The 57,671-nt window shown below is 37.1% G+C and carries 57 protein-coding genes and 1 tRNA gene (2 of these 58 running past the window's edge); 2 read left to right on the top strand and 56 right to left on the bottom strand.

Translation table 11 applies throughout. From position 1 onward, the window contains the following. The 34 genes from infB to miaA all read right to left on the bottom strand — a co-directional run. A protein-coding gene (infB, locus tag GCWU000282_RS00585) for a translation initiation factor IF-2 (RefSeq protein ID WP_023353023.1) crosses the window boundary here: on the bottom strand, window positions 1–1,064 show its 5' portion. 1,891 nt of this gene lie to the left of the window's left edge; the window shows 1,064 of its 2,955 coding nt (coding positions 1–1,064); its start codon is at window positions 1,062–1,064; the stop codon falls past the left edge of the window. 24 nt (window positions 1,065–1,088) lie between these two features. Next, the gene (locus tag GCWU000282_RS00580; RefSeq protein ID WP_023353022.1) at window positions 1,089–1,391 is read right to left on the bottom strand and encodes a L7Ae/L30e/S12e/Gadd45 family ribosomal protein; all 303 of its coding nucleotides are present in this window, start codon (window positions 1,389–1,391) and stop codon (window positions 1,089–1,091) included. 10 nt (window positions 1,392–1,401) lie between these two features. Beyond that, entirely contained in the window at window positions 1,402–1,659 is a 258-nt protein-coding gene (gene rnpM, locus GCWU000282_RS00575) for an RNase P modulator RnpM (protein ID WP_023353021.1), read from the bottom strand. A gap of 11 nt (window positions 1,660–1,670) precedes the next feature. Then, window positions 1,671–2,735, bottom strand: coding sequence for a transcription termination factor NusA (gene nusA, locus GCWU000282_RS00570; RefSeq protein WP_035038887.1), 1,065 nt, complete (start codon window positions 2,733–2,735; stop codon window positions 1,671–1,673). Window positions 2,736–2,761: 26 nt separating this feature from the next. Then, a complete protein-coding gene (gene rimP / locus GCWU000282_RS00565) occupies window positions 2,762–3,229 on the bottom strand; it encodes a ribosome maturation factor RimP (RefSeq protein WP_023353019.1) in 468 nt (155 codons plus the stop codon). 93 nt (window positions 3,230–3,322) lie between these two features. Next, window positions 3,323–3,394 (bottom strand) — tRNA-Glu (locus tag GCWU000282_RS00560). 140 nt (window positions 3,395–3,534) lie between these two features. Next, window positions 3,535–4,515 carry an RluA family pseudouridine synthase gene (locus GCWU000282_RS00555; protein WP_023353018.1) on the bottom strand — a complete coding sequence of 327 codons (981 nt, stop codon included), beginning with the start codon at window positions 4,513–4,515 and terminating at the stop codon, window positions 3,535–3,537. After that, window positions 4,502–5,038, bottom strand: coding sequence for a signal peptidase II (gene lspA, locus GCWU000282_RS00550; RefSeq protein ID WP_023353017.1), 537 nt, complete (start codon window positions 5,036–5,038; stop codon window positions 4,502–4,504). Before lspA ends, GCWU000282_RS00555 begins: the two co-directional genes overlap by 14 nt. Before the next feature lie 2 nt (window positions 5,039–5,040). Next, window positions 5,041–6,156 carry a 3-dehydroquinate synthase gene (aroB, locus tag GCWU000282_RS00545; RefSeq protein WP_023353016.1) on the bottom strand — a complete coding sequence of 372 codons (1,116 nt, stop codon included), beginning with the start codon at window positions 6,154–6,156 and terminating at the stop codon, window positions 5,041–5,043. Then, window positions 6,143–7,423, bottom strand: a complete 1,281-nt coding sequence (locus tag GCWU000282_RS00540) for a DivIVA domain-containing protein (RefSeq protein ID WP_023353015.1) — start codon at window positions 7,421–7,423, stop codon at window positions 6,143–6,145. The genes aroB and GCWU000282_RS00540 overlap by 14 nt, the downstream gene beginning before the upstream one ends. Window positions 7,424–7,438: 15 nt before the next feature. Then, the gene (locus tag GCWU000282_RS00535; protein WP_035039266.1) at window positions 7,439–8,215 is read right to left on the bottom strand and encodes a YlmH family RNA-binding protein; all 777 of its coding nucleotides are present in this window, start codon (window positions 8,213–8,215) and stop codon (window positions 7,439–7,441) included. A gap of 1 nt (window position 8,216) precedes the next feature. Continuing rightward, complete coding sequence (locus GCWU000282_RS00530; RefSeq protein WP_023353013.1) at window positions 8,217–8,768, bottom strand: cell division protein SepF; 552 nt, start codon at window positions 8,766–8,768, stop codon at window positions 8,217–8,219. Window positions 8,769–8,791: 23 nt separating this feature from the next. Continuing rightward, window positions 8,792–9,487 (bottom strand): YggS family pyridoxal phosphate-dependent enzyme, encoded by a 696-nt coding sequence (locus GCWU000282_RS00525; RefSeq protein ID WP_023353012.1) that lies wholly within the window; start codon window positions 9,485–9,487, stop codon window positions 8,792–8,794. Between the two features lies 1 nt (window position 9,488). Then, entirely contained in the window at window positions 9,489–10,901 is a 1,413-nt protein-coding gene (locus GCWU000282_RS00520; protein ID WP_023353011.1) for an HlyD family efflux transporter periplasmic adaptor subunit, read from the bottom strand. Between the two features lie 72 nt (window positions 10,902–10,973). After that, window positions 10,974–11,393 (bottom strand): hypothetical protein, encoded by a 420-nt coding sequence (locus GCWU000282_RS00515; protein WP_035038883.1) that lies wholly within the window; start codon window positions 11,391–11,393, stop codon window positions 10,974–10,976. Window positions 11,394–11,471: 78 nt separating this feature from the next. After that, window positions 11,472–12,461, bottom strand: coding sequence for a D-alanyl-D-alanine carboxypeptidase family protein (locus tag GCWU000282_RS00510; protein WP_023353009.1), 990 nt, complete (start codon window positions 12,459–12,461; stop codon window positions 11,472–11,474). Beyond that, window positions 12,458–12,856 carry a methylglyoxal synthase gene (gene mgsA, locus GCWU000282_RS00505; protein WP_023353008.1) on the bottom strand — a complete coding sequence of 133 codons (399 nt, stop codon included), beginning with the start codon at window positions 12,854–12,856 and terminating at the stop codon, window positions 12,458–12,460. Before mgsA ends, GCWU000282_RS00510 begins: the two co-directional genes overlap by 4 nt. A gap of 27 nt (window positions 12,857–12,883) precedes the next feature. Then, window positions 12,884–14,044 (bottom strand): FtsW/RodA/SpoVE family cell cycle protein, encoded by a 1,161-nt coding sequence (locus tag GCWU000282_RS00500; RefSeq protein ID WP_023353007.1) that lies wholly within the window; start codon window positions 14,042–14,044, stop codon window positions 12,884–12,886. 9 nt (window positions 14,045–14,053) lie between these two features. Continuing rightward, the gene (gene minE / locus GCWU000282_RS00495; protein WP_035038879.1) at window positions 14,054–14,329 is read right to left on the bottom strand and encodes a cell division topological specificity factor MinE; all 276 of its coding nucleotides are present in this window, start codon (window positions 14,327–14,329) and stop codon (window positions 14,054–14,056) included. 12 nt (window positions 14,330–14,341) lie between these two features. Further along, on the bottom strand, window positions 14,342–15,130 hold the full coding sequence (gene minD / locus GCWU000282_RS00490) for a septum site-determining protein MinD (RefSeq protein WP_023353005.1): 789 nt from the start codon (window positions 15,128–15,130) through the stop codon (window positions 14,342–14,344). Window positions 15,131–15,218: 88 nt separating this feature from the next. Continuing rightward, the gene (locus GCWU000282_RS00485) at window positions 15,219–15,893 is read right to left on the bottom strand and encodes a septum site-determining protein MinC (protein ID WP_023353004.1); all 675 of its coding nucleotides are present in this window, start codon (window positions 15,891–15,893) and stop codon (window positions 15,219–15,221) included. A 12-nt stretch (window positions 15,894–15,905) separates the two neighbouring features. After that, entirely contained in the window at window positions 15,906–18,743 is a 2,838-nt protein-coding gene (locus GCWU000282_RS00480) for a penicillin-binding transpeptidase domain-containing protein (protein WP_023353003.1), read from the bottom strand. A 2-nt stretch (window positions 18,744–18,745) separates the two neighbouring features. Next, window positions 18,746–19,255 (bottom strand): rod shape-determining protein MreD, encoded by a 510-nt coding sequence (gene mreD, locus GCWU000282_RS00475; RefSeq protein ID WP_023353002.1) that lies wholly within the window; start codon window positions 19,253–19,255, stop codon window positions 18,746–18,748. Further along, window positions 19,255–20,124, bottom strand: a complete 870-nt coding sequence (gene mreC / locus GCWU000282_RS00470; RefSeq protein ID WP_023353001.1) for a rod shape-determining protein MreC — start codon at window positions 20,122–20,124, stop codon at window positions 19,255–19,257. The genes mreD and mreC overlap by 1 nt, the downstream gene beginning before the upstream one ends. After that, a complete protein-coding gene (mreB, locus tag GCWU000282_RS00465) occupies window positions 20,102–21,166 on the bottom strand; it encodes a rod shape-determining protein (protein ID WP_023353000.1) in 1,065 nt (354 codons plus the stop codon). Before mreB ends, mreC begins: the two co-directional genes overlap by 23 nt. A 2-nt stretch (window positions 21,167–21,168) precedes the next feature. Next, complete coding sequence (radC, locus tag GCWU000282_RS00460; RefSeq protein WP_023352999.1) at window positions 21,169–21,891, bottom strand: RadC family protein; 723 nt, start codon at window positions 21,889–21,891, stop codon at window positions 21,169–21,171. A 314-nt stretch (window positions 21,892–22,205) separates the two neighbouring features. Then, on the bottom strand, window positions 22,206–22,784 hold the full coding sequence (locus GCWU000282_RS00455) for a hypothetical protein (protein ID WP_023352998.1): 579 nt from the start codon (window positions 22,782–22,784) through the stop codon (window positions 22,206–22,208). A 126-nt stretch (window positions 22,785–22,910) separates the two neighbouring features. After that, window positions 22,911–23,546, bottom strand: coding sequence for a hypothetical protein (locus GCWU000282_RS00450; RefSeq protein ID WP_035038875.1), 636 nt, complete (start codon window positions 23,544–23,546; stop codon window positions 22,911–22,913). 11 nt (window positions 23,547–23,557) lie between these two features. Continuing rightward, window positions 23,558–24,097 (bottom strand): hypothetical protein, encoded by a 540-nt coding sequence (locus tag GCWU000282_RS00445; protein WP_035038872.1) that lies wholly within the window; start codon window positions 24,095–24,097, stop codon window positions 23,558–23,560. A 215-nt stretch (window positions 24,098–24,312) separates the two neighbouring features. Then, window positions 24,313–25,062, bottom strand: a complete 750-nt coding sequence (gene yaaA / locus GCWU000282_RS00440) for a peroxide stress protein YaaA (protein WP_023352995.1) — start codon at window positions 25,060–25,062, stop codon at window positions 24,313–24,315. After that, window positions 25,059–25,562 carry a CYTH domain-containing protein gene (locus GCWU000282_RS00435; protein ID WP_023352994.1) on the bottom strand — a complete coding sequence of 168 codons (504 nt, stop codon included), beginning with the start codon at window positions 25,560–25,562 and terminating at the stop codon, window positions 25,059–25,061. Before GCWU000282_RS00435 ends, yaaA begins: the two co-directional genes overlap by 4 nt. A 3-nt stretch (window positions 25,563–25,565) precedes the next feature. Continuing rightward, the gene (locus GCWU000282_RS00430; protein WP_023352993.1) at window positions 25,566–26,579 is read right to left on the bottom strand and encodes a GGDEF domain-containing protein; all 1,014 of its coding nucleotides are present in this window, start codon (window positions 26,577–26,579) and stop codon (window positions 25,566–25,568) included. Between the two features lie 18 nt (window positions 26,580–26,597). Next, window positions 26,598–28,193, bottom strand: a complete 1,596-nt coding sequence (locus GCWU000282_RS00425) for an MBL fold metallo-hydrolase RNA specificity domain-containing protein (RefSeq protein ID WP_023352992.1) — start codon at window positions 28,191–28,193, stop codon at window positions 26,598–26,600. A 55-nt stretch (window positions 28,194–28,248) separates the two neighbouring features. Continuing rightward, window positions 28,249–29,175: a tRNA (adenosine(37)-N6)-dimethylallyltransferase MiaA gene (gene miaA, locus GCWU000282_RS00420; RefSeq protein ID WP_023352991.1), complete on the bottom strand. Its 927-nt coding sequence runs from the start codon at window positions 29,173–29,175 to the stop codon at window positions 28,249–28,251. A gap of 170 nt (window positions 29,176–29,345) precedes the next feature. Here miaA and GCWU000282_RS00415 point away from each other — a divergent pair, with 170 nt between their 5' ends. Beyond that, a complete protein-coding gene (locus tag GCWU000282_RS00415) occupies window positions 29,346–29,780 on the top strand; it encodes a hypothetical protein (RefSeq protein ID WP_023352990.1) in 435 nt (144 codons plus the stop codon). 107 nt (window positions 29,781–29,887) lie between these two features. Here GCWU000282_RS00415 and GCWU000282_RS16520 read toward each other — a convergent pair whose 3' ends face one another. The 17 genes from GCWU000282_RS16520 to GCWU000282_RS00330 form a co-directional block, all read right to left on the bottom strand. Beyond that, entirely contained in the window at window positions 29,888–30,082 is a 195-nt protein-coding gene (locus GCWU000282_RS16520) for a hypothetical protein (protein ID WP_156913094.1), read from the bottom strand. Window positions 30,083–30,432: 350 nt separating this feature from the next. After that, on the bottom strand, window positions 30,433–32,925 hold the full coding sequence (locus GCWU000282_RS00405) for an ABC transporter permease (protein ID WP_023352988.1): 2,493 nt from the start codon (window positions 32,923–32,925) through the stop codon (window positions 30,433–30,435). A gap of 14 nt (window positions 32,926–32,939) precedes the next feature. After that, window positions 32,940–33,605, bottom strand: a complete 666-nt coding sequence (locus GCWU000282_RS00400) for an ABC transporter ATP-binding protein (RefSeq protein WP_035038868.1) — start codon at window positions 33,603–33,605, stop codon at window positions 32,940–32,942. A gap of 172 nt (window positions 33,606–33,777) precedes the next feature. After that, complete coding sequence (locus GCWU000282_RS00395; RefSeq protein WP_023352986.1) at window positions 33,778–34,809, bottom strand: sensor histidine kinase; 1,032 nt, start codon at window positions 34,807–34,809, stop codon at window positions 33,778–33,780. After that, the gene (locus tag GCWU000282_RS00390; protein ID WP_023352985.1) at window positions 34,806–35,498 is read right to left on the bottom strand and encodes a response regulator transcription factor; all 693 of its coding nucleotides are present in this window, start codon (window positions 35,496–35,498) and stop codon (window positions 34,806–34,808) included. Before GCWU000282_RS00390 ends, GCWU000282_RS00395 begins: the two co-directional genes overlap by 4 nt. A gap of 224 nt (window positions 35,499–35,722) precedes the next feature. Continuing rightward, complete coding sequence (locus GCWU000282_RS00385; RefSeq protein WP_023352984.1) at window positions 35,723–36,010, bottom strand: hypothetical protein; 288 nt, start codon at window positions 36,008–36,010, stop codon at window positions 35,723–35,725. Further along, window positions 36,003–39,224, bottom strand: coding sequence for a carbamoyl-phosphate synthase large subunit (gene carB, locus GCWU000282_RS00380; RefSeq protein WP_023352983.1), 3,222 nt, complete (start codon window positions 39,222–39,224; stop codon window positions 36,003–36,005). The genes GCWU000282_RS00385 and carB overlap by 8 nt, the downstream gene beginning before the upstream one ends. Beyond that, entirely contained in the window at window positions 39,208–40,359 is a 1,152-nt protein-coding gene (locus GCWU000282_RS00375) for a carbamoyl phosphate synthase small subunit (RefSeq protein WP_035038865.1), read from the bottom strand. The genes carB and GCWU000282_RS00375 overlap by 17 nt, the downstream gene beginning before the upstream one ends. A 211-nt stretch (window positions 40,360–40,570) precedes the next feature. After that, window positions 40,571–41,701, bottom strand: coding sequence for a right-handed parallel beta-helix repeat-containing protein (locus tag GCWU000282_RS00370; RefSeq protein WP_023352981.1), 1,131 nt, complete (start codon window positions 41,699–41,701; stop codon window positions 40,571–40,573). An 84-nt stretch (window positions 41,702–41,785) separates the two neighbouring features. Then, on the bottom strand, window positions 41,786–42,739 hold the full coding sequence (locus tag GCWU000282_RS15650) for a hypothetical protein (RefSeq protein ID WP_023352980.1): 954 nt from the start codon (window positions 42,737–42,739) through the stop codon (window positions 41,786–41,788). A gap of 250 nt (window positions 42,740–42,989) precedes the next feature. Next, window positions 42,990–44,753 (bottom strand): CDP-glycerol glycerophosphotransferase family protein, encoded by a 1,764-nt coding sequence (locus GCWU000282_RS15645; RefSeq protein ID WP_023352979.1) that lies wholly within the window; start codon window positions 44,751–44,753, stop codon window positions 42,990–42,992. Window positions 44,754–44,798: 45 nt separating this feature from the next. After that, window positions 44,799–45,827 (bottom strand): ribitol-5-phosphate dehydrogenase, encoded by a 1,029-nt coding sequence (locus tag GCWU000282_RS00355; protein ID WP_023352978.1) that lies wholly within the window; start codon window positions 45,825–45,827, stop codon window positions 44,799–44,801. Between the two features lie 3 nt (window positions 45,828–45,830). Further along, window positions 45,831–46,541: an IspD/TarI family cytidylyltransferase gene (locus GCWU000282_RS00350; RefSeq protein WP_023352977.1), complete on the bottom strand. Its 711-nt coding sequence runs from the start codon at window positions 46,539–46,541 to the stop codon at window positions 45,831–45,833. 9 nt (window positions 46,542–46,550) lie between these two features. Beyond that, entirely contained in the window at window positions 46,551–48,317 is a 1,767-nt protein-coding gene (locus tag GCWU000282_RS16135; protein WP_084295311.1) for a CDP-glycerol glycerophosphotransferase family protein, read from the bottom strand. 56 nt (window positions 48,318–48,373) lie between these two features. Beyond that, entirely contained in the window at window positions 48,374–48,964 is a 591-nt protein-coding gene (locus GCWU000282_RS00340) for an XTP/dITP diphosphatase (RefSeq protein WP_023352975.1), read from the bottom strand. Window positions 48,965–49,335: 371 nt separating this feature from the next. Next, on the bottom strand, window positions 49,336–50,484 hold the full coding sequence (locus GCWU000282_RS00335; RefSeq protein ID WP_035039236.1) for a THUMP domain-containing class I SAM-dependent RNA methyltransferase: 1,149 nt from the start codon (window positions 50,482–50,484) through the stop codon (window positions 49,336–49,338). An 18-nt stretch (window positions 50,485–50,502) separates the two neighbouring features. After that, window positions 50,503–51,753 (bottom strand): S1C family serine protease, encoded by a 1,251-nt coding sequence (locus GCWU000282_RS00330; RefSeq protein WP_023352973.1) that lies wholly within the window; start codon window positions 51,751–51,753, stop codon window positions 50,503–50,505. Between the two features lie 180 nt (window positions 51,754–51,933). On the opposite strand from GCWU000282_RS00330, the gene GCWU000282_RS00325 reads away from it, so the two are divergent. Beyond that, window positions 51,934–53,334 carry an undecaprenyl-phosphate glucose phosphotransferase gene (locus GCWU000282_RS00325; protein ID WP_023352972.1) on the top strand — a complete coding sequence of 467 codons (1,401 nt, stop codon included), beginning with the start codon at window positions 51,934–51,936 and terminating at the stop codon, window positions 53,332–53,334. 58 nt (window positions 53,335–53,392) lie between these two features. Here GCWU000282_RS00325 and GCWU000282_RS00320 read toward each other — a convergent pair whose 3' ends face one another. The 5 genes in view from GCWU000282_RS00320 to GCWU000282_RS00300 are tightly spaced (at most 20 nt apart) and all read right to left on the bottom strand, a layout consistent with a single transcriptional unit that may run on beyond the window. Next, window positions 53,393–54,535 carry a CDP-glycerol--poly(glycerophosphate) glycerophosphotransferase gene (locus tag GCWU000282_RS00320; protein WP_023352971.1) on the bottom strand — a complete coding sequence of 381 codons (1,143 nt, stop codon included), beginning with the start codon at window positions 54,533–54,535 and terminating at the stop codon, window positions 53,393–53,395. A 12-nt stretch (window positions 54,536–54,547) separates the two neighbouring features. Beyond that, window positions 54,548–55,324, bottom strand: a complete 777-nt coding sequence (locus GCWU000282_RS00315; protein ID WP_035038860.1) for an ABC transporter permease — start codon at window positions 55,322–55,324, stop codon at window positions 54,548–54,550. A gap of 20 nt (window positions 55,325–55,344) precedes the next feature. Beyond that, window positions 55,345–56,712 (bottom strand): CdaR family protein, encoded by a 1,368-nt coding sequence (locus GCWU000282_RS00310; RefSeq protein WP_023352969.1) that lies wholly within the window; start codon window positions 56,710–56,712, stop codon window positions 55,345–55,347. A gap of 2 nt (window positions 56,713–56,714) precedes the next feature. Further along, complete coding sequence (gene cdaA / locus GCWU000282_RS00305) at window positions 56,715–57,608, bottom strand: diadenylate cyclase CdaA (RefSeq protein WP_023352968.1); 894 nt, start codon at window positions 57,606–57,608, stop codon at window positions 56,715–56,717. A gap of 8 nt (window positions 57,609–57,616) precedes the next feature. Continuing rightward, window positions 57,617–57,671: the 3' portion of a hypothetical protein gene (locus tag GCWU000282_RS00300; RefSeq protein WP_023352967.1), read on the bottom strand. It continues 890 nt past the right edge of the window; 55 of the gene's 945 nt are visible here — the last part of the coding sequence; its start codon lies off the right edge, out of view; it ends in the stop codon at window positions 57,617–57,619.

The following is a 57,671-nucleotide window of genomic DNA, read 5'->3' as shown; positions in this document are numbered from 1 at the left end:
TTACCGAGATTCTTCTCGGCACGCTCTCTTTCTTTAGCTTTCTCGCGCTCTCTTTCGCGCTCTCTGTCACGATTGCCTGTCTTGGTTATAATACGTTCTTCGCCACCGGCACTGCTCTGGCCTCTTGACTGACCGCCTCTTGCTCCTGCATTATTACCGTTACGGCTGCCACCCGCAGCACCTCTCCTGTCATTTGATGAATTCCCATCCTTGTTGAAAGGCTTGTCACCTCTTTGTCCCTGAGGTCTTTCTGAGTTTCTGCCACCTCTAAACCCTTCGTTCTTATTCTGCCCATCTCCCTGTCTGGAACGGTTTTCTCTGTTCCCCTCTTTTGAAGAATCTCTTTGTCCCTGAGGTCTGTCAGCTCTTTTTCTGTCTCCCTGTTTCTGAGCTTTATTGCCCGAACCGGAGGCATTGCTTTTACCCGGCTTATCACTATTTAAAGCTGCGGCCTGACTTGCCTTCTTTCTTGCAAATGCGATTGCAGCTTCTTCCGGAGAAACAGAAGGTGATTCGGAAACAACTTTCTCTTCCGGTTCTTTAGCTTGAACAGCCTTCTGTTCTTTTGCTTCACCTTGAGATTCTTTTACTTTAGGCTCTTTAACCTTAGTCTCTTTTTCTACAGCAGTAGACTCGTTTTTAGCGGACTTAGCCTCAGCCATTTTAGCCTCTTCAGATTTAATCTCTTTAACCTTAGCTTCCTTAGCACCTGATTCTTCCTTCTGCAAAGCTTTCTTTGCTTCAGCTTCGGCAGAAATCTTCTTAGCTTTTCTTTCCGCCGCTTCACGAACTTCCGGTGGTCTTCCATCAAAAGTCTGCTTCATTGGTTTCGGAGCAGAAGTCTGTTTTACACGTTTTGGTTTGGCTTCGGCTTTTGGTTCAGGTTTAACTTTTTTTATAGTCTCGGGAGCAAACTTCATACGTACGGTTTTCTCCTCTTCTTCACTCAAGATACTGTTCATATTTTTCACATTTTCATAGCCGTTTTCATGAAGAAAATCAACAACTTCCTTACTCTTTAAATTTACCTCAGCCGCCAACTCACTTACTTTAATTTTAGACATTTTATCGCCTTTCCCATTTAATAGCTAGTTCAATATATTTAAGATTGCTTTTGAAAACCCCTCATCAAGTACTGCCATTGATGCTTTCAATGCAGAGCCTGTAGCATTTCCAAGTTCTTCTTTTGTCTTATAAAATCTAAGCGGAACTTTATGATGATTACATCTGTCGGTGAATTTCTTTTTAGTATTGTCCGATGCATCTTCCGCAACTATAACAAGCAAAGCTTTTTTTGCATAGATGGCATTTTCGGTAAGAAACTCACCTACTGCAAGCTTCCCCGCCTTTCTTGCAAGTCCCAAATAAGACAATACCTTATCTTTATCCATATCCACCTTCCTATAACGAATTTAATTCATCAGTTAATTTATCATATACACCGGGTGAAATCTGTGACTTAAACGAGCGGTCCAGACCTCTTGACTTTTTCAGGCTCTCAAAACACTTTATATCCTTGCAGATATAGGCTCCTCTGCCGTTCTTCCTGCCTGTCATATCAAGTTCTGTTTCACCCTCTTTGGTGCGTACAATTCTGATTAAGTCCTTTTTATCTTTCACGCTTTTACAAGCAATACAAGTTCTCTGTGGATTATTCATCCTATACCTCTTTATTCGGATAATATCTGTGATTCACTCTTAATATCTATCTTATATCCTGTAAGCCTTGCAGCAAGTCTTGCATTTTGTCCTTCTTTTCCGATAGCAAGAGAAAGCTGTGAATCTGCAACTATAACCTTAGCTGTCTTTTCTTCAGGATCCGCTTCCACCGATATAGCCCTTGCAGGAGAAAGTGCATTCATAATAAATACTCTTGGATCTTCACTCCATACAACTATATCTATCTTTTCTCCTCTAAGCTCATCTACAACAGCCTCAACTCTCGAACGGTTAAGTCCCACACAGGCCCCTACCGCATCTACTTCCGGATTGTTTGAATATACCGCGATTTTAGTTCTGGAGCCGGCCTCTCTTGAAATACTCTTTATTTCAACCGTACCGTCTTTAATCTCAGTTACTTCCGACTCAAAAAGTCTTTTTACCAAATCCGGATGAGTTCTTGAAACTGTGATTCTGGGTCCTTTTGACGTATCTTTAACTTCAACCACATAAAGTTTAATTCTGTCTGTCGAACTGAATTTTTCAGTTTTAACCCTTTCGGATTCAGATAACAGGGCATCTACTTTTCCAAGATTAATACTTATATTTCCACCTGTATATCTCTGAACTATACCTGTTACAATATCGTGCTCTTTAGCAAAATACTGATTGAAAAGAACTTTTCTTTCCTCTTCCCTTATTTTCTGAACTACAACCTGCTTAGCTTTCTGAGCCGCAATTCTTCCAAAGTTTTTGGGAGTAATTACTATATTTACTACCTGTCCTTCAACTGCATTCGGAAAAGTCTCTTTTGCTTCTGCCAGACTTATCTGAGTTATAGGATCTTCAACTGTCTCTACAACGGTCTTTTCTGAAAGCACGCTTACTTTACCGTTCTCTCTGTTGATAGTAACCTTAATGTTATCAGCTTTTCCAAACTCATCCTTGCAGGCTACAAGAAGTGAATTCTCAACCGCTTCAAGTATGATTTCCTTGCTGATATCATTTGTTTTTTCAAGCTGATCAAGAGCTTCTATCAGCTCCTTGCTGTTATCAAGCTGCTCTTTTTTTCTCATTTTCTTAATTACCTCCATTGCTCTTTTCAGAAATCAATCGCTAATCTTATCAAGGCTATATTTTTTCTTTCAAAGGTTTTCTCAGTGTTGTCTTCAAAGCCTATAGTTACAGTCTGTGCATCATAAGCTTCCAAAGTGCCCGAAAATTCCTTCTGCTCTTCAAAAGCTTTATACAGTTTAACCTCAACCTCTTCTCCTATACTTCTTTCAAAATCCTTGTCCTTCTTAAGAGGTCTTCCAAGTCCCGGAGAACTTATTTCCAATATATATGATTCCTCAATAAAATCTTCTTTATCCAAAAGATCCGAAAACTCGCGGCTTACCTTTTCACAATCATTAACGGAAAAGCCTCCTTCCTTGTCTACATAAGCCCTAAGGAACCAATTTGAGCCTTCTCTTACAAATTCCACATCTACCAGTTCATAATTATTCTTATTTATGATAGGTAAAATAAGTGCTTCCGCTTTTTTCTCATAATTTTCTCTTTTGCTCATAAATCTCCTTATCCGGTTAAACAATTAATCATTAAAAATTTCCTGTTTACATAAAAAAAGCGAACCTCTAACGGTTCACTTCTAAAAAAATAATAGCCTGTAGGGGAATCGAACCCCTGTTTCTGCCGTGAGAGGGCAGCGTCTTAACCCCTTGACCAACAGGCCTTAGCAAGTTGTATTGTTTGACAACGAAGACAAGTATACATTACTGAAAAGAATATGTCAATAGGGTTTTTAAATATTTTTTATGTAAGGGTTTATGTAAGAATAATATTTTTATAGTTCACTGTTTAATATAGTCCATCTCAGGCTAATTTTGTAAGCAACTTACTGAAATACTCAGGTAAGGGAGCATGAAACTCCATATACTCCCCTGTTCTTGGATGTACAAATCCAAGCATCTCGGCATGAAGTGCCTGTCCGTCTAACTTAAAAGGATTTTTAGCCGCTCCGTAGATTTCATCACCAAGCAGTGGATGTCCTATACTTGTCATATGGACTCTTATCTGATGTGTTCTTCCTGTTTCAAGCTCACACTCAATATGTGCGAAGTTATTCCCGTTGGGAGATGTATAATTTCTGATAACCCTGTAATGAGTCACAGCAGGCTTGCCATCAGGTATAACAGCCATTTTTTTTCGATCTGTTTTAGACCTTCCTATAGAACCTTCAATTCGGCCTTCTTCATCCTTAAACACACCGTAAACTATAGCCTGATATTTCCTCTTGATACTGTGTTCCTTTAACTGCTCCGCAATTATTCTGTGAGAAACGTCGTTTTTGCAGGCAATTATCACTCCGGTTGTATCCATGTCTATGCGGTGCACAATACCCGGACGAAGTTCTCCGTTTATTCCCGAAAGATTGTCTCTGCAATGATACATAAGCGCATTTACAAGTGTTCCTGTATAATGTCCCGCCGCAGGATGAACTACCATGCCCTTAGGCTTATTTATAAGGATTACGTCTTCATCCTCGTAAAGTATGTCAAGCGGAATATTTTCAGGAATTATTTCTGCCTCCTTCACCGGAGGTATACTGATAGAAATATTTATTCCCTCTGTTACTTTAAAACTGCTCTTTACAGGCTTTCCTTCCACCCTGACCTTACCTTCATCAATAAGCCCTTTCAGATATGATCTGGAATATTCCGTAAGTTTTCCTGAGAGATATTTGTCTATCCTCTCTCCCGAATCCTCAGATACCACAGAAAGTTCTATAACTTCATCCGACAAGAATTCTGTATCCCATTCATCATTTTTTATATTTTCATCATTTAACTTCATTCTTCACCCTGCCAAGCATTTTATCAAAATCCTCATCCTTGTAATAAAATATTCCAAAGATTAGCATAGTAAATGCCGCTATAGTTACGTAACAGTCTGCAACATTGAAAATAGGAAAATTAATTAATTCAAAATACAAAAAATCTATCACATAACTATGTCCATACTTAATCATAGTAAGAACTCTGTCAGCAAAATTTCCTAAAGCTCCCGCAAGCAACAAAACCAATGCAAAATGCATTGGAAAATATCTTTTTTCGGCAATTATTTTCTTCAAGCCAAAGATTACTAAAGCTATTACAACTACAGTAATAACTGTAAATATCCAGAATCCACCTTGAAATAAACCGAAAGCCGCTCCTGAATTGCCTCCTTCAAGCAGGGTAAAACTGAATACTCCGTTTATTACGGTTAATTTACCATCTGATAAATATTTAACAGCGAGCTGTTTGGTAAGCAAGTCCAATACTACCAAAGCCACCACCGTCAATAATTCTATTACAAAAAATCTGTTTCTGTTCATAGTCAACCTTCAAAAATTTCTTTAATTCCAACTATCATCTCTTCATCAGTAATGTCAGTATAAATTTCTGCTTTTCCAACTTCTTTTGTAAGAATAAATTTAATCTTTCCACCCTGCATCTTCTTATCAGACTTTGTTGCCTTAAGCACATCTTCTATACTAAAATCAACAGCAGATAATGAGATTTTATTAAAAAGCTTATATTCTGTAAGAATCTTCTTCATGTCTTCAAGTTCACTCTCTGACACAAGTCCGCGTTCCACCGCCATCCTGCACGCAGATATCATTCCAAGAGCCACACACTCTCCATGAAGCAAATCAAAATTCATCAGTTTTTCAACCGCATGTCCTATTGTATGTCCAAAATTCAGTATTGCACGAAGTCCTTTTTCAAGAGGATCATTTTCAACAACCTCTTTTTTTATTCTGCAAGAGTTATATATTATATACTCCAGAGCTTCTTCATCCTTAGATATGATTTTATCGGTATTTTCTTTTAGATAACTTAAAAATTCCTTATCCCATATATAGCCATACTTAATAACCTCCGCCACTCCGGAAAGATACTCTCTCTCCGGAAGAGAAGTTAAACTATCAGTATTCATGTAGACCAGGCTTGGTTGGTGAAAGGCTCCGACCATGTTTTTATATGCCATAAAATCCACACCTGTCTTGCCGCCTACGCTTGAGTCAGACATAGCTAAAAGTGTAGTCGGAATCCCGGCAAACCTTATTCCTCTTAAGTAGGTAGCGGCGGCAAAACCGGCTAAATCACCCACAACTCCACCGCCTACCGCAAGTATCACATCTTTTCTCTCAAAGTTTTTGTTAATAAGTTCCTCATACAGACTTTGAACTGTTGAAATATTCTTATTATCCTCACCTGCCGGAAAAGTAAAAGTATGCAGCTCTTTTCCAGTGTTTTTTAATTTCTGCACCAATCTTCCCTTAAAAAACCTGTCAGTATTAGAATCAAATACCAGCATAAGCTTATTACAAGATAAGAACAATTCTGAAAGCAGACCGGACAGCTTGTCAAAATTCGATTCGACAATTATGTCATATGATTTATTCTCTTCAGAACCGACTTTCACATTCAACTTTTTACTCACGTTCATTTTCACTATTCCTATATCTGTTGACTAACGCTTTTCTGTTCAAATTATCCATATCACCTTTTTCCGCAAACGGACGAGTTATTGCTCTACCCATATTTACGTTTTCATTAGGTATACGGCTTATTAGATTTTCTTTTATGGAAGAAGCATTCATTTTTGCATTATGAACCCTTTCTTTTCTGAGTCCGTCAATTCTGTTCTTTTCAAACCTTATATCACTTCTTTTAGGTTCTTCGTTTTTAACTTCTTCGTTTTTAGCTTCTTCATTTTTATTTCTTTCAGCTTCTGCCACTATTTTATTAAGTTCTTCATCTATGCTCTGATCAATCTCAACTTCACTTTTCCTTAATTCTTCACTTTTATTCTGTTCAAAGTCAAGTTCCAGTCGTCTAAGTTCTTCCCTTCTGTTCTTTTCAGCTTCAGCTTCTTTTTTCTTAAGTTCTTCCTTTTTATTCTTTTCAGCTTCAGCTTCTTTCTTCCTAAGTTCTTCCTTTTTATTCTTTTCAGCTTCTACTTCTCTTTTTCTAAGTTCTTCAATTATGTTTTTTCCTACATCCGCTTCGCTTTTTTTAAGTTCTTCAATAATGTATTTTTCAATTTCTGCTTCATTTTCACTAAGTTCTTCAACCACAACTTCATCATTTTTAAGTATGTCAGGTTTAATTATGTCAGGTTGAATCACTTCCGCCTTCGCTTCTTCAAACTTGGCTTTTTCGTTTTCAGTCCCACCGGTTTTTGTTGCTTCAACTTTTTCATGAACAATGTCTTTGACATCTTCAAGTTTTTGCTTTAACTTAAGATATCCTTCCAAATCATTTACTGTTATGTTGTATGAATCACTGTCAACCAATTCCAACTGTGTGGTTATCAGATTTCTTATATGAGCCTTGTATAATTCAAATCTCCTATTTAAATCATCGGTTTGTCTGAATATAGAATCCAAATCGTACTTAGCCTGAGTAAGAACCTCTTCCGCTCTGGTATGAGCTTCTTTTTCGATAAGTTTTGCATTATTCATAGCCTTTTCACGTTCTTCATCAGAAGCCTTTTGAACAAGTACCATTGCCTTCTGCAAAGTTTTTTCTATTGACTTATAATATTGAAGCCCCTCGCTTAAAGATGCCATCTTATCTTTAAGTTCAATAGTTTCTTTATACATTTCATCATATGAACCGGCTATTTCCAACATGAACTCGTCTACACTCTTCTTAGAATAACCAATTCCCCACTTAAATTCATGATTTCTGATTTCGTTTAATGAAAGCATAATCCCTCCTAATAATTAGCAATATTTTCCTAAATGAATCTGTATTCTGTCTTTTTTCGTCCGTCCTAAACTTTCGTAAAATATAAATTTACCAAAACCTCTTACAGAGATTATATCCTTTGGCATAACCTGATAATGACTTGATGATATCTGAGCGGAATTTACAGCAACCTTATCACTGTCAATTAACGCCTTAACCTTTGTTCTTGAAAGATTCAATGCTTCACCGATAATTACATCTAATCTGAGTGAAGGAACTGTTCCGTACTTATCTTCAATCCTTCTCACCGACATAATGTCTGTGGTTTCAACTTTGGTACAACTTACCTGACATCTTCCAATTTGATGTAATTCACTTATAAGAAAATCCGTAATCTTATTTTGACATAAAACAAAGGCCTTGACTACACTCTTATCTTCCGATACCGTATAAATATCGCCGATTAATTTTCTGTCTATTCCAACTCCGAGTATAGCACCAAGAAAATCCCTATGGGTAAGAGAGTTACTTTCAAACTTAGAACTCTTAATTTGAATCTCTATACAGCTTATAGGAAAGTCAATATCTTCCCTCTCTTCATACGAAGACGGAAAGCAAACCATCACTCTTTCAGCGTCTTCTATACCTCCAAAAATGAAAAACCTTCCAACCGGAAGGTCTGCTACTTGTCTTTTTAAAACCGCAACTTCCCTGACATTTAGAAAATCTGAAAAAACACTGATATCCCCGGCATGAGACACCTTTGCCAAGTCAAGCAGGTGCCTGAATACCAAATTATCTTCTTTATCCATATTACTGACCATTAATTTTAGGTACTGCAAATAAAGTATCTATGAGCTCTTCCTCATTTTCTACCGATAATTCAACATTTTCAGGCGAAATGATGTAGACATACTTAGATACCGCTCTAAATTTTCCATTGATTGCATGCATGGTTCCGAATACAAAGTCCACTATACGCTGAGCTTCCATGGTATCCAAAGCCTCAAGATTTAACGCAACTATTGAGCCTGCAAGCAGTTTGTCACAAATATCCTCAACCTCATCAAATCCTTTAGGCATAGTAACACAGACTTCAATTCCCGTTTTACTGCTTCGCCTTATAGGTATAACTTTCTGATTATCTTTTGCAGTCTTCTTCTTTCTGTCAAAAAATGAAGTGGAATATTCCTCGTCCTCATCATCATAGTCATCTTCATATTCAGTTCTTCTTCTGCTCAGTCTTGACCTTGACTCCTCTACAGCATCCTGCTCCATTTCATCATCATAATCCTCATCATAGTCATCATCAAGATCATTACCGTCTTTAATTGTACTAAAAATTTGACTAATCTTTTTAAACATATATTCACTCCTATTTCTTATAATCAAATATCATAATTCCTGCTTCCAAAGATACCGGTACCTACTCTTACTAAAGTAGCCCCTTCTTCTATCGCTACTTCATAATCACCGGTCATTCCCATCGAAAGGACATTCATACTCACATTATGAATGTTTTTGCTATTCAAGTCAACCATTATTTTTTTTAGTTGCCTAAAATATTTACGATTCTCCTCTGATATATCGGTATATGGTGCCACTGTCATCAGTCCTTTTATATTTATATTGGGAAATTTTGACACTTCCCTTATAAAATTCTCCGCATCTTCCGGATTTACTCCAAACTTGGAAGCTTCCTTTGCAACATTGATTTCCGCAAGTACATCTACCGTAATTCCAAGCTTAGCGGCTTCTTTATCCAGCGCCTCAGCCAGTCTTATGTTTTCAAGTGAATGAATAAGCGAAACCTTCCCAACCACATATTTTACTTTGTTGGTCTGGAGATGTCCTATAAGATGCCAGTCAAGATTATCCTTGATAATCTCTGTTTTTTCCCTCAATTCCTGAACTCTGTTTTCTCCAAAAGAGTTAATACCGTACTCAATCGCTTCTCTGATAGCTTCCACAGGCTGTGTTTTACTTACCGCTATCAGCTTTACTTCATCTCTTTCTCTTCCTGCCCGCTTACAGGCAGCCGCTATCTTATTTTCAACCATACTAAGATTTTCAGTTATACTCATTCTACTCCTTACCAACCTTGTCAGCATTTAATATTATATTATCATACTCATTTAAGAAATAGCCCTTATCACTCGGTATAAGATAATATTCACTGTCATCACTGTTTATATTTTCCGTGTCAGGCTCTACATGTCTGAATCTTGGGTAACCGTTATTTATATTATACACGCCTTTTAACAGTTTTGTTTTACTGATTTTATAAATATTACCGCTATTAGGCTCTATAATCTCATCTCCGGGCTTAAAACTTTCATTCAGATCTATATAAATCATTTTATTTTTATCATCTTTGTAGCATATTTCAGTTTCAATATATTTGGTTATAATTTCATTATTTTTGCCTACGGTCTGAATCGTAAAACCTCCGCTTCTGTTTCCCCCTCCACCTACATAGTATTCTTCAGGAATCTCATATACCTGCCTTTCCACTACAGATGACTTTGGAACTTTTAAGCCGGTTATGCTTTTAAGTACTATGTATATATTTACAAATCTCTTATCAGCATAATCAACCATATAATTAAAAAATTTCAGAACCAAATAGTTACCACCGTTTATTTCTGCTATTCTTGCTTGAGCTCTGGCAATAAATCCCTTATTATCAACCACTGCATCCACATAGGTTTTCTCTTTTAAAAGTTCCTTCTGGGTTTCGTTTATCGGAACCACTACATTCCAAACTTCATCCGAAATAAGTTTATACACAGCCTCACCGGTTTCTACCTTGCCTTCATTTTCAGCCGCCGTCTTAAGTATGTAGCTATTTTGTTTTTCAAATATATCCTGAGTAATCTTTTCTTCTGTCATGTCTTCCAGCCCATCTGCTCCATAAACAACAATTCCACTATCATCAGCATAGTTTAAGTTTAAATATTCACTTGCATCTGTTGCCTTATTAAGCTTAGCCATTACCATTTTACCCGATGTGGTCATTACAGTTTCATTCATAGACTCCTTCAAGCTGTATGTACTGCCAAAGTTATCATCCCTATTAATCTGAAACTGATGTAATATACCTGTCAACCTCTCACCTGATTCATCGGTCTGATCATCCATCATAAGTTTTGAGTAAATGCTTCCTGTTTTATCTATGGAAAATACTACCTCACCCTTATGTACTCTGGAGTTCCCGCTTACATAATAGTTAATATAGCCTGCTTCTTTAGACTTAAAAATTCTTTCTTTTCTAAGCGCAAGCCCAGTTGTATTAATAACTTCGGATTTTTCATCACTCACTACCCTGTATACAGAAGTCTTTTCTCTGGACATAAAAATTGCTGTATGCCCTAAAATATAAACAAATATAATGAAAAACAAAAAATATCCTACATTGAAATGTTTTTTAGCCGGTTTTCTGTCTTCATAATGAACAACATTGTTTTTTCTTTTCTTAGCCAAGTTTTGTTTAGCCAATATCTATTCCTCCAAATAAACAAACTGCCACACCTTTATTAATGTGACAGTTTGAAATTTAACCTTTTGTTCCTATAAGGAAACCAGCACATTATGCTTATATTCCTCAGGTACATCCTCACTTTTAACCGAAAGACTGAGAATTATATCTACACTATACTTATCCGCAACCTGAATTATTTTATCAAGAACAGGTTTCATAGTATCTTTATCTGTACAGGAAATCTTTAAGAAACTGTCAAGGAAGATAGCCTCAAGATCATGATCCTGTGAAACAATTCCACAAATAAATCCAACAAATTCACTTGAATTGGCCACAAAAAAATCTTTGACATTTATAAGACGAATCTTATTGTTAAGTTCATACATATGAGCCAGATCCTTATCTAAGAATACAACATTCCCCCCTGAAGTTTTAACTGCCTCATTAGCCTTCTCAAGAATTACTTTTGTTTTGCCTTTTCCCTTTTCCCCACAAACAATATTAACCATAGTAAAACCCTCCTTTAGTATGAGTATAAAAAGTTTATTAATCAATAACATTATATGTCAAATTATTATAAAATTCAATCAGTTTGGTATATTTTGTGGTAAGTTTTCAAAAACTGTGCCAAGCTGTGCGTAGAGGTTCAGCGCATCGGATGCCTTCAGCACTCCGACTATATATTTTTTATCCGAAGATGACTTAAACGACATAAGAATACAAGAGCCCGCTTCATCCGTAGTACCTGTCTTACCGCCTATGACCGTATATCCGTCAGGCACTTTCATGACTCCCGCAAGATACTGATTGGTTGATGACATTGTTTTAACAACCTCAACTCCTGCACTGTTCTTATGTTTCATAGTATACGAACCCTGATTCACTATCTTGACAAATTCAGAATTTTTGAGAAGTTCATTAAAAATCAGATATAAATCATATAAAGTAGAGTAATGTGCTGTGTCATGAAGGCCTGTACTGTTTACAAACCTGCTGTGAGTTGCCCCGATTTTTTTAGCTTCTTCATTCATAAGAGCGGCAAACTTTTCTTCACTTCCCGCTACCGCAACAGCCAAAGCCTTAGCAGCATCATTTGCCGAAGTCACTAAAGCCGCATTGAGAAGCTGCCTTATTGTAACTTCATCGCCATCCATCAACCTTATCTTCTTTGCCAGCGGTTCAGAAATTTTAATAGATTCACCATCTATCTTAACAGTTCTGTCCAGATTTTTTTCTTTAGCAAAAACCACATAAGCAGTCATCATCTTGGTAAGGCTGGCAGGATACATTTTTTTGAAACAGTTTTTTGAATAAATAGCTTCTTCATCGCTTGAAACTATTACCGACTTTGCATTAAAAGAAGGTTTGTCTGTTAAATTATTGACATTCTTATCAGACAAAACACAAAGTCCGTCAGACATAAGAGAGAGCCCTGTATCAGAAGTTGTTACCTCATAAGCTCCCCCTGTATTTCCACTGTCTCCGTATGGGAAATATGCTATATTATCATTTCCGCAACCTGTAAGCATAATCCCCGTTAAAAGTACAAGAATAATTTTCCTCATCTTTATTATCATGACTTATACAACTCTCTCCAGTCAAGATCTCCCCTGTCCAAAGCCTTAATCATAAGCTCTGCTGACGCAAGATTAGTAGCAGCAGGAATATTATTAATATCACAAAGTCTTAAGATATTACTGATATTAGGTTCATGTGTCTTTGAGGATAATGGATCTCTTAAAAATATAACCAAGTCTATTTCGTTGTGATCGATTTGAGCAGCCATCTGTTGCTCTCCCCCCAAATGTCCTGCAAGATATTTATGCACATTCAAATTGGTAACTTCTTCAATAAGTCTACCTGTTGTTCCTGTTGCATACAAAGTATTCTTGCCTAAAATTCCTCTGTAAGCTATGCAGAAATTCTGCATAAGCTTCTTTTTAGCATCATGTGCAACCAATCCAATGTTCATAATCCACCCCTTATATATTAATATTTGTTAAAATAATATTTCATTTTCACCGGTATTAAAAGTCAAGCCATGTTTTGATTTTTGAAGACCTACATTCAAAACCAGAGCTATCCCCAAAAAATTACTCAATAAAGAAGATAATCCATAACTCATAAACGGCAACGGTAAACCTGTATTCGGAAGCAGGGCTGTATTAACACCTATGTTTACAAAAGACTGAAACATAAGCATAGCCGACACTCCTATAGCTATCATCTTGCCGGTAATATCATTTGCTTTTCCGGCAATCATTATACATTTAAAAACAACGAAAGCAAACAAGGCGATAACAAAAAAACAACCTATAAAACCTAATTCTTCTGCTATTACCGAAAAAATGAAATCACTTTCATTTACGTAAACCTTATTATAAAGCCTGAAATCCGATGTATCTCCTAAAAGTGTCTTTCCCAAGACTTTACCCGCAGCTATTGCATTTACTGAATTAATCTGCTGATACTGTCCTGTAAGAGCATATTTTTCAGGATCCAAAAAACTAAGTATTCTCTCTTGCTGCTTCATTGTAAGAAGCTTTTGCCCCGGTTGTATTACATACCAGAAAAGAGCAACACCCACAGGAACTGATACAGCTACTGTAATTCCGATAATCTTAAGACTGAGTCCTGCCATAAATATCATTACGGCAAAAATAAATATGCAAACCATGCTTGATGAAAGATCTGTCTGTATAAGAATAAGTGAAGTCGGTAAAAACATTATAATACCGGATAGCAAAAATATACTCCACTTATTCAGTTTATTCTGAACTTTAGTAAATAGTACCGCAAGTACCACTATAAGAATTATTTTTACAAGCTCCGACGGCTGTATTTCAGTAGAACCTATACTTAGCCACCTGAAAGCTCCTGTTTTATGGTCAAATCCAAAACGTGTAAATTTAACCATAACCAGCATTATCACTCCGATAATATAGTATAATATAACAAATTTACATATAAAGTGATAATCAATCATAGCACCTATCAGAGCTACAACAACACCTAAAGCAACACCTATAAGCTGTCTCCTTGCCATGCCAAAGCCTTCCGACTTAAACAGACAGAATATGCTGATGGAACAAAGCACCAATACAGCTATCAGCAGGGAAAAGCTAAAATCTTTTAAATCATACTTCTTATTTTTAAACATCGGTATCCTTTATGACCTTTTCCCTTTAATTTCTTTTACAGGGATACTGGCACAAATTGCCGGAACAGTTACATTTCCTGTTTCTGACTCTGTTTGTTCAATTTTAATATCAAGTCCTTCAACATCTATTTCAACATATTTTGAAATAACCTGAATTATATCATTCTTGATTTGTTCCATAATCTCAGGAGAGCAGTTTGACCTGTCTGACACCAATACAAGTTTCAGTCTGTCTACAGCCTTCTGTCCTGAAGATTTCTTTCTGAAAAAATCCATTAAACTCATAGCTTAACTCCTTTACTTCTTAAATAACTCTCCAAGACGCGCCAAAAATCCTTTTTTACTTTCAAGGTCAAGTAAAGGAATCTCCTCACCCGTTATTCTTTTACATATATTCATATAAGCCTGTCCTGCAAGAGAATCACTTCCTGCGAGCGGCTCACCTGTATTGGTTGCAATAACTATATTTTCATCATCGGGAACAACTCCGAGAAGGCTTACAGCCAAGATATCAAGTACGTCCTCACTTGACATCATGTCGCCTCTTTTAACCATGTCCATACGTATTCTGTTTACGATAAGTTCTGTCTTTCCGATTTCATTTGCTTCAAGAAGTCCTATGATTCTGTCCGCATCTCTTACCGCAGAAACTTCAGGTGTGGTTACGACAATCGCTCTGTCTGCACCCGCTATTGCATTCTTAAAGCCCTGCTCAATTCCGGCAGGACAATCAAGAATAATATAATCAAACTCATTCCTTAATTCTTCTGTAAGTAAAACCATTTGCTCAGGGTTTACAGCATCTTTATCTCTTGTCTGTGCACTTGGAAGCAGATAAAGAGTTTCAAACCTTTTATCTTTAATAAGCGCCTGCTTAATTTTACAATTCTGTTCAATTACATCTACTAGATTATAAACTATGCGGTTCTCAAGCCCAAGTACTACGTCAAGGTTTCTAAGGCCGATATCGGTATCAATAAGAACAACTTTTTTACCTAACATAGCAAGTCCGGTACCTACATTGGCTGTAGTGGTGGTTTTACCTACACCACCTTTTCCGGAGGTTATAACAATAACTTCTCCCATAAAAAAAATCTCCTAACTAAAACAAAATTTCATCAATATAATAATATAATTAAAATGAATTAATTACAAGTGACTTAAACAACTTTTTTTATAATTTTAGTGAATCCAGTACATTTTTATTCAAATCTTCTATACAAATATTATCATTTTCCACAAAGGCGACCTGAGGTGACAGGCACTTGGATTTACTTAATATCGCAGAGTTATCAGCACATCTGGCTATTTTAGAGCCTATTCTTAACTGTATCGGATTCATATCAAGGGCAATTATAAAGGTATCATCATTTCCGCCCGCACCTGCCTCCGCTTCGCCTTTTAATGCTCCCAATACAACTATGCTACCTTTTGCCACAACCTTTGCACCCGGATTAATATCTCCGATTATCACAACTCCCGTATCAAATTCCATCATCTGTCCCGATCTGAAGTAGCCCTTGTGAATTTTAGTAAGGCTCGCATCTTCGGAAATACTCATCTGTTCTAACTTCTTTTTAAACTTCGCTTCCTTTACAGGATCATTATCTATTATACATACTATATGTATGGAGGAATTCTTAAGGATGGTCTGAATAATACTTTCCTCTTCGTCAGCCGAAAGTTTCCTGCCATCAAAAGAAACAGCCATATCCACATTTCCGAAGAATTTAGCGGATTCCTTAAATTTTTCTCCGACTTCCTTTAATAGCTCCTCAAATTCTAAATCCGGATTAAGAATAATCATCAGGCCATAATTATTTGCCTTAATAACAACCGGTTGCTTCATTTTGCCTCCTAACTAATCTGAAATTATATTATCTACATTATCTTTAACAGCTTTTTTATTTAATGATTCTTCATCTCCGTCACCATAATAGTACTCATAAAAATCAGCCGCAGCTCTGGCAGCATTTCCTGAAGTATAGGCATAAGGAAGTACACAGGTAACCGATATTTCAGGCTTATTATAAGGAGCATAGGATGTAAAAAGAGCATGATCGGCTCTCATATTTGAAAACTGAGCTGTTCCCGTCTTTCCTGCCACCAGGTCCTTAATATCCTTAAAAAGTTCCTTATGTGAACTCCTGTCTCCGTTAACCGCCCTGTACATTCCATCTTTAATTACACTCCATATCCTCGGATCCAGTTCTACCTTAGGAGCTTTTTTATTTGCTGCATTTGATACGGTGTTTTTAATCTTTTTGCCATCAAGATTTTTAATTTCTTTAATAACAGTAAGATAATTAAGTTTGCCGCCATTGGCTATACAGGACACATATCTTGAAATCTGGGTTGGTGTAAACGCATAGCTGCCCTGACCTATGGAAGATCTTACTGAGTCTGTATCTGATATTGACGGCTCATACTCGTACAGTTCTATTCCTGAAGTAACACCTTTTTTAAAGCCGAACATAGCCGCATATTTATTTAATTTTTCAAGACCCAGCTTTGAAACATATTTGCCTTCGGAATCTAAACTCATTCTGTACCCTGTCTCATAGAAAAAGTAGTTACAAGACACCTCAATAGCAGTCCTTATATCAATCTTTCCATGCGGAACCCTGCTCCAACAAGACGCAGGTTTATCAGTCTTGGTAAATACAACCTGTGCATCAATCTTTTCATTCTCGCCAACAGCTCCCGTAGCAAGATCGGCAGCTGCGGAAATCATCTTAAAAGTCGAACCGGGTGCCGTCTTTTGCTGACAAGGTCTGTTTATAAGCGGATATGATTTATCTGTTTGAAGTTTGGCATAATATTTTGCATCTATCTGATTGGCAAGCTTATTATTATCATAGCTCGGATAAGAAACCAATGCCTTAACTTCCCCCGTATTCGGATTGGTAACTACCATGGAGCCCGAACAAGGATCTAAAGCCAGATTGGCAGGCGTAATTTCAAGGCTCTTAATCTTGCTCCTTATAAAAGTATACGGAGACAATGAGCCGTTTAATAGATTGCGGTATGCGGTATCATCATTTTTAAGAAAACCTTGTGAAAATAATATCAGACATACCTCAGTACCCGATATTGTGTGATTAAAAATCAGATTCTTATAAATAATTTTCTTAAACTGCAAATCCGAAGTGATATTCTCAAATATATATTTTAACAAAATCCGGTAAATTTCATCCGTACTCAAATATTCTGTTCCGATATTAAGTTTAGGCAGATTAATCCATTTGTTAGATACCGAATACTTTAAGAATTCTCCCAAACTCTTCTTATTATCCACATAAGCTTTAAAAATCTCATCATCTTCATTTACCAAAGTAACATCTATCAATTTTTCATTTTTTATGTAAGTGTATACATAATCTATGTATTCAGCGGTAGTCTTATTGGAACGCTCTTTAGTAACGCTGTTTTCCGTCATCAGTTCTTTAAGTTTTTTTATAACATTTTTTTCTTCCGTCTTAAACTTTTCATATACACCTTTTTCCACTTTTCCGGCCTTCTTGGTTTCAATCCTGTGTATATCTATGGCTCCGTTATCAAACAGCGCATTATAAACGTCATATATAGGAATCATAATATTATATGAATTTTTTCCTTTTTCTCCATAACTTGCCGAATTATGAATTTTACTTAACAATACAGCCGCCAATTCTTTTTCAATTATGTTATAGCAAACCTTCTGCAACTTACTGTCAATAGTCAGATATACGTCATCTCCCGCCTTCGGTTCGGTAACGGTTTTTACACCCGTAACATAATAATTCGAGTTGAGTGTAGCTTCCTCTGTTCCCTTAACTCCTCTTAAATATTTTTCAAAGGAATATTCTACTCCGGACTTTCCAATCTGGTCAGTAGTATTATAATACTTTTCTTTGTCCTCGGACATTTCAGTTTCATTGACATTACCCGTATATCCAAGTACATGCGCGAAATATTTGCTGTCATTATAATATCTGTAGGTATGCTCTGCAATTTCAGCCCCCGGAAGTTCTGCCGAGTTCTCAAGCACTGCCGCCACCGTCTTTGCATTTACATTAACAGCAATTGAAATAGGATTTCCTTTATTATATGTATTTAACAGTAAAGCAAAGCGAACCTTCATTATTTTAAGTGCATCATCCACACTGTAGGTATCGCTTATGTTAAACATATGCTCACCGCTTCTCAGATGCTCAAACACCTCAGAAGCTGTAGCATTACGCTGTGCAGTTGTAAGTTTTTCAATAGAGGTAAGCATATATGCATCTCTCTTAAATCTGCTTTCAGCAAGCCCCTCTACCGTAAATTTTAAGTTACCTTTTTTATCTTTTTCGATGTAAAACTCAGGAAATAATTTTCCGCCGTTTGATTCTATTATCTTTATAAGTCTGAAAATCATGGCATTCTTTTTTTCATCTGAATCAAATGCCTTATAATCCTGTAAAGTGACATTGTAAGAGAGCTTGTTATATGCCAAAAGCACTCCGTTACAGTCATAAATATTTCCTCTTGTCGCTTTGGTTTCACGGGTAATTTCATCCTGAGTAACAGTATGTTCCGCTATGTCTTTCTGCTTAACCACCTGGATTGTAAATACTTTATAAATCAGAACAACAGAGAATGTTAAATATATAACAATTAATGGAACAGTCCTTGTCTTAAGAAAATTCTTGAAAAAAGTTATCAAAGTGTCAATCAAAACTAGGCTTCATCCCCTTTCCCTATTGCTTCCAGTTTAAGGTATACAGCATCAACAATCCTGTAAAACAAAGCTGCTACTATCATAGTATATACAGCCTCCGGTAAAATTATCCTCATGATATAATAAGGAAAATCCAATCTGTTTCTGAGCAAAAATCCTGTAACAAAAATCAGGAAATTAAGCACCAAATCTGATGCTCCAACCAGCCCTATCGGTATCAGATTAGACTCTCCGCTGTAAAGCTTATTACCAAATCCTAACAAATAGCCTATAGTGAGATAAATAACAGCATAATACCCTATATAGTCTGATTCTGATAAATCCAAAAACAGTCCCATAAAGAATCCCATCATCATACCGGGTATTTTACCGTATTTATAACCTATTGCCACAACCAAAATTATAACCACATTAGGCTTTATGCCTGCTATGGCTATTTTATTAAATATTGTAGTCTGAATAAGATACAATATTATCATCATTATAAAAGAACCTATAATGCGTTTCATCAATTCAAGTTTTCCTCTTCTTCCTTTTCACGGGTAATTATAAGTACCATATCAAGTTTTGAAAAGTCAACTGCAGGCGTAAGATAACCGGATTCAGTCATGTTTGAGGGATCTACCTTGATATCACTGATATATCCTATAAGGATTCCCGGATGATATTTAGGACTTATATATGAAGTCACAACCTCATAACCATCCTTAACTTCCGCTCCCTTTTTTATGTCGGTAACCTCTATATGACCTTCATCAAGCAGTTTCAGATTCCCTTTTACCACACAGGTATCAGATGTATCCAACAACATTCCCATCACATAACTGCTGTCATCTATTATTGATCTTACCATTGAATTATTGCGGCCTACCTTTGTAATTATTCCCACAAGCCCATTTCCGGCCATAACATTCATGCCCGGCTTAATACCGTCATCACTTCCCTTATCTATCTTAAATTCACTGTACCAGTTGTTTGTTCCCTTGGAAATAACCCTCGCCGCAACCTTTGGATAATCTGCATAGGTTTGATCCAAATTGTATAATTTTCTAAAATCATCCAATTCATACTTTCCCTGAAGAAGAAGTTTATTCTCATAGCTGATTTTATCCAATTTCTCAGTCAGTTCCTTATTCTTTGCAATCAGGTCATCAATATTTTTAAAATAATCCAGTTTGGAGGTAAAATAACTCCCTACCTTATTGATTCCCACCTGCATAGGAGTAATCACATCACCTACTGCTGTTTTAACCGGTCCTAAACTATCCGAAAAACGGTAAGACACCAACAGAAGTATGAGGCAGATTACAACCATAACAATAAATAAGTATCTTGGAACAATTTTTATCTTAATCTTATTTTTTCTTAGCGATGCCATTATTTACATTCCTTAAATTAACTGAATATCCCGGCTGCCTGTAGATATAAGGCAGTGTTTTATAATTATCATCATCAATAAGCTTACCAAGACCATTAATAACGCTGTCCTGAGGGTCTTCCAGTATATTAATTTTAAGATTTGTTTCTGCATTTAAAAGCTTGTCAAAATTACCGATCAGAGCTGAACCGCCTGTTACATAAATACCTGCATCTATTATATCCGAAGATACTTCCGGAGGGATATGCTCAAGCGTACTCTTAATATTCTCGGTAATACTTTTAAGATCCTCTTTAATTGCCTCATATACAATATCCGATTCAATCTCAATTCTCTTTGGAAGGCCGGTAACAACATCTCTGCCATTCACCTGCATAGTAAGTGACTGTCCCGATAAAGCTCCCGCAATACCCATCTTTAATTGTTCAGCATTACTCTTTCCTATGACTAATGCACACTTCTGCCTTATATAATTGCAAATTGACTCATCAAACTTATTGCCGGCTATAGGTAAAAGTCTGCTGCGCACTATGCCTCCGAGAGCAATTATGGCTATTTCAGTGGTGTCCGCACCTACATCTACGGTCATTACACCCTTTGCCTTCATTATATCAAGTCCGGCTGCCATAGCAACGCAAATAGGCTTATCTACCAAAGATACATTTTTAGGCTTAATACCTGATTTATGTATGAGGTCAGCAAAAGATCTTTTTTCCACTTCTGTAATATCAGTAGGAAGAGCTATCACAAAGCTTGTGCCGGAAGCCCTCTTCGCCTTGCCGTACAGTCTGTCAAACGAAGTATTAAAAAGAAGCTCCATCGCACTTACATTGGCTATTACTCCGCGGTTTACCGGATAGATTACTTCGATGGTTTCCGGAGTTCTTCCCACCATTTCAGCGGCTTCATCACCTATAGCTCTTATTTCCTCTCTATTCTCTATAGCGATGCAATTTTCCTGATCAAATATTATTCCATCACCTTTTCTGTAATATTTGATTCTTTTAGTTCCAAGATCTATACCAATACTCTTCCCAAGCATAACTAAATCCTTTCAAATATCTGTTTTTTTGTTTCAAAATCTGACAGTCCTTTTTCCCTAAAGCTTACATAGCAACAATCACCTATTATAATATGGTCAACAAGAGGAATCCCTACAAGTTCCGACACTTCCAGTATCTTATCCGTAACTATAATATCAGCCTTACTCGGAGTAGGATCACCGCTTGGATGATTGTGAATAAGTACCAGATTCACAGCTTCATACTTCAGTGCCTGTATGAAAACCTCCCTCGGACGAAGAAAAGACTGATTGATTGTTCCTATACTTATGGTAAGTTCTTTGATAAGCCTGCACTTAATATCTAAAAGCAGTAATACCACATGCTCCTCTTTGAAATGCCTCATTTCTTCCATATATCTTTTGGAAATCTTAGCTGCGGTATCTAAAGGTTCATCATAAGAATGCCTTGTTCTGGCAATCCTTCTTGCCAGTTCACAAATGCAAATAATTTCCACCGCTTTAACCGGACCAACTCCCTGAATATTACAAAGTTCTTTTTCAGTCTTTCCGTAAAGTCCGGCAAGGCTTCCTCCGCCTGATTCAAGTACTTTCCTGCATAATTCCATGCAGTTGATATTTTTAGTTCCGGTTCTTAAAACCAGTGCAAGAAGCTCTGCATCGGAAAGCATAGTTATCCCTTGCTTCCGGTATTTTTCAAACGGTCTTGCATCTTCGGGTAAATCTTCAATTCTTGTAGTTACCATAATTACAATTTAGTGTTAAAGGAATAGTCAAATTATATTCTAACACAATTATCCCTCAGAGTAAATAATGGAATTGTGGCTTTTTATATACACTTTCACCTGCGGATATTGGTATATCATTAAAAGTTACTGCTCCTCTATACAAGTAAGTAGTTGCTTAGCTTGAAAACGGCACTTTCTTATAATCACCGACCGACTTATTAAGTTAAAGCTCATCTATTAACTTTATTAAATCTTTAAGACCTACAGTATTTGTATCAATGCCTGATATCAGTGAGTCATATTTAAATTATACTTTCCCGTTTCACTTCTCATTAAAAATCAAATTCTATTTTATATTTTGGTATAGGTGCTTCAGGTCTCCCAGTTGTTCCATAAGTTTGCATTGCCTCTTTGATTTTAACAATAACCAGTTCCCTTTTTGAGTGGAATTCATACGGCATATTCAGTTTAAAATCCTTCCATATGATATTACGACCAACTCCACCAATAATTCGCTCACTTGTATATTCATACTTCATAGTAAAAGTTACTCCTATATTCCCTAATACATCATCCCATACAAGTTCAAAGTTATACATATCAAGATCCAATGCATCATGATATATACCAAGGTCAAAGAGATAAACATGGTTTTCGCGATCAACAGTACATATTACCTTATTAGGCAGATCACACCCCAATATTGCTCCTTTTCCTCGCCACCATACTCCCATAGGTATAGCCCTTTTCTCAAACATTTCCTGTTCTTCAACTGTTAGATAATCATTTACAAATTCACTTTTGGTTACTTGCAGTTTGTTATTGTTTTTGATTGTTCCGGTTTTCATACAAGAAATTTTCTTATAAATTCCCGATATTATCGGAGCAAATATAGATTTATTCTTTTTCATTTTACACCTCTTTGGTAATTAAAGGCCACTTTATACTTGTTGCATTTACCTACCATCCAATGTTTTCCAAGACAAAAGAAATATATAGCGTCCTCGGTTTTCCCGTCTCTTCAACAGTAGAATTTCCTATTTATGGGATTCATCAAGACCCCCCAACATAGCAGGTACTTCCGTCTGTCCCCAGATTCCATTCTTATCAGCTTCCGGCACTATCATTTCAATTTTAGAAGTAATCGGAGTACTTTTTACAAATTTTCCGGAAATGATTGCCCAAGCTCCTCTTCTTGGCTCATATATGAAACCTTCCGAAGCAATTTTAACTGCTATTTCCATGCTTTTACCATCAGGGTTATTTGACTGAATTATTCTTTTTAGCATCTCTGAATTTGCCGCATTTTCTATACCCCCTTCAATAAGAGATAAATCCAGGCTGTTATTCTTTATATCATTAACTATTGCAGCTTCCAATAATGTTTTAAATTCTACCCCGGTTAAAAAATTGGCAGCAACAGTCTTATCCAAAATTCTTACATTGGGTTGTGAAGACGCAATTACAATGGCGGGTATAGGTAAATCGTTTATTGTAACATATCCACTGTGTAATAATGTTATCCAATTATTTGGAAAAGGCATTTCTTTATTATCTTCAACAAGCCAATTAACCGAAAGTCCTTCTACCACTCTAACCAAATCCTTTAGTCCGATTGTATTGATATCGATTTCTGATAATAATGGTCTAAAATCATATTTATATTTTTCCATCTCCATCTCCTTTAAATATCAAATCCAATATTTAATTGTACTTGTACCCCCGGTTCTCCTCTTAAACCGTATACCTGCATGGCCTCTTTTATTTTGTCTAATATAATCTGAGGTTTGGATTGTGACTGATATGATTTTTTATCATGCTTATTGCTTATGGTTTCTTTTATAGCCTTCATAATATTCTTTAACGATACACCTTCTCCGTTATATAATTGGTCAGGTAATTTTATCTTGCCTTTCCACATTAAATCATATTCTTCGTTAAAGGTGAATTTATAACTTAGTTCAAAAAATATCACCTCTTTACCGAGCATATCATCCCACACAAATCCAAATCCATGCTTATAATGATCTTCCTCAAAAAATTTATATCCTAAATCAAAAAAATAAATTTGTTTTTCACGGTCAACTGTACATTTCACCTTGCTATAAGGTTCGTATCCCAATATACCGCATCTTTCTCTGTACAAAGGATTGCCATAGTGTACTGCCTTTTTTCTGAAAAGCTCTTGTTCTTCATCTGTTAAATAATCATTTACAAAGCCCATTTTTCTTCCTCTCATTCTTGTTTTAATTTTTATGATCGATTTGTACCATAAGCACTATAATAATGCCAACTATACTTAAAATACCTAAGGCTGAGACCAGAGGTTTTTGATACAGATAACAGGTATTTTAAATGTAAAAATTTGCTGCAAAAGTCTTATATTACATTCATAGTTTTCTAAATTCTTAATGTTTTATGATTCTCTCTAAAAATATTTTAGGATATTCTCCTTTCAAACACAAATTTCCCATTGTCTGATAAATCTTCCCTAAAACTATAATTTAGCCTGTCAAACCTCTTTATTTCCTCAGGAGCAGCTATATTTTCTTCAGCCATAAACCTTACCATTTCACCTCTTACCATCTTGGCATAGGTTCCTTTGGTAACTAATTTTCCGTTGACCTCCTCTACAAAGTCACAGGTAATAAATCTTTCATCTTTTGTTAAATATTTATCAATGCATTTATAGTATTCCTTGGAAGCAAGATTAATGATAATTCCGCTTTCATCCCTTACTTCTTTATACAGCTTATCCTTCCAAAACTCATACAGGTCTCTCTTTCCATCAATGTCTGCTTTTGCCTGCATTTCAAGCCTGTAAGGTACTACACCGTCCATCGGCTTTAGTACACCGTAAAAAGCTGATAATATTCTTAAATGACTCTGTATGTAGCTAAGCTGTTCCTTAGCAAAGACTGCAGGTGCCATATACTGATATGCGATACCTTCATAGGATAAAATTGCAGGTGTAAGACCTTTGTACAGGTCCATATTTTTAATTCTTTCCACATTCTCATCAGTCAGCCTGTCATTGCATTTCCATATATTTTTTAACTCTTCTCTGCTTCTTTCCTTGAGCCAAGCCAGTATTTTCTTTGTATCATCAAGAAACACAGGCTCTCCGGGTACCTCCGGAAAGTCTGTGTCTACCTTCATTTTCTTGGCAGGAGATAAAATTATTTTCATACATTCTCCTCAAAATATTCCTTACTGTATTTGTCCAGTTTTACTATCTTTGAATTCCTATATCTTTTATCATCGCTTACATCTTTTCCCAGCCAATAAGGCTTTTTAAAGTTATTGGCCGCTTCCAATGACGGAAACTCAACTTCCGCAAAAACAAGCCCGCAAAGCCTGTCCTTAAATACATCTAACTCAGCCATAAGTCCGTACTCTAAAGGAATCAGATATCTAGTTTTTCTTAAAACCCTTCCATCAATCTTTTTCTTGAGATTTTCATATTCTTTTTCGGTAATTTCAAACTCATGCTCATTGTTCACTACAGGATCACCTTCATTTTTACGGATACCAAACTTGCTCTTAACCGTTAAAATATACTTTTCATCAGCTTTTCTAATTCTTATTGTAGGCTTATTACTTATATAGCCCTGCTCTATTTCAATCTTATCACAGGACTCTAGATTATCGGGAAGTTTATTTACCAAAAATTTTCTTTCTATTTCCATTCCTTATTTTTCCTCTTGTAAAACCGAATAATCAATATCATATTTCAACACAATACTATATTTATCAGCAAAATCAGAATAATTCTTCACTATTCTTTTGACTACATCTTCCGGGTTGACATTATGAGCACCTATAAGCATAACCAGGTACTGACAGGAGCTGTATTTGGTAGCTACATCACCTATCCTTAAGGATACTTTTATTATGTTTTCAAGATCGAACATTGCCTCAGAAAGCGTAATCGGTTCTATCATATTTCCGTCTTTCTTAGATATTGTAAAAAGAATGATTTCAATATCTGTTTCTTTTCTGGCAGAATATCTCGAAACAAACTGATATATATGTTTAAATCCGTCATATTCAACCTTATAAGCTCCGTTAGGTCTGTTCTTCTCGGAAATAAGGTGCTTCACTATCTCCATGTCTGCGCTTGTATTAACTACTTTATTTTTGGAATAGTCCTCATCCGCTATAGTGAAACTGTTTTTTCCGTTCTGTTTAGAACTGCTTAGAGCCTCAACGGCCTTCCTGTAGAGCGAAAGGAAGTCACTGCCGTTAGCGGGAGACTTTGCAATTCCTATAGATATAGTAAAATCTCTGTCAAGCTTCATTCCGGCAAAGCCTTCTTTGGCTGTCTTTAACAGCTTGCTTGAAATGCTTTTAATATCCTTATAAGTCAGATTTCCGACCAAAAATACACCAAATTCATCTGCAGAAATCCTTGATGCTACATCCCTGTCTCTAAATGAGTTACTGAGCACACCTGCAAGTTTTACCAGGCAGGCATCACCCATAATATGACCGTATCTTTCATTTATTTGAGAAAACTCATCAATGTCTATGATAAACAATACACCTGAGTTTCTTTCTCCGCCCACATAGTCATCCACTTTATCAGACAGATATTTCTTATTCCATAAACCTGTCAGCCCGTCCTTAAGGGAAATTATATCAAGCTGGTTAAGTTTACTTGTTATATCACTGTCCATTGTACTTTCACTTACATTAGTTGCCATATTTTACACCCTCTCATTTTATTTCCACTTATCACAAATTGCTTCAATCTGTTCCGCAAATTTATTCATATCTTTATTGGCAAGCCCGCTGTTTGCATTAATTATATCAAGCAGCTTCTGCCCTGCCCAAAGCAGTTTTTCATACTCAGCCCTGTGCTTAACGTATTTAACCTCTTTCTTAACAGGTATAGGCTCCGCAATATATTCCCACTCACCCAAGGCCAGATCATATATTGAACCGCTGTAAGGTGCATAAGCATTGTGTTTGTATTCTTCTATCAGGGTTTTTCTAAAATTTTCTACCACTTTATCCTCACCATGCACTATGAATACTGCATCCGGTTTTGGATTAAAGGCCGATATCCACGAAATCAGTCCGTTCTTATCAGCATGACCGCTCACTCCCGCAAGTACTTTAATCTCAGCATTTACTTCAATTTCCTCGCCAAAGAGCTTAACTCTCTCTGCACCGTCTATAAGAATACGGCCAAGAGTGCCTGCTGCCTGATATCCTACAAAGAGTACCGTACACTCCTTTCTCCACAGATTGTGTTTCAAATGATGTCTGATTCGGCCGGCTTCACACATTCCCGAGGCTGAAATTATAACCTTCGGTTTTTTATCGAAGTTTATCGCAATAGAGTCCGTACTTGTAACAGAGGTCTTAAGGCCATCGAAACTGATAGGGTTAATACCTGCCCTGATTAATTCCATTGCTTCTTCATCAAAGCAGTCAGCATAGTTTTCATTGAAAATATTTGTAGCTTCTATAGCAAGAGGACTGTCTACAAATACCTCAAAATCGTCATAGCCGTAAACCAGCCTGTCCTCTTTAATTTTCCTCATAAAATAAAGTATTTCCTGAGTACGCCCTACCGCAAACGAAGGTATGACAACATTGCCTCCTCTGCTAAAAGTATCATTTAAAATATCCGAAAGCTCAGCTACATAATCTATTCTTTCTCCATGCAGCCTGTCACCGTAGGTGGACTCCATAATTACATAGTCCGCGTCTGTGGTGTATTCGGGATCTTTTATTATAGGCTGGTTTATGTTGCCTATATCACCCGAGAATACAATCACCTTAGTAGTATCACCTTCGGTTATGGAAATCTTTATACTGGCAGAACCGAGAAGATGTCCCACATCAGTGAAAGAAACCGTTATTCCCTCACAAAGCACAAATTCTTCATTATAATCTACTTTATTAAAACGTTTAAGTACACCTTCTACATCTTCCATAGTATAGGGCGGGTTAAATTTTTCCTTACCTGCTCTTTTATTCTTTCTGTTCTTCCACTCCGCCTCAAATTCCTGAATATGAGCAGAATCTCTGAGCATAATGTCACAAAGATCGCAGGTAGCAGTAGTTGCATATATTTCCCCTTTAAATCCGTTCTTATAAAGGGCAGGTATCATACCTGTATGATCTATATGGGCATGTGTAACCAAAAGATAGTCAATATCCGACGGAGACACCGGAAGCTCTGCATTTTCAAACACATTTATTCCCTGCTCCATACCATAATCAACAAGGATATTTTTTCCGCAGGCTGATAAAAAATGTGCACTTCCGGTAACTTCATGATCAGCACCAATAAAATGTAGTTTCATACCTTATCTCCATTTTGTCTCAAGTTTATTGTTAAGTAAGTATAACATATTTTAGCTAAGAATTATATACTCTCAGCATTTCTTTTAAACATTCATCTTCTGTGGCAAATTCATCTTTATTTATATAAGTTACCACCTTCTCTCTCTTAAACCAGGTAAGCTGTCTTTTTGCAAAATGCCTTGTGTCACGCTTAATTATATCCATACATTCCGAAAGACTTGTTTCCCCGTTTAGATAATCTATAACTTCCTTATAGCCTATGCCCTGCATAGAAACCATAGATTTGTTGTAGCCTCTTGCCATAAGACTTTTTACTTCGTCTACCAGTCCCATTTCAAACATAAGGTCAACCCTATGGTCGATTCTTTCATAAAGTTTCTTCCTGTCCATAGTTAGCACAAAATATGCAAAATCAAATGGCGAGGTTCTCTCTCTTTCTTTTTTGTTGTGTACCGACAGCTTTTCTCCCGTCATTTCATAGAACGCAAGGGCTCTTACCACTTTTTTTACATTATTTTCAGAAACTGAATCAGCATAGTCCTTATCAGCCTCGGAAAGTTTTTTATGAAGCTCTGTTTTACCTAAAGTTTCTGCCATTTCTTCATATTTTCTTCTCACTTCACTATCATCACCGTATTCACTAAAGTTAATATCATAAATCACCGATTGGATATAAAAACCTGTTCCACCCACTATTATTGGGATATGTCCCCTCGATCGTATTTCCTCTATATATTTCATTACTTTATTTTTGAAAACAGTAACATTAAATTCTTCATCCGGCTCCAGTTCGTCTATAAGAAAATTTGGAACACCGCACATCTCTTCTTCTGTAATTTTAGCAGTACCTATATTCATATATTTATATACCTGCATGGAGTCGGCAGAAATTATTTCTCCGCCTACTGCCTTTGCAAGGCTTATAGACAATGATGTCTTTCCTACTGCCGTAGGTCCTGTTAAAACTATCAAATCTTTCATTAAATCAGCTCCTAATCACATTTACTCAGCCGGAATCCGGGAATGAAGTTTTTTGAATACCGTATATTCCCAATTTGCTGTTAGCTCTATTATATCACTAATTTTAATTATAGCCAATCGGGAGTTTTTGTGTTATACTTTTAACACCCTAATAATTTTAAGAAAGGCAGGTGTTTGATATAAACGAGGAAAATTTTGTCAGATCCCTCAGACCTTTTAGCAATTTGCAGGATCCCACCAATACCATATATGACCACCTTCCATATAAAAAAGACATCAACCTTATAAAGGAAAGTGATATCAAATTAGTATCGGGAAATGTAGTAAAATACGTACAATTAGTCGTTGAAGAGCCTGTAATTATAGATACAAATGAGCTTTCGGAAATCAGAATAGATGAAGAAACCAACCACTACAAACTTGAAATGGCAAGGCGTGAACAGGAAGCCCTGCTTATGGATGATGTTGACGAAAATGAAATTGTATCCGCAGAAACCCCTCCCGAAGAGGAACTCGTCACCGGTGAACTTGATATGGAATCCATAAATGCTCTTGCTGCGGCTGATGAGAATGAAGATGACTATTCTTTCTTGAATGATGATTGATGAATCAATATTCTATCATCAAATTTCAAAAATGCTGTAAACCTTTGTATGGTAATCACACAAACGGGTTTACAGCATTCTATTATTTTAAACCTTGTAGCATAATTCTATTGTATACCATACTCCTTATACAATATATGTCTTATTTCTTCATTTTCTACAACTTCTTTAATTGTATCATTCTTTCCTTCTGATAATAAACAACCAATTAATTTAGCAAGAGAATTTTCTCCTTTTGCTTCCCCTCTTACTTCCCCTCTTGCTTCTGCTCTTTCAAACATAGGCTCAAAAAATTTCTCCATATTTTTTCCTCCTTTCTGTTGGGGGATTAGGTGGTTCTCTCCCTTTCCGCCAAAATGACGACAGCGTTGTTGCTTACTACCCGATAAGCACCTCCATTTACCAAAAAACTTGAACAACTCTGTAAGCTCAATATCCCAATCCTTTGGCACCTTATAATCTTGGTTGACCAGTATCAAATTCCAGCCATATTCTGTGCTTGCTGACTGGCCCGGAGATAATATTTCCTGTAGTAGCACATTGATTGTGGGCAACTTAGCAACGCATATAATAAACATGATGAATATGGCTGTTAAAACCAATCTTGCAACAAGTCTTTTCCCTTTCGGTTTTCTGCTCCTATATCCCACTGTTATTCACCCCGCTTCAACCTTTCCACAACACTCTCCTTACTGATGAATTTATTGAGAAAACAAGGAATGAAAATACCGATGAACAACAAAATGATTGAAATGAGTATTACTGGATAATAGTTTGCGTTATAGCTTAAAAACCAGATCATTTCACATACGGGACGAACAACCGCTGTGGCAATAGCAAAGCAAAATGGGACAGCGATTACAACAGAGAATATAATATATAAACAGCTTTCCATGCAAAGCAAACGGCGAAGCTGTTTACCGGTCATACCTACACTTTGTATCAACGCAAATTCTTGACGGCGGCTGAATAAACTGGTCAATATTGTATTGGCAAAATTCAACAGGCCAATAATTCCAATGAGAAAAGCCATAGTGCCGCCCACGGAAATTATGATGTTTTGGATGTCTGAAACACCATCCATAATCGTATCTTTTGAACGGAAGGCCATTTCCGGTTCCACTTCGCTCACATATTGTTCTAAAAAGCGGTTCATTTGATTTTCATAACCATCATACACATTAAAAAGGTACGTCATGGCATAATTATTTCCGGTGAACGACTGATAAATATTACTGGGCAAGAAGAAGCACGATCCGAGCCAATCATAGGTATTACCCTCATTTGCAACGATATGTCCTAATACTGTAAATTCTTGAACCGCGCCATTGCAATATAACTGTACGGTATCACCTACGGCATGGTTCATGCTGCTTTCATCCATGTCACCTCTGGAATTAACATAAGCGCCTTCCAAAATATATTGCCCGGATGCCAACTTTTCTGCATCTAACTCGCCATCAACTAATTTTGCCCAAGAAAGGAGCGTACAATCTAATCCGTAAATGTGGGTATCAAAAGAACCGTCCTCCTGCTGGTTTACAACCTGTTGTGTTGTATCGCTCCTATAAGATGCGCGGCACCCGTATTCATAGCCACCATTTTCAAAGCCGGGTTGAGATTGAATACTCTCCACCATGCTTTTGCTTATTGCGCTGTTTTCGTTTATCTCAATATAATTTAGAAGATTATTATGTCCCACACAAAATTCTGCCCCAATCAAATTTTCAATCGCTTTTTCTGGGTTGACACTGTTGGAAAGCGTAAAAACTGTATTGGTCAGAACAATGCTTAAGGAAAGGCTAAGGACAACCAGCGCGGTACGCTTTTTGTTTCTCCCTAAATTTGCCCATGCCATAGCACAACAAATATTTCCAACATACATACGACGCTTCTTTCTTTTCTCAAAGACGGGGTCGGTGTCTGTATATCTAACCGCTTCAATGGGCGAAACTTTTGCCGCTGTCTTTTCGGATTTTCTCGTACTGATCCATACGGTCAAAAAGGTAAATAAAGAAGCTGCAATAAAAATGAGAGGATTCGGAGATATAATCGCATCATAATCGGAAAAGGCGCTGGCTTTCATCAGTATAGGCAGCAATATTTTCCCAATCAAATAACCCGCCAGCAGACCAACAGGAATTCCGATTACGGAAAGCCGGAATGTCTGCCTGCGAATGATTGAGCGAATTTGGCGTTCTGAAGTACCAATGGTTTTTAAGAGGCCCCAAAAATGAATATCTCTTAACACAGAAATTTGAAATATATTATATATGATAAGGTATCCTACCAACAAAAACATAAACAACGCACATACAAGAACGATATTTGTTCCTATTGCAGTTGTTTTGCTCAAAGATGAATACTTTGGGTTTATCCCCGCATTGATATATTTGTCATCATCAACATTAGTAGAAAAACCACTTTCTTCTACAACGGTTTTCAAATCTTCACTTACATTATCTGCGTTAGCAAATTTAATAATTGCGGTAATGGAACCTGTTTCAGTGCCTTTCTTATATTGAATTTCCTCTGCATGTGCCTGCATATATGATTTAGACGTAACGATAGTTCCATAATAGACGCCGGGATAGCTTTCCCACCATCCGGCCAAAATAAAGTCACGTTTTATTTTCTGGCCCTGTACGGTCAATTCCAATGTAATTTTTTCTCCTACTGACAGCGGAACATTAAGAAGTTCCAATGTCTGCGTATCTGCTATAATTTCATTTTCTGCTTTCGGCATATGTCCGCTGGTAGGTTCTATAAAATTATATTTCAGAGCATTATCGTCATAATATAAAAAGAGAGTTTCTCGTTTAGACAATTCTGTGTTATCCACGCTATCAGCAAGTGTGCGGCAATACGCAATTTCGTGAATTAGAGGATGGGTGCTAATGGTATCGTACTCAGACTGGTTCAAATCAATGATTCTGGCATGACCATCCCCGCCAGATAAAATCATGTCGGCCCGTTCTGTACTCTCTGTTAATCCCCTTTGTAAAGTAAACAGCCCCGTGAAAAGAATTGTAGTTAAAATAATTGAAATAATAGCAATGATGTTTCTTGTGCGATTTGCTTGAAAACTTTTTTTTGCCAACTTTTTTTCAATTTTATGAGTATCATTTTCAAACGGCCATGTCATAACACTTCACCTCCTTAGCCCATGATCTTCCCGTCCTCAATACGAACAATCCGATCAGAGAGGCGGGCAATATCGTTGTTATGGGTAATCATTACAACAGTCTGGTGAAATTCGGCGCTGGTTCGCTTGATAAGTCCCAGCACTTCGGCGCTGGTCTTGCTGTCAAGGTTGCCGGTCGGCTCGTCAGCCAGTATAATAGCCGGTTTGGTAATCAGAGCGCGGGCGATGGCAACACGCTGCTGCTGGCCGCCGGAAAGGTTGCTGGGCATATTTTTTAATTTATCTTCCAGCCCCAACATTTTCACCACTTCATACATAAAATGTTTATCCACGGCATCGCCATCCAGTTTTACCGGCAAAACGATATTTTCATAGACATTCAAAATAGGGATAAGGTTATAGTTTTGAAAAATAAAGCCAATATTGCGACGGCGGAAAAGGGTAAGCTGTTCGTCATTCATCTTTGCCAGCATTTTGCCTCGGACAATCACATTGCCAGAAGTGGGCGTATCAAGTCCGCCCATCATGTGCAATAGCGTAGACTTACCGCTGCCTGATGTTCCAACAATAGCCACAAACTCACCGTCCTCCACAGTGAGATTCACGCTGTCAAGAGCGCGCACAATGTTTGGCTTTGTACCATAATACTTTTTCAGTTCAATAACCTGTAAAACGCTCATATTCAAAACTCCTTTCAAGGTTCTCTGACTGTTGATAAGGTTATTGTAAAACTCAAATGTCACAGAAATGTCCGAGGGGTCAAGAATTTCCATCGAAAATCCGACTGAAATGTTACACTTTCGGGACATTTGAAAAAGAACGGCGGGCAGCTCAAAGACTGCCCGCCGTTCTTTACCTCAAAGGGAGCATAATGTAAAATTCCGAGCCTTTTTTCGGCGCTGAAACGACTTTGATATAGCCACCTTGTCGTGTCACAATTTCACGGGCAAGGTACAAACCGATCCCCACGCCCGGCTGTTCATGTACTTCTTCCTCTCGATAGAAACGCCGGAAGATAGCAGCTTGATTGCTTTCAGAAATGCCCTTGCCGGTATCAGTCACTTTAATTTCTACATACATTTCCCATTGTTTTACAGACACGGCAATTTTGCCGCCTATGGGGGTATATTTCACTGCATTGTCTAACAGATTAAAAAGGGCTTCCGCTGTCCATTTGCTGTCATGGGAAACCGTCAGGTTTTCGGGACAATCTACTGAAACACTAATCTGTTTCTTTTCTGCGGCATATACAATGCCACTCATAGCTTGGGCAACAGTTTCAAAAAGGCGTCCGTCTTTTTTCTCCAACTGAATTACGCCTGTTTCCAGACGGGATGTTTTAACAAGAGCCTGAAAGAGAAAGTCAAGTTTATCCGTCTGGTTACAAATACCTCGGAGAAATTCAATACGTTCTGCTTCTGATACCGCCCTTGTCAGCAGGGTATCCGCTACCATTTTCAGATTGCTAACCGGTGTCTTTACCTGATGGGAAATATCTGACACCAGAGTTTGAAGTTCCTGCCGTTCCTCGTCCACTTTGCGCCGTTTTTCTTGCATAATCTGGTAAAGTCGGGAAAGCCGATGATTGATCCGCGCTAAAAGAGTTTCACCGTCATCTATGATTTCAGGTTCTTCTTTTCCGTCGATCATGTTATCCAAAGTTTTACACAAATCAGATGTAAACAGAGAAAGCCGTTTTCCGAAAGTTTGCGTCAGAAGCAATAGCCCTATCAATGAGCAGAGGATCAATATACCGCCAGTTACCAAAATAGTAGTCTGGTGGATCAACGCAAACAGTACCAGAGTAATACCGCTCATTATGAGTGCTGTTACAATAGACACCCCCAAAAACAGCCATTTAATCGGGATGGTGTTCATCTTCATTTTGCTTCGCCTCCCATCCATTGATAACCCATCCCATAAATGGTTTTAATATAGGGCGCACCGCCGTCCGTTTCGATCTTACTGCGAATCCGACTGATAGAGGTTGTCAAAGTATGTTCATCTACAAAGCGTTCTTCCGCATCCCATAACTTTTCCAATAACTGCTGCCGGGTAAGAACTTGCTTCGGATTCTTACGGAACAGGTTAAGCATCTTATATTCCATCGGGGATAGCGCCAACGGCTTTCCATTTAGGGTAGCCGCCTGTTCGGAGAAATCCAAAAATAATCGTCCGTCGTCGTAAATGTCCTTTGCAGGTTTGTGATGTTCCAGCATGGTAAACATAGCCTTTATTTTGCGCTGCAAAGCTCCAATAACAAATGGCTTGGTAATATAATCTACGGCTCCTACTTCATATCCCCGTATTTGATCGCTCTCCTGATCGTTGGCTGTCAAGAATATTACAATGGTGTCCGGCTGTTCCGGCTTAATCAACCTGCACAAATCATATCCATTTCCATCCGGCAGGTTGACATCAAGCAAGACCAAATCAAACTCGTGTGCATTTAGAATTTCGGTGGCCGTCCTTACATTTAGAGCAGAAGTCACCTCGTATCCGTCAGCAGTCAAATTATAAGCTAACATCTTATTCAAAAAACTGTCGTCCTCGACAATCAAAATCTGTTTCATTGTTTCACTTCCTTTGAACTATCTTATAGCATATCAGAAAAATGTCCGTAAAATGTTACAGCACAGAGTATTTTTTCTATTACACTGATTATATGTGAACTAATAAGTTAAAGCAAGGCAGTAAATATGAATATAAATATTTAAAAGTTTAATATACAATATAAACAAATAAAGCGACTAAGATTTTTCTTAATCGCTTTTTACAGGGAAACTTTCTCCCAACCTTATTCCACAACCGTCTCATTAATCCAGTCAACAACTTCCTTTAATCCCTCAGGAGAAAATTCAAATTCTTTTATCAGCATTTTTTCTTTCGGAGTATTTTCATAGGAAAGATAATCCTTCCAAAGAGTAGCCTGAAAAACTAACTCTTTGGAAGATTCCGTACCTTCTTCTCCCGGAATTTCCTTCTCAAATCTTGCTATCCTATATCTTTTACCCTTATCACTGCCCGTAAAAGGCTGTTTATAAGTATAGTAATTAAATGACAGCACATCTTTAATATTAACCATCCGCATTCCCCCTCGAATCAACCTTGGCTATATCTATCATTTCAAGTTCTTCTTTATGAGAATTGGTTAAGCTTCTAAGAAGGGCTGTAGCCGTATCAAGGGCTGTAATTACAGAAACACCTGTTTCTATGGCAACCCGCCTTATAAGGAAACCATCCTTTGACCTGCCTGCTCCCTTTGAAGGAGTGTCTATTACAAGGTCGATATTATGAGCAAGCAAGAGATCCATAAGTGTAGGAGCCGCCTGTTCAAGCTTGTTTACCTGAGTAACCTCTACTCCGTTGTTCTTAAGCACTTCCGCTGTACCTCTGGTTGCGTATATCTCATAACCTAACTTATTAAATCCTGCAGCTATAGGTACAATTTCTTTCTTATCCTCATCGCAGACTGTAATTATCATCTTCTTATGTACAGGCAGGTCTATGCCTGCACCTAAGAAAGCCTTAAACAAAGCTTCATCAAAGGTCTTTGCTATACCGAGGCACTCTCCTGTTGACTTCATTTCAGGTCCTAGGGATATTTCTGCTCCTCTTAACTTTTCAAACGAAAATACAGGCATTTTAACCGCTACAAAAGGTGCTTCTTTCTGAAGTCCCGGCTCAAAACCAAGCTCTCTTATCTTCTTACCCATAATTACCTTGGCCGCAAGTTCCACTACAGGTATGCCCGTAACCTTGCTTATATAAGGCACGGTACGGCTTGAACGAGGGTTTACCTCTATTACATAAACTTCATTTTCATAGATAATGAACTGAATATTTACAAGTCCTATTACGTGAAGGCTCTTTGCAAGCTTTCTGGTATAATCTTCAATCCTTTTAATAAGTTCCTCTGAAATATTCTGTGAAGGATATACAGATATACTGTCTCCCGAGTGAATACCGGCTCTTTCTATATGCTGCATTATACCCGGTATAAGGATATCCTCGCCGTCACAAACCGCATCTACTTCAAGCTCCTCACCCATAAGGTACTTGTCTACAAGAATAGGATGCTCCTGCACATTACGGTTAATTATATTTATATATTCTCTGATATCCGAATCTGATATGGCTATTCTCATGCCTGCTCCGCCAAGTACATAAGAAGGACGTACAAGTACAGGGTAGCCAAGTCTGTTTGCTACTTCTACCGCCTCTTCCGCTGTAAATACGGTTCCGCCCGAAGCTCTCGGAATACCTGTTTCATTTAAGATATTGTCAAATAACTCTCTGTCCTCCGCGGCATCTACATCTTCTGCGGAAGTTCCGAGTATCTTAACTCCCATTTCCATAAGTGCCTTGGTAAGCCCGATAGCGGTCTGTCCTCCAAACTGTACCACAGCCCCATAAGGCTTTTCGAGCTCAACTACATTTCTTACATCCTCAGGTGTAAGCGGCTCAAAATAAAGCTTGTCTGCTATATCAAAGTCAGTACTTACAGTTTCAGGATTGTTATTTATAATTATAGTTTCATAGCCTGCCTTGGCAAATGCCCATACACAGTGTACCGAACAGAAGTCAAACTCAATACCCTGACCTATTCTGATAGGTCCTGAACCAAGTACCAGTACCTTTTTCTTGTCAGTAACCGCGGTATTCTCATTTTCACCGTCAAAGCAGGAATAATAATATGGCGTAACCGCTTCAAACTCAGCGGCACAGGTATCTACCATCTTAAAGCCGGCTACTATATTTTCTTTAATTCTACGCTCGTATATTTCTTTTTCAGTCTTATTTGTAAGCTTAGCTATAACCTTATCAGGAAATTCCATACGCTTTGCATCAAATAAAAGCTCTCTTGTAAGTTCTTCATTTTTAAGACGAAGCTCGCATTTTACAAGACGGTCAATTTTATCAATAAACCATTCATCTATCTTAGTTACCTTATAGATATACTCAGGAGTAATTCCTCTTCTGATAGCCTCTGCAATAAGGAAGATTCTTCTGTCATCCACCTTAAGCAGTTCATCTTTTATATCTTCGTCAGTAAAGCCTTCGTAATAATTAACTATAAGGCTGTCCACATGCTGCTCTAAAGAACGGATCGCCTTCATAAGCGCACCTTCAAAGTTGGTACATATACTCATAACTTCTCCGGTAGCCTTCATCTGAGTGGTAAGGGTTCTCTTTGCAGTGATAAATTTATCAAAAGGAAGTCTTGGTATCTTAACTACCACATAGTCAAGAGCAGGCTCAAAGCTTGCGAATGTTCTGCCTGTAACAGCATTTTTAATTTCATCAAGAGTATAACCAAGCGCAATCTTAGCCGCTACCTTAGCTATAGGATAGCCTGTAGCCTTTGAAGCAAGCGCGGATGAACGGCTTACTCTGGGATTTACCTCTATAACACAGTATTCAAAGGTCTCCGGATTAAGTGCATACTGCACATTACAGCCTCCGGTAATTCCAAGCTCGTCAATTATGTTAAGTGCAGAGGTTCTGAGCATCTGATGCTCTTTATCCGATAGTGTCTGTGAAGGCGCAACTACTATACTGTCTCCCGTATGTACACCTACAGGATCAAGGTTTTCCATATTGCAGACTGTAATACAGTTACCTCTGCCATCTCTCATCACCTCATATTCTATTTCCTTCCAACCTGCTATGGAACGCTCTATAAGACACTGTCCGACTCTTGAAAGTCTTAAACCGTTTTCACAAATCAGGCGAAGCGAAGTCTCATCCTCTGCTATACCACCGCCTGAACCGCCAAGTGTATAAGCAGGTCTTACCACTATAGGATAGCCAATTTCCTTAGCAAACTCTACAGCCGCCTCTACGTCTTCTACTATTGTAGAGGCAGCTACAGGCTCCTTAAGTTTCTCCATTGTATTCTTGAACTCAAGTCTGTCCTCAGCCTTCTTTATGGTTAAAGCAGTAGTTCCAATCAGTTTTACATTATTTTCTTTAAGAAAACCACTTTCCTCGAGCTCCATGGCAAGGTTGAGTCCTGCCTGTCCTCCAAGGGTAGGAAGTATGCTGTCAGGCTTCTCTTCCTTAATTATCTTTTTAACCACAGCTACATTGAGTGGCTCTATATAAACCTTATCCGCTATATCTTTATCTGTCATTATGGTAGCAGGGTTAGAATTGACAAGCACCACCTCTATACCCTCTTCTTTAAGGGAACGACAAGCCTGTGTACCTGCATAGTCAAATTCGGCTGCCTGACCTATAACTATAGGACCTGAGCCTAAAACCATTACTTTCTTTATATCAGCTATTCTTGGCATCACTAACCTCCCTTAGAAACTCATCAAACAAATATCCTGTATCAAGCGGGCCCGAACAAGCCTCAGGATGGAACTGTACCGTAAATATCCTCTTGCCTGTGTAACGTATACCCTCTACAGTACCATCATTTACATTTATAAAGCTTGTAGTGGCAACTGACTCCGGCATACTCTTATCTACCACCATATATCCATGGTTCTGCGTCGATATATATACCCTTCCTGTAGAAAGATCCTTTACAGGGTGATTTGCCCCTCTGTGACCATACTTCATCTTTTCAGTCCTTGCTCCCTTTGCAAGTGCCATAAGCTGATGTCCGAGGCAGATACCAAAGATTGGAATGTCTCCGTCAAAAAGTTTCTTAAGTTCTTCTATTATATCTGTACATTCAGCAGGATCCCCGGGACCGTTACTTAACATAATTCCGTCAGGCTCATCCTTAAATATTTCTTCAGCCTTAGTGTCCTGCGGATAAACCGTAACCTCACAGCCTCTCCTAAGCAGAGAATCAACTATGTTTTTCTTAGCCCCAAAGTTCATAAGAGCTATCCTATATCTGGTTTCTGTAATGAAATCATTCTTAAACTGAAACTCAGGTTTAAATACCTTATCAGGTCTTCTTGCAAAAGAAGGTTCAAAGACTTCCTTTTCTTTACAGGATACTTTGGCAACCACACCTTCTACTCTGTAACGCTTAATTTTATTTAAAATATTAGCACTTCCAATTTTTGCTTCATCAGTGGTTATCATACCGTTCATGGTACCACTTTCACGAAGAATCCTTGTAAGTGCTCTTGTATCAATACCGGAAATACCTGTAATTCCCTGATCAACCAAAAATCTTGACAGAGAATCATCATTTCTGAAATTAGATGCCTTACCGGCTATTTCACGAACTATAAAACCATCAGGATGAGCCTTCTTTGACTCCATGTCCTGATAATTAATCCCGTAATTACCGATTAGAGGATAGGTCATTGTAACTGCCTGTCCTGCATAACTCGGATCGGTAAGTATTTCAAGATAGCCTGTCATAGAAGTATTGAAAACTATTTCGCTGATAACTTCTGTTCTGGCTCCAAAAGATTCGCCCGTAAAAACCGTTCCATCCTCAAGAATCAAATATGCTTTCATTAATTTCCTCCAAAACCTTTTAAACAAACTAACAAAGGACATTTATGGCAAAAGAAAAAGGAAGAACAAAAGTTTATTATTTGCTCTCCCTCCCTTCTTTTTATCTATGCCCAAATTGTTAGAATTGTAGCACATATACCCAATATATTCAAGTAGAAATAGAAAAAAATATTTAATAATTGTTATAAATAATTCTTATATCGGGTTCAAATTATTTATCTTTATAGGTCTTAACAGTATTAGATTTAATAACTACTTTTTTTATACTCTGCTCCTTTGCATGAATTGCAAATTCTTTTCCGGCCTTACAAAAAAGCTTATTTTTCTCAATTACAGCCTTTCCGAATTTAATTCCTGAATGAGAATAAACCATAACCGCCTGTCTGCCGCCATGTATGGTATTGCCCCTTATCTTAAATACAGCCTTTTTAAGAGCCTTATTATTTGAAAATGTGCTTATATGAAGCCCTACTGTATAAGCATCAGACCTTCCTTTTCTGAGACTTTCGATTTTATTGTTTTTAACCGTAGCTGATTTAGTATTAAAAAGTACAACCCCTTCACCCTTAAGACCGGTTATTTTGTTTCCGATAAGTATGATATTTTCATGAATTGAATTTATTGCATCTCCGTCATTCTTTGTATGATTTGCCACAACACCCCTATTACCTACTATCTTGCAGTTCTTGACGGTAATATTCTTGCAACCTGCCTTATTATAAAGTTCAGCCGCTAAATCTGTTCTAAAAGGTATATCTCGTAAAAACGGTGCTGTTACGGAAGATGCAATGTCAAGCTGAACCGCCTCTTCCGTCATGGAATCCGAACTTCCAAGACCTGCTATGTCGCAGTTATCTATAACCACATCTTTACAGGCCACAAGCTCTATACTATGCCCCGACAGATTAGCCGCCCTTATCTTCATATTTGTAAGTTTAATATTACTTGCATGTGTGAACTTAAAGGAAGATGCATAATATCCGTCAGCTTCAGACTTCCAGTTACCGCCGTTTATACTAATGTTAACTGCTGACTTATAACCGGTCTTTTCCGGAATATTGAAAGCAATGGGCTTTTCACAGATTATGGTTGCACCTTCAGCTTCTATACTCATATTACTCCCTAAAACAAGGGAATCATACAGTCTATAGGTTCCGCCTTTTTTCAGGGTAACTCTTCCTGTCTTATTTAATTCCTGTTGAATATTGTAGGCATCGGTACTTCCGTTAGCTTCTACAACTCCTGCCCTTACAGTTTCAACCCTCCCAAGGCATAAGACTGCTGCAAGTGTAAGTCCGCCTCTTACCAGAGTTTGCTTTATATCCATACCTGCAATTCCCATTATATCCTCCAAAAATTTACTCCCGCGAGCAACAGGCTATACAGCGAGTGCCGCGGGATATTTACCTAGAAATTATATTTTATATTAAAATCCGTATCCATCATCCTGTCTGACTTCTTTAAGTTTATAAGCCATAACAGATAACTTATCGCCTCTAAATATTCCTACCATAGCAGGAATAGCTCCAATCAGGGTAAATGCCAAAAGCTTAACAAATTCAACAATAGAATTTGACTCTGTAAATATAGCTTTAGCAATAAGTGGAATAAGCCCCTCAAGATATGCCATAGCTTCGCTGTCCTGTCTTATTATATACACACAGGCATCTAAGATTGCCGCAACATAAGTCATGGCAAACATTATTATTACTGATATTAATGCACCTTTTTTTGAAAGCTTTCCACCTAAAATCGCATAGCCTTTAACTGTACATACACCCATTATAAGTCCCGCAAAAACTGAAACATAACCAAGCTGACCTATTAATACTATTGCAATTACACCTATAAAACTTCCGAGAAGTGCACCAACAATACCTGTAACTACATTTTCACCTTTTTCACTTTTACTGTAGCTTCTGTTTTTAATTGTGAGCTCAGCTTTACCGTATTCTTCATCACAAAGAAGCTTTACCTCACCGCCGACCATACAGAATACAAGGTTGTCATTTCTTCCGCTGACCTCACAGCAGTTCTTCCATCCTGCATTTTTTAATAATGCAGGCAGAGCAGAAATGGCTGCCTCTATGTTCTCAAGAAAGGCTTTATCTGTAAAAGGTTTCTTTATTGTAAAGCTCACATTATACTGTTTAACTGTTGCTCTTGCAATAGAACTTTCGCCGGATGCTATTTCATTCATACTCTGCTTGTCAGGCAAACTACCGTTAGTGACAGAAACAACTATATCATAATTTTTTCCATCAATGCTCTGAACCAGCCTCATAGCCAAGCCTGAAACTGTTCCGTACCAAGAGCCTGAAGTCTCATCATATTCCATTCCCTTTGTCTGCAATAACTCTGTTATCTTACCCTTGTTCATTCCTATAACTCCTTTTCTTTATTATGTCTGATACATTATATACTATTTGAAACAATATTTAAACCCAAAATTTATCCCATATTATTCACGAAACATCTTGCGAAATATCGTAATCAAGCCGCAGGTCCCCCATTACGATATTTTGCAGATGTTTGGTAATATTACCCCAAAGTCGCAGACCGAAAACAGTTCATCCTACTGTAATACACGGAATATGAGGTCTGTGACCTATGGCGTGAATAATTGGGATTTATCCCATAAGTTTTTCTATAAACTGACATACTCTCCTGCCTGAATTTCCATCAAAGTCGTCGAAAAATTCTTTTTTAAAGTTTTCTGTTTTTTCTGATTCAAAGTCATTATCCGCAAGTGCGGTAATAATTTCATCCATATTGTAAACTACTTTACCCGGAACAAAGCTTAAATACTCATAGTAAAAACCTCGAGAAGAAATATATTCCTGTAAATCAAATGCATAAAACAACATAGGTATATTTAACAGGCAGGCTTCAAATATTACAGACGAATAATCGGTTATCAGCACATCAGTAACAAATAGCAGGTTGTTAAGTTCTTCATTTCCGGATAAATTTATTATTTTATCCTTATATTTTTCAGGTATGGTAAGCTTATTATTTACATGAGGATGATGCTTTATTATGATTCTGTACTCATCACCGAATTTTTCAAATATTTTTTCATAATCAAAGCGATAGTGCGGATAATTCCCCTCATTTTTGCTTGAACCCCTAAATGTCGGAGCAAAAAGAATAACTTTTTTATCCTTAAGCATTGGATAAGAGGCATAAATCTTTTCTCTGGTTTTAAGTTTATAATTATCATCAAAAAATATATCAGTTCTTGGCACACCTGTAGATATTATGTTGTTTATATTCATTCCAAAAGCTTCTGCATAATATTTTGCCACCTTTTCAGAACTTACGGTACAATAATCATAGGTTCTGTGTGAACGGCTTTCCTGAGGCCAGCACCCTTCTTTGCTAAGCCTACTGAAGCCAAAAGTCTTAAAAGCACCGCAGGCATGCCAAACCTGAATTAAATAATTATCTTTACGTTTTTTTATCTCATACACAGAACGAATATAATCATCAATCAGGATTACTTTTGAGGTTGCAAGATAATAACCGTATTTAAAACAGGAAACAAGACTTTCTCCGGTATCCAATACAGTTTTTATCTCTATATTCTCATTTTTAATAAGCTCTTTATAAATATTTTCATAATTTCCGCTTATCTTGTTTCTGCGGTTCGATATAAATGTAACCCTGTTGCTTTTAAGCTTTGAAAACTTGAAAAGATAAAAGCCAAACTTAGTCATCAGATTCTTAAATGTACTAAGTCCGATTTTTTTATCAAGTATAAGTTCTGCCCTCCATCTCATATGCTCTATGATACCCATTATCCCCCCATACTTCTTCGGAGAGTTGGTAGAAATGATGGCTAAGGCTTCAAACAGGGCTTCTGCAAAGAAAAAAGGCATAAGTATAACAGCCAATGCAAACAGAAATATACCCCAAGCAAATGAAATTATCCCACTTAAACCTTGGATAATTACCTTTACGACCTTATTTTTATCATTAGCTATTCTTATTAAACTTATACCTAAATTATCTTTATTAATAAATACTGAATATTTTTTTGAACCGGTTATATTAATACCTTTTGCAGGATTTAAAATTAAATCAGAGAAAATTTGCCTGCCATAAGAAAATTCTATTTTAACTTCAAGCTTATCAGGATTTTTATAATCAATAAATAAATCTTCAAGCGAGTAAAAATACTCAGCTAAAATAAAAAACCGCTTTAGATTTATTTCCGGCTGATATGAGCTTATGGGAATGGGAAGTCTTCTGTATTTATCACCTGATGTAAATATTATGGTAACGATAGGATTTCTAACTTTAGGATTATACTCTCCCGTAACTTTAATACCTATATTTAAAGTAGTTTCCGTTACATTTAATTTCAGTATTTTTATCTCAAAACGTTCCAAAAACTACATCCTCCCATTCCTATAAGCCATGATTATATCTAAGCCTTATTTATTCCATTCCATTATGGTTTTACCGCCCGGTTTCTGTATGTCAAGTTCAAAGGCTCTGTTCATGTCAGCTATATCTTTTACCGGTACAATGTTGTTTATTATGTTACTTAAATAGTTTACCATCCAAGGGTTTTCTTTAAGCATATCAACTGTCATATTAAAGTCAGTCAAGCCGCTTCTGCTACTTCCAAAGAGTCTTAATCCCTTTTCAAGTACCATTCTTGTATTAATCGGTACAGGATATTCGGATACTCCGAGCAATGATATACTTCCCTCAGGATTAATAAAATCTATAATATTCTCTATTGCCTGTCCGCTTGCTGCATTTCCCACACATTCAAAGGCATGGTCAAAACTGACACCTTTAATTTCTCCGGCAACATTATAGGTATTGTCAGCAAAGGAAAAACTTGCAAGCTTATCCTCATTCACACCGAATATAGAAAGCTTCGACCCGGGAAGCATTGATTTCAGAAAAATTCCTGTAATAAAACCAAGATTGCCGTCACCGAAGATAGCAATATTATCTCTTCTGCCAAGCGCTATGCTCTTAAACCTAAGAATTGCATGTACACTTACACTCATAAGTTCTATAAAAGATGCCACATGATTATCAATCCCCTCAGGGAGCTTAACCACCCTGTCAGCATCAAGAGCAACCAAATCCTGCATAAAACCGTCAAATCCGCTTGCCCGAAACTTAGAGCTTCTGAGGTAATTCTCGGCAATGTACTCGTCTGTTTCCACAGGTGTATTAGGTATCATAACTACCCTGTCTCCCACCTTTACATTATCTGCGCATGACTGTACAACCACTCCTATCGACTCATGTATAAGTGCCATAGGAAGTTTTTTTGCAAGTATATCTGCCGGACGAAGCCCCTGATAATATCTCTGGTCTGCGTGACAAATAGATAAAAACTGCGGTCTGACTATAACCTGATTTTCCTTAAACAGCTCTATATCCGAAAATGCAACTTCAAATCTTCTTGGAGCAACCAATCTGTATACAGTATTTAACATATTTTACTCCCTATCTGTATTAATCAAAGTTTCTGCCACTGTCAAGTCATAAGGATAGGTTATTTTGATATTAAATACCTCACCTCTTACAAGATGTACAGGCTCACCCTTTAAAAGACAAATCTTAGCCGCATCTGTAAGTATGGCCTTTTCTTCATCAGTAAGTGATAAATAAAGCTCTTTAAGACGCTTAGCCTTAAAGCTCTGCGGTGTCTGTCCCTGATATACCTTTGACCTGTCCGGAATACTGCTTATCTTCTCACCATCCATACTTTCCACAATTGTGTCGGTTGCCGGAATAACAGTATCACAAGCTCCTACATTAACAGCGGCTTCAATATTATCCATTATTATTCTATGGGTAACAAACGGTCTTACCGCATCATGTGTAACTATTACAGTATCATCATCAAGAGTGAAATTATCCTCAATATATTTGATAGAATTCATAATGGTAGAATTCCTGTCAGCTCCGCCGGCTAAGACCTCAACCTTTTCCACTCCCTTAAGATGTTTTTTAATTATATCCCTTGTATAGTTTATCCAGCTTTCAGGCACAAGCACAATAACCTTTTCAAACTGCTCATTTACCACAAATTTTTCAATAGTATGTAAAATGATTGGTTTTCCACCCACATTAAGATACTGCTTTGGTTTCTCTGCATTTCCCATTCTGCTTCCTATACCGCCTGCACAAATAACTGCAAATACCATAATAACCTCCTATTTATCAAGTAAACTGACTATTAAATTAGCTACCCTCTGTCCCGCTTTACCGTCTAACTCATCAAAGAACTTGTGTTTGAAAGCATCTATCTTTTCGCTTTCAAAGTCCTTATTCTCTATGGCTTCAATAAGAGAATCCATATTGTAGACTATTTTACCCGGTACAAAGGAGTCATATTCATAATAAAATCCTCTTGTTGCAATATAATTCTGCAAATCAAAAGAATAGAAAATCATCGGAATATCAAGGAGACTTGCCTCAAATACTACTGAGGAATAGTCGGTAATCAATACATCCGTAATAAATAAAAGCTCATTTAACTCCTCATTTTCGGACATATCAATAATCTTTCCTTCATACTCAGCAGGAATTTCCACCCTGTTATTTACAAAAGGATGATGCTTTATTATAATAACATATTCTCCGTTAAAATGCTCATACAATTTTATAAAATCAAAACGATTTTCGGGATAGAAGCCTGACTTTTTACCATTTCCCCTGAAAGTAGGCGCAAATAATACTATCTTTTTATCTTTTAAATCAGGATATTTACCGTAAAATTCTTCTCTTGCCTTTTCCTTATATGCTTCACTGAAGAAAATATCGGTTCTCGGAACTCCGGTAGGTATAACCTTCTCAATAGACAAACCGAATCCCTCTGCATAATATTTACAAATCTCAGAGGAACTGACTGTACAAAAATCATAATTTCTGTGGTCACTGTTCTTCTGCTTCGGTCCTCCCGGTCTTCCAAGTCTGCTAAATCCGAAGGTTTTAAACGCTCCGCAGGCATGCCATACCTGTATAAGATAATTGTCTTCTCTTCTCGGAATCTTATAAATCAGTCCAATATAATCATCTACAAGCAAAACCTTAGCCGTAGCCATATAGTAACCATACTTAAAGCAGGTAAAATAACCTTCATTAATATCAAAAACAGTTCTGACATCCAGTTCTTTATTATCTATTAATTTATCATAAATATACTCATAATTTCCGCTGATATTATCTCTTCTGTTTGAAATAAATACTATTCTGTTTTTCTTTACCTTAAACAGCCTAAACAGGTAAAATCCCAACTTAGCCAAGCTTAATTTCAAGTAACCGAAACTCAGATTTTTTCTTATAATACCGCTTATTCTCCACTTTATATGGAATAAAATTTTCATTATACCAAGCTTATTGTTTCTTGGCGCAGGCTTAACACAGTATATAAAGTTTAATAAGGCTTCAACCGTAAAAATCGGAAATAAAATTATTGATATAAGAATAAGGATAAGACTCCATAAGAAGCTTATTCCGCCCTGCAAAACCCTGAGCACAACATTTTTAATACTTGTATCCTGCTCGGATGCCAAAGGAGTAATAACAATATCCTTATACTTTTTACCAAAGCCCACTTTATAAAATTCTGAGCCGTAAATAAGCAAATCACTGGATTCCGTCATTACAGGCTTTATAAATAAATTGTCACCGTAAGATATCTCCAAACTCATTCTCATCTTCTCAGAACCATAGTCTTTAATAAAAATCTGATTTAAGATATAAGAATACCCTGCAAAAAAGTCAAAAGTTTTTAAGTCTTCACTCGGATAGTAAGCCTGAATCGGCATGGGAATTCTGCGGTTTTCTTTTCCATTATCAAAGATAACCGTAACCATAGGCCTCCTCACCCTTGAATCATAATCTCCTCTCACTCTTATTCCTATTTTAAGATTTGAATTCTCTACATATAATTCAAATACTTTAACACTTATGTCCACTAATTTTTCCTCTTTCCTAACAATTAGAATATATTTATCATAAAGCACAAATCATTTTATAAGCTTGCAATCAGCTCCTTCATAGCACTTAAAGCCTTTCCTCTATGGCTTATTTTATTCTTTTCTTCAGCGGAAATCTCTGCAGAAGTCTTGCCGTACTCCGGCAGAAAAAAGATGGGATCATAGCCGAAACCGTTTTCCCCCTTTATCTCATAGCCTATTCTGCCTTCCATAACCCCCTTCTTAACAAATTCTCTGCCATCAGGGAGCACAAGTGAAATCACACAGACAAACCTGGCACTTCTTTCTTCACCTTTCGCCTCTTTAAGCTTATCTATAATATAGTTATTTTTATAGTCATAATCTGTATCCCTGCCCAGATACCTGGCAGAATATATACCCGGCTCTCCGTTTAAGTAATCTACTTCAAGGCCGGAATCATCAGCTAAAGCCGGTAAGCCGGTAAGCTTTGATACAGCTCTTGCCTTAATCAGCGAATTTTCTTCAAAAGTAGCACCATTTTCTTCTATATCCGCAGTAATGTTCATTTCCTTCATGGAAACCACTTCTACATCAAAATCAGAAAGTATTTCTTTAATCTCTTTTATCTTCCCGGCATTTGTTGTTGCAAAAACTATTTTATCCATTATTCCTCTTTTTCCTTAATGGCCTGTACAACCGCGTAATATACAGCTTCCGCACAAGCATTCATCTTGTCACTGTTCTGAATAATTTTCAAATCCATACACGGTCTTACATATAGATAAGGTCATTCAAAGTTTAGTTTTCTAAAACATACCACCCGAAAAAACAGAAGAAAATAACAAGGCCACTGTCATAAATGAGACACCGACACCTGTTATTTTCCTTAATTCAGCTGTTCTTTCTTTCGAGTTCATTTACAAGTTACCCCAAAATATTAATGTCCGGTATATAATCTTTAATATAACCAGCATTTCTATTATACAGTAATAACTTTATTTTTCAAGACTTAACACGAAAGAGTGTCAGCCCTGAGTTAAAATTTCTGTCTTGGCGGCTTTGCACCCTGATAAGAATAAAAATATGTTTTCATCATTCCGTTATATATTTTTCTGTTCTTATCAGGCTTTCTGCCAAAATACTTTGGCGCATCTTCAAAGCCTGTAATTATATAATATGACCATTCGTCAAGTCTTGCAAATGCCTCGCCCATCTCCTTATAAAGCTGCGGCATTGCCGCCTTTTCCGCAAGTCTTTCACCATAAGGAGGATTGGTAATAATAAATCCATACTTTTTAGCACTGCTTATATCACGCATATCTCTCTGTTGAAAATGTATACTTCCTTCAAGCCCTGCCAAAGCCAAATTCCCTCTTGCCGCATCAAGTGCTGAAGGATCTAAATCATAGCCTTGAATAGACAGTTTTGAATCTCTGTCAACCAAGTCCATAGCTTCCTTTTTTGCATTAGTAAACAGACTTTTAGGAAGGATATTATCCCAGCTCATAGCCTGAAAATCTCTGCTCATTCCCGGTGCTATATTCAGTACTATCATTGCTGCCTCAATAGGAATAGTACCGCTTCCGCAAAACGGATCTATGAGAATCCTGTCCTTTTTCCATGGAGTAAGGCTTATAAGGGCGGCTGCAAGGGTTTCCGTAATCGGAGCCTTTACGGTAAGTTTTCTGTATCCCCTCTTATGCAGTGAATCTCCCGAAGTATCAAGTCCGACTGTTACTTCATCCTTAAGTATAGTAATTCTTATAGGGTATTCACTTCCATCCTCAGGAAATCTTAAAATATTATATTTGCCTGACAATCTGTCAACTATTGCCTTCTTTACTATACTCTGAATATCTGACGGCGAAAACAGCTTGCTTTTAATAGAAGAAGCTTTTTTAACCCAAAATTTGCCATCCTTAGGTATGAAGTTCTCCCAAGGCAGAGCCTTAGTCTTTTCAAATAATTCGTCAAAGGTTACTGCCCTAAAGCTGCCTATCTTAAGCATAACCCTCTCCGTTGTTCTTAAGAATACATTACATCTGGCTATAGCAGCCGAATCTCCCTTAAAAGATACTCTGCCGTCAACAACCTCGGTTATTTCATAGCCAAGATCTGTAATTTCTCTTTTTAATACCGACTCAAGCCCAAAATGGCAGGGTGCAAATAATTCAAATTCGTTTATCAAGTAAACCTCCAAAATCTAATTTTTAACTTCAGGTTTTTCCGCAAGAGTTACCGTAACCTCATGTTTCACATATTCTCCGTTTTCATATCTGTAAAAAGTAACCTTAACCTTGTCTCCCTTACGCTTACCTAAAATTATAGAGTTAATGGCATCGGATTTCAAGGTCTCATTATCATTTAATCCTATTATTATATCACCCTTTAAGAGTCCTGCCTTCTCTGCTCCGCCGTTCTTGGCTACATCCGAAATATACAGTCCGTATGGTAGGTTGAAGGCTTCATGTGTAGAATCATCAATTTCTCTGTAAAAAATTCCCAAATATCCTCTTTCGGTATCTGTGAGATGCTTAGAAGATTTTAGTTCATTTATAAGAGGTTTTACAGTCGCCATCGGTATGGCATACCCCATTCCTTCTATCGCTCTGCTTGAAAATTTTACCGAATTAATACCTACTACTTCACCGTTAAGATTAAGAAGAGCACCTCCCGAATTTCCCGGATTAATCGCAGCATCGGTCTGGATAAGCTTCATGGTTATATCATTTACCGTAACTATCCTATCCCTTGCACTTACATAGCCTACAGTAAGTGACTGACCGTATCCGAGTGCATTTCCGATAGCCATAACCATCTGACCTACCTTGAGCCCGTCTGAGTCACCTATCTTTGCAACTTTTATTTTATTGATAACTTTTTTATCCAGTTCCGAGAGTTTTACCTCTACAAGTGCCAAATCCGTATAGGCGGCAGTTCCTCTTACCTCTCCCTTTGCGGTAGTTCCGTCTTCAAAGGCAACCATAAGGTGTTTTGCACCCTCTATAACGTGGTTATTGGTAATTATAAACAAGCTTTTATCATCATTGTCTACAATTATCCCGGAGCCCATATCTTTAGTTTTTCTAATCTGCGTTCCAAACCAGCTGTTTATACTTTCTTCACCTTCAGAAGTAATTGCCACAAGTGATGGCATAACTGCCTCAACCACATCCGATAAATCGGCGGTTCTTTCACCTGCTAATTTAGAACCGGTCTGCGTATGTGGGAGTTTAACTGTTTCCTTTTTTTCAGGCACCTTATCTGCCTCATCTTCTTTGCCGGAAACCTCACCCTTACCGTTTTCAACTGAATTCTCTATAGCCACAGGCTGATTTTTTATTGCATTAAGACCTGTCATACCAAAACCTATCATTCCTGCAATTATCATACAGAAAATAAGTATAAGCACCAAAAATGCCTTATTTACACCGCTATTTTGTCTTTCTTCCATCTTCCTTAGCCCTTTCTTTTTCTAAAAAATACTTGAATAATTCAGTCTTTCTCCTTTTCCTGCCTAATTATCCATATTACATATTTTATCAACTTACTGTGAATTCTTTGTGTCTTTTATTGTAGAAATATATATTAAAATGTACTATAATGGTAACATAAATTTTTAGGAGTACCATAAATGATTAGAGAAAACCAAAAAGTACTTAACAGAGTTTACATAATCTGTGACATACTTATAATAATTATATCCTTTGTGTATGCCTGGCTTATAAAATTTGAAATATTTCCACCCGAGCATACCATGTGGTGGCCGCTGATACACTACATGAAGTTCCTTATATATCTTATACCCATATACCTGATTATATACATGATTTCAGGAGTCTATACTCCGATGCGCCAAATCAGGCTAAGGTTTGAAATGTGGAACTTTTTTAAGGCGAACACCTTGTCTGTTATTACCTTTCCGGTTCTGATATATGCATTAAAAGAAAGTGATATTTCCCGTTCCTTTATAAGTATATTTTATGGAGTAAATGTCTTCTTTGGCTGGACCTTCCGTTTCTTTTTAAGAAAGCTGCTTCATGCTGCCAGAAGAAAAGGTTTTAATCAAAAGCATATGCTCATAGTGGGCTATAGCTCAGCGGCGGAGAGTTATATAGACAGGCTGATCTCCAATCCTCAGTGGGGATATAGGATTCTTGGCATTCTGGATGACGGAAAGCCCAAAAACTCTGAATACAGAAATATTAAGGTATTAGGCTCTATTTCAGAACTTGAATCTATCTGTAGTGCACATACACTGGATGAAATAGCCATTACCTTAAAGCTTAAAGATTATAACAAACTGGAGCATATAGTTGCCGTATGTGAAAAAAGCGGTGTACACACACAATTTGTACCGGATTACAACAATGTAATCCCTACTACTGCTCATACTGAAGATATAGACGGCTTACCTGTAATAAATATCAGACATGTACCTCTCAGTAATTCTTTTAACAAGTTTATTAAACGTATAGTGGATTTATTCGGTGCAATTTGCATGTTGTTGGTATTCGGTATTCCTATGCTGATAGTCAGTATACTTATTAAGCTCACCTCACCGGGTCCTCTTATTTTTAAGCAAATCAGAGTCGGACTTCACAACAAAGAATTTAATATGTACAAATTCCGTTCTATGAAGGTTCAGGATGCCGGTGCCGAGAAGAAGGCCTGGACTACCAAAAACGATCCGAGAGTAACCTGGATAGGCGGTATCATAAGGAAAACCAGTATAGATGAACTTCCACAGGTTTTTAATGTACTTAAAGGCGATATGAGTTTAGTGGGTCCAAGACCTGAGCGTCCATTCTTTGTAGAAAAATTCCAGGAGGAAATCCCCCGCTACAACGTAAAACACCAGGTACGTCCCGGTATAACCGGCTGGGCACAGGTAAACGGTTTCAGGGGAGACACCTCAATACGAAAAAGAATAGACTGTGATCTGTACTACATAGAAAACTGGACACTGGGCTTAGATTTTAAGATATTATTCCTTACATTTTTCAAGGGCTTTATTAATAAAAATGCTTATTAAATGAAAAAAACAGGGAGCCGGACACTAATTTTTAGTGCCACAGCTCCTTGTTTAAATATTATTCTACTATTGTCTCATAAACTCTTTTAGCTGAATTTCCATCCAGCCACTTATAATATTTTTTTATAAACTTTTCTCTTTTTAACTTAAATTCTTCGTCCTCTTCACCCGACAAATCTTTGGCGATAGTTTCTCCCAGTTCTTCCTCAGAAGTTGTTAAAACTCCCGGAAGGTCTGTATTGTAATCCAGATAAAATCCTCTTCCCTCTAAGCCAAACTCCTCTATATCATCTGCACAGAAATACATAGGTCTGTTAAGTACACAGTAATCAAATATTAGTGAAGAATAATCTGTTATAAGCCCGTCAGAAACTGCCATCAGCTCATTTAAATCAGGATAATCCGATACATTTACCACTCTTTCGGATAATTTTTCGTCCTTAAAAGCTCTGCTTACAAAGGGATGAAGCCTTAAAAAGAGCACAGTATTTTCCTCCGTCTTTTCCAATAGTTTCAATACATCTATATGAAGCTTGGGACAATCCACCTCATCATCTCTGAAAGTCGGTGCGTACAGGATTATTTTTTTATCTTTTAATACTATATTTTTTGCTTTAGATATTTTATCCTTAATTTTAATTAGTTTTTCCTCTATGCTGTCATCACTTACAAGTCTTAAAAGCCAGTCTGTTCTCGGCAAACCTGTTGCATATACAGACCTCCTGTCAACTCCGAAAGCTCCCGCATATTCTTCTATAAGCGAATCTGAATTTACAAAAAGATAATCTATATTGCTGTTTATCTTTTTCTCAAGTTCCTTAAGTCTTCCTACATTGCTGTCCTGCCCAAATTTTTTGATGCTTCCTGTTCCATGCCAGAGTTGTAACACCTTGGTTGCTTTTCTTACCTTAAAGTACGACATTGGCATAAAGGCATTGTCCATAAGAATTATTTCAGCTCTGCTCATTACGAAGGGAATTACAAAGAGGAGACGAAAAAAAGCTTTCCTCTCCTCCTTAACCATATAGTAGAATTTATACTTGCCTTTTTTCGCCATATAAGCAGTTAATGCTCTTATATTTCCGCTTTCCGAGGCATCATGTGTCATTACGGAAAACACAAAATTCTTTTTAACCGGTAAAACAGAGCCTATCTTATAGTTTAGCGCAAACAAGACATAAGATATTTCTTTTATATTCATAAACAATCACACCTATATGTTCAATATAAATTTATCCTGCTTTCTATAGAACACAAACAATCCTATTACAACACTTGCCATCGCAACTCCTACAGAATAGTACAAACTCCATCTGTCAATAGAACTTCCGTAAATTGCATTTCTAAAATTAGCTATGCAGGCATATACCGGATTGTACTCTATTATCCAGCCATATCCGTTTTTAATTACTTTTGCAGGATTGTAGAAAATAGCTGAAGAATACATTATAAGCATAAGCATTACTTCCCACAGATATTCCAAATCCCTAAAGAACACAGCCATTGTCGCAAGTACCATTCCAAATCCGACAGTCATAAACAAAAGTGTTACAAGCGGAATTATAGCCGCAAATATATGTCTGGTCGGATACACTCCCAATACCAGTGAAACCACCACCAACACAGACAAAGAAATCAAAAATATAAAGTAATTGGCTATGATTGATGCTAAAGGATATATATACTTTGGAACATATACCTTTTTAATTATTGAAGCATTACTCCTTATAGACTTGCAGGCAGCCTTAGTTCCGGAAGAAAAGAAGCTGTACAACAGCCTTCCTGAAAGTACATAAATCGGAAATGCTCTGTCGCTTTTGCCATAGAAGCCTGAAAACACAATAGTAAGCACTATCATAGTTAAGAGGGGTTCCAGTAAAGTCCACAAGATACCCAGATAGGAACGTCTGTATTTCAATTTAATATCTTTTTTTATAAGTTCAAACATTAAAAATCTGAATTTTTTAAAATTCTTTATTATTCTTAGCAAAATTTTCCTCCAAGTCTGCCTTATTCATTTCTGCTATCAGGTTTTGTCTCCTTACTTCCGTTACCTGAATTATTATTTTCCGATTCATCAGGATTTTCATCAGTATCAACCGCAGAACCGCTTGCAGTATCAATTGCTCCATCAGAAACTGTATTTATCGGATTACTGTTTATTGCAGAAACTCTCACGGTTACAGCTTTGGTACTTTCAACCTTTACTCCGTCATTTTCCTTAAACTTAACCATATAAGAATAATCTCCCACTTCCTTAGCATTAGACAAATCTACATAAGGAGCAAGATCTGAAATTTCTATATTCTTTAACTTTTCTGATAAACCGGTTATTGTTACTTTAATTTTTTCCGAATCTATTAGTTCATAATTGAACTTGTCCGATTTATTAGTCAGGCTTATATCAGTAGGAAGAAGTTCAAATTCCTTAGTACCCAGTCTTACTATATTACACTTAGCATTCACCAGCACATCTTTATCCACTAAATATAATCCTTCTTTAATATAGTCTGAAAGATTTATAGAAACCTCAATATCCGTAATTTCACCTTCCACATTCAAAGGAAGTTTTATGCTGTTTAGCTTTGAAAGCACAGAATCAGGGCCTGCTACGGTTACAGACTTAGGTTCATAGTTGATATCCTGTACAAAATATCCTTTATACGGCTCTCCGACTGCTTTTACGATAATAGAAACATTCTTGGTCTTATATACACTTACAGCTACTTTAACCGGATTATCGGAGAATTTAAGACTTCCCGTAGTTATCTCATTGCCGTCCGCATCATAAGCCTTAGGAATTCCATCTGCATAAAATAAATCATTGGCACCGTTTACATCCGCTTTTACCCTGACTACCGATATTTTTTCAACTGATTTCTTACCGCCGCTTACACTTATCAAATTCGGGCTTGCAATAGTTTCTCCGACATAATAGCCTGTTTCCGGCTCACCTGATTTCTCTATTGTTACCGGAAACTGTTTAGTAACAAGATCTTCCAGTTTAACCGCCAACATCTTTGCATTTCCGATAATGGTAATTTCCACATTATCCGACTTGGTACAAACTACATCTATATTAGCATGATAAGTAGGTGAAAGCTTTGAGACATCGGCAGTTGCCTTAAAATCAGTAGCTTTAAGATTCTTTATCAGGCTCGCATTTGCTTTTACCCTTATGGTAATGGTATCTCCCTCTATAACCTCATAAACTTTTCCGGAAGAAGCTATAGACTCACCGTTTATTATGTCTACTCCTATCTTAAAGTTTGTAGTTGCCGCCGGATCATAGGTATAAACAACTAAAATCCATAAAATTATAGCTATGACTACAGAACCAAGCTTAAGTCCTATATTTTCAGTAAACAACTTCTTCATAATCAATCATCTCCATCCTGTTTATTACGAAACAGATGTTTTTTTACCCTCTGCCATTTACGTTTGGTTTCCTGTGCAAAAGGATCCAGCTTTTGGAACTTAACCAGCTCAGATTTAAGTTTTCCGCCATCTACATTTCTGATTATTTTCCCGTCCTGCGCCAGCGAAACCCTGCCTGTCTCCTCAGAAACTATAATTGTAAGACTGTCTGTAACTTCACTTACTCCGACTGCTGCCCTATGTCTTGTTCCAAGCTCCTTGCTAAGAGACATGTTGGCAGATAAAGGAAGATAACAGGTTGCAGACACTATCCTGTCTCCCCTCATAATTACAGCTCCGTCATGAAGCGGAGTATTATGCTCAAAGATATTTATAAGCAACTGACTGCTGACAATTGCATCAACAGGTATTCCGCTTTTCTCATATTCAATAAGGCTGGAATTTTTTTCGATTACAATAAGTGCACCTGTTTTATTTCTTGCAAGTTCATATGAAGCCTTAACAAGCTCCTCTATGGTTCTGTCCGAAAATCTGTCATTATCGTCCGAGCCCGAAAAATTAATAAGTTTAGGAAAGAGATTCCTCTTACCCAAGTCTTCAAGTGCCCTTCTAAGCTCCGGTTGAAAAAGAATTACCAACGCAATTATTCCGACACTGATAGTATTGCGGATTATCCAAAGTATAACATCAAATTGCATTATTGCGGCAAATATAGAAAAGGCAAGCAACACCAAAAGACCCTTGAACAATGTCCAGGCTCTGGTGTACTTAATCCATCTTATGATATTATAAATTAAAAATGCCAAAATAAGTATTTCCAAAACATCAGTAATCTTAAACGCCGGCAAAGTAAGCCACATAAAATAATCACTTATTGTTTCTATAATAGTTTCCATTTAACACTCTATTCCTTCCCAGTTTCATTACCATTAATCTTAAGGATGTTTAAATCCGGTGAT

The organism is Catonella morbi ATCC 51271 (assembly GCF_000160035.2).
GTDB lineage: Bacteria > Bacillota > Clostridia > Lachnospirales > Lachnospiraceae > Catonella > Catonella morbi.
This window is presented reverse-complemented; position numbering and strand designations above follow the sequence as displayed.

Coding starts and splice junctions, on each gene's coding strand:
- GCWU000282_RS00320 (WP_023352971.1), bottom strand. CDS start 54,535: ATGAATATAAAAGAAATATCTTATGTCTTGTTTGCGCTAAACTATAAG.
- GCWU000282_RS00330 (WP_023352973.1), bottom strand. CDS start 51,753: ATGGAAGAAAGACAAAATAGCGGTGTAAATAAGGCATTTTTGGTGCTT.
- GCWU000282_RS00350 (WP_023352977.1), bottom strand. CDS start 46,541: ATGGTATTTGCAGTTATTTGTGCAGGCGGTATAGGAAGCAGAATGGGA.
- GCWU000282_RS00385 (WP_023352984.1), bottom strand. CDS start 36,010: ATGGTTAATATTAAAGATGTGCTGTCATTTAATTACTATACTTATAAA.
- GCWU000282_RS00405 (WP_023352988.1), bottom strand. CDS start 32,925: ATGACATGGCCGTTTGAAAATGATACTCATAAAATTGAAAAAAAGTTG.
- GCWU000282_RS00325 (WP_023352972.1), top strand. CDS start 51,934: ATGATTAGAGAAAACCAAAAAGTACTTAACAGAGTTTACATAATCTGT.
- GCWU000282_RS00525 (WP_023353012.1), bottom strand. CDS start 9,487: ATGAGTATAACTGAAAATCTTAGTATGGTTGAAAATAAGATAGCGGCT.
- mreB (WP_023353000.1), bottom strand. CDS start 21,166: ATGCTTGGGAAGAGTATTGGTATAGATCTTGGAACTAAAAGAATCAAA.
- GCWU000282_RS00485 (WP_023353004.1), bottom strand. CDS start 15,893: ATGAAGCAACCGGTTGTTATTAAGGCAAATAATTATGGCCTGATGATT.
- GCWU000282_RS00555 (WP_023353018.1), bottom strand. CDS start 4,515: ATGAAGTTAAATGATGAAAATATAAAAAATGATGAATGGGATACAGAA.
- rnpM (WP_023353021.1), bottom strand. CDS start 1,659: ATGAATAATCCACAGAGAACTTGTATTGCTTGTAAAAGCGTGAAAGAT.
- carB (WP_023352983.1), bottom strand. CDS start 39,224: ATGCCAAGAATAGCTGATATAAAGAAAGTAATGGTTTTAGGCTCAGGT.
- minE (WP_035038879.1), bottom strand. CDS start 14,329: ATGAGTTTAATGGATTTTTTCAGAAAGAAATCTTCAGGACAGAAGGCT.
- GCWU000282_RS00450 (WP_035038875.1), bottom strand. CDS start 23,546: ATGGAAAAATATAAATATGATTTTAGACCATTATTATCAGAAATCGAT.
- GCWU000282_RS00500 (WP_023353007.1), bottom strand. CDS start 14,044: ATGTTTAAAAATAAGAAGTATGATTTAAAAGATTTTAGCTTTTCCCTG.
- GCWU000282_RS00425 (WP_023352992.1), bottom strand. CDS start 28,193: ATGAAACTACATTTTATTGGTGCTGATCATGAAGTTACCGGAAGTGCA.
- GCWU000282_RS15650 (WP_023352980.1), bottom strand. CDS start 42,739: ATGAACAAGGGTAAGATAACAGAGTTATTGCAGACAAAGGGAATGGAA.
- GCWU000282_RS00535 (WP_035039266.1), bottom strand. CDS start 8,215: ATGGATAAAGAAGATAATTTGGTATTCAGGCACCTGCTTGACTTGGCA.
- aroB (WP_023353016.1), bottom strand. CDS start 6,156: ATGAACGTGAGTAAAAAGTTGAATGTGAAAGTCGGTTCTGAAGAGAAT.
- GCWU000282_RS00580 (WP_023353022.1), bottom strand. CDS start 1,391: ATGGATAAAGATAAGGTATTGTCTTATTTGGGACTTGCAAGAAAGGCG.
- GCWU000282_RS00310 (WP_023352969.1), bottom strand. CDS start 56,712: ATGAAGAAGTTGTTTACTGAAAATATAGGACTTAAGCTTGGTTCTGTA.
- cdaA (WP_023352968.1), bottom strand. CDS start 57,608: ATGGAAACTATTATAGAAACAATAAGTGATTATTTTATGTGGCTTACT.
- lspA (WP_023353017.1), bottom strand. CDS start 5,038: ATGAACAGAAACAGATTTTTTGTAATAGAATTATTGACGGTGGTGGCT.
- GCWU000282_RS00355 (WP_023352978.1), bottom strand. CDS start 45,827: ATGTTAAATACTGTATACAGATTGGTTGCTCCAAGAAGATTTGAAGTT.
- radC (WP_023352999.1), bottom strand. CDS start 21,891: ATGGTAACTACAAGAATTGAAGATTTACCCGAAGATGCAAGACCGTTT.
- GCWU000282_RS00390 (WP_023352985.1), bottom strand. CDS start 35,498: ATGAAACAGATTTTGATTGTCGAGGACGACAGTTTTTTGAATAAGATG.
- GCWU000282_RS00445 (WP_035038872.1), bottom strand. CDS start 24,097: ATGGGCTTTGTAAATGATTATTTAACAGATGAAGAACAAGAGCTTTTC.
- GCWU000282_RS00435 (WP_023352994.1), bottom strand. CDS start 25,562: ATGGAAATAGAAAGAAAATTTTTGGTAAATAAACTTCCCGATAATCTA.
- minD (WP_023353005.1), bottom strand. CDS start 15,130: ATGGGAGAAGTTATTGTTATAACCTCCGGAAAAGGTGGTGTAGGTAAA.
- GCWU000282_RS00340 (WP_023352975.1), bottom strand. CDS start 48,964: ATGGATAAAATAGTTTTTGCAACAACAAATGCCGGGAAGATAAAAGAG.
- mreC (WP_023353001.1), bottom strand. CDS start 20,124: ATGGCATCGCTAAGAAAAAATAAGATTAAGATAAAAATTGTTCCAAGA.
- GCWU000282_RS00510 (WP_023353009.1), bottom strand. CDS start 12,461: ATGATAATAAAGATGAGGAAAATTATTCTTGTACTTTTAACGGGGATT.
- GCWU000282_RS00540 (WP_023353015.1), bottom strand. CDS start 7,423: ATGCTTTCATTAAACGAAATCAGAAATCATGAATTTAAGTGGGGAATT.
- GCWU000282_RS00370 (WP_023352981.1), bottom strand. CDS start 41,701: ATGGGAATTGCAGGTATGGATATAAAGCAAACTCTGGTAAGAGGCGGA.
- rimP (WP_023353019.1), bottom strand. CDS start 3,229: ATGAGCAAAAGAGAAAATTATGAGAAAAAAGCGGAAGCACTTATTTTA.
- GCWU000282_RS00400 (WP_035038868.1), bottom strand. CDS start 33,605: ATGAGCGTTTTACAGGTTATTGAACTGAAAAAGTATTATGGTACAAAG.
- yaaA (WP_023352995.1), bottom strand. CDS start 25,062: ATGAAAATAATTTTATCTCCTGCCAAGAAAATGAAGGTAGACACAGAC.
- GCWU000282_RS00375 (WP_035038865.1), bottom strand. CDS start 40,359: ATGAAAGCATATTTGATTCTTGAGGATGGAACGGTTTTTACGGGCGAA.
- nusA (WP_035038887.1), bottom strand. CDS start 2,735: ATGAGAAAAAAAGAGCAGCTTGATAACAGCAAGGAGCTGATAGAAGCT.
- GCWU000282_RS00530 (WP_023353013.1), bottom strand. CDS start 8,768: ATGTTTAAAAAGATTAGTCAAATTTTTAGTACAATTAAAGACGGTAAT.
- mreD (WP_023353002.1), bottom strand. CDS start 19,255: ATGAAACGCATTATAGGTTCTTTTATAATGATGATAATATTGTATCTT.
- GCWU000282_RS00455 (WP_023352998.1), bottom strand. CDS start 22,784: ATGAAAAAGAATAAATCTATATTTGCTCCGATAATATCGGGAATTTAT.
- GCWU000282_RS00395 (WP_023352986.1), bottom strand. CDS start 34,809: ATGAAGATGAACACCATCCCGATTAAATGGCTGTTTTTGGGGGTGTCT.
- GCWU000282_RS00515 (WP_035038883.1), bottom strand. CDS start 11,393: ATGGTTAATATTGTTTGTGGGGAAAAGGGAAAAGGCAAAACAAAAGTA.
- mgsA (WP_023353008.1), bottom strand. CDS start 12,856: ATGAACATTGGATTGGTTGCACATGATGCTAAAAAGAAGCTTATGCAG.
- GCWU000282_RS16520 (WP_156913094.1), bottom strand. CDS start 30,082: ATGGAGAAATTTTTTGAGCCTATGTTTGAAAGAGCAGAAGCAAGAGGG.
- miaA (WP_023352991.1), bottom strand. CDS start 29,175: ATGAAAGATTTGATAGTTTTAACAGGACCTACGGCAGTAGGAAAGACA.
- GCWU000282_RS00430 (WP_023352993.1), bottom strand. CDS start 26,579: ATGGCAACTAATGTAAGTGAAAGTACAATGGACAGTGATATAACAAGT.